The 57,671-nt window shown below is 44.5% G+C and carries 51 protein-coding genes and 2 pseudogenes (1 of these 53 running past the window's edge); 41 read left to right on the plus strand and 12 right to left on the minus strand.

The genetic code is table 11. From position 1 onward, the window contains the following. Positions 1-87 precede the first annotated feature (87 nt). Entirely contained in the window at positions 88-1,635 is a 1,548-nt protein-coding gene (gene istA, locus OKX56_RS02970; protein WP_025205999.1) for an IS21 family transposase, read from the minus strand. A 54-nt stretch (positions 1,636-1,689) separates the two neighbouring features. Further along, on the minus strand, positions 1,690-1,857 hold the full coding sequence (locus OKX56_RS02975; RefSeq protein WP_287895616.1) for a hypothetical protein: 168 nt from the start codon (positions 1,855-1,857) through the stop codon (positions 1,690-1,692). 273 nt (positions 1,858-2,130) lie between these two features. Here OKX56_RS02975 and OKX56_RS02980 point away from each other — a divergent pair, with 273 nt between their 5' ends. The 16 genes from OKX56_RS02980 (at position 2,131) to OKX56_RS03055 (ending at position 18,183) form a co-directional block, all read left to right on the plus strand. Next, complete coding sequence (locus tag OKX56_RS02980) at positions 2,131-2,874, plus strand: formylglycine-generating enzyme family protein (protein ID WP_025205998.1); 744 nt, start codon at positions 2,131-2,133, stop codon at positions 2,872-2,874. Positions 2,875-3,285: 411 nt separating this feature from the next. Then, entirely contained in the window at positions 3,286-3,744 is a 459-nt protein-coding gene (locus OKX56_RS02985; RefSeq protein ID WP_025205997.1) for a hypothetical protein, read from the plus strand. Continuing rightward, positions 3,737-5,497, plus strand: coding sequence for a protein kinase domain-containing protein (locus OKX56_RS02990; protein ID WP_025205996.1), 1,761 nt, complete (start codon positions 3,737-3,739; stop codon positions 5,495-5,497). The genes OKX56_RS02985 and OKX56_RS02990 overlap by 8 nt, the downstream gene beginning before the upstream one ends. A gap of 159 nt (positions 5,498-5,656) precedes the next feature. Continuing rightward, entirely contained in the window at positions 5,657-6,010 is a 354-nt protein-coding gene (locus OKX56_RS02995) for a hypothetical protein (RefSeq protein WP_025205995.1), read from the plus strand. Between the two features lie 82 nt (positions 6,011-6,092). Further along, positions 6,093-6,323: a hypothetical protein gene (locus OKX56_RS03000; protein WP_025205994.1), complete on the plus strand. Its 231-nt coding sequence runs from the start codon at positions 6,093-6,095 to the stop codon at positions 6,321-6,323. Positions 6,324-6,360: 37 nt separating this feature from the next. Continuing rightward, a complete protein-coding gene (locus OKX56_RS03005; RefSeq protein ID WP_025205993.1) occupies positions 6,361-6,795 on the plus strand; it encodes a hypothetical protein in 435 nt (144 codons plus the stop codon). A 16-nt stretch (positions 6,796-6,811) separates the two neighbouring features. After that, positions 6,812-8,116, plus strand: a complete 1,305-nt coding sequence (locus tag OKX56_RS03010) for a hypothetical protein (protein WP_144284050.1) — start codon at positions 6,812-6,814, stop codon at positions 8,114-8,116. Next, complete coding sequence (locus OKX56_RS03015) at positions 8,116-10,302, plus strand: radical SAM/SPASM domain-containing protein (protein ID WP_025205991.1); 2,187 nt, start codon at positions 8,116-8,118, stop codon at positions 10,300-10,302. Before OKX56_RS03010 ends, OKX56_RS03015 begins: the two co-directional genes overlap by 1 nt. A 40-nt stretch (positions 10,303-10,342) precedes the next feature. Then, positions 10,343-11,281, plus strand: a complete 939-nt coding sequence (locus tag OKX56_RS03020; RefSeq protein WP_025205990.1) for a hypothetical protein — start codon at positions 10,343-10,345, stop codon at positions 11,279-11,281. A gap of 164 nt (positions 11,282-11,445) precedes the next feature. Then, entirely contained in the window at positions 11,446-12,006 is a 561-nt protein-coding gene (locus OKX56_RS03025; protein ID WP_025205989.1) for a hypothetical protein, read from the plus strand. After that, positions 12,003-12,686, plus strand: coding sequence for a hypothetical protein (locus OKX56_RS03030; protein WP_025205988.1), 684 nt, complete (start codon positions 12,003-12,005; stop codon positions 12,684-12,686). The genes OKX56_RS03025 and OKX56_RS03030 overlap by 4 nt, the downstream gene beginning before the upstream one ends. Continuing rightward, the gene (locus OKX56_RS03035; protein WP_025205987.1) at positions 12,665-13,810 is read left to right on the plus strand and encodes a hypothetical protein; all 1,146 of its coding nucleotides are present in this window, start codon (positions 12,665-12,667) and stop codon (positions 13,808-13,810) included. Before OKX56_RS03030 ends, OKX56_RS03035 begins: the two co-directional genes overlap by 22 nt. Before the next feature lie 149 nt (positions 13,811-13,959). Further along, on the plus strand, positions 13,960-14,583 hold the full coding sequence (locus OKX56_RS03040; RefSeq protein ID WP_025205986.1) for a hypothetical protein: 624 nt from the start codon (positions 13,960-13,962) through the stop codon (positions 14,581-14,583). 162 nt (positions 14,584-14,745) lie between these two features. After that, a complete protein-coding gene (locus OKX56_RS03045) occupies positions 14,746-15,645 on the plus strand; it encodes a hypothetical protein (protein WP_025205985.1) in 900 nt (299 codons plus the stop codon). A 78-nt stretch (positions 15,646-15,723) separates the two neighbouring features. Next, positions 15,724-17,268, plus strand: a complete 1,545-nt coding sequence (locus tag OKX56_RS03050; protein WP_025205984.1) for a helix-turn-helix domain-containing protein — start codon at positions 15,724-15,726, stop codon at positions 17,266-17,268. 54 nt (positions 17,269-17,322) lie between these two features. After that, entirely contained in the window at positions 17,323-18,183 is an 861-nt protein-coding gene (locus tag OKX56_RS03055; RefSeq protein WP_144284049.1) for a DnaJ-like cysteine-rich domain-containing protein, read from the plus strand. Positions 18,184-18,581: 398 nt separating this feature from the next. On the opposite strand, the gene OKX56_RS03060 is transcribed toward OKX56_RS03055, so the two are convergent. Together OKX56_RS03060 and OKX56_RS03065 are read right to left on the minus strand one after the other, a co-directional pair. Then, the gene (locus tag OKX56_RS03060) at positions 18,582-18,776 is read right to left on the minus strand and encodes an IS3 family transposase (RefSeq protein ID WP_025205982.1); all 195 of its coding nucleotides are present in this window, start codon (positions 18,774-18,776) and stop codon (positions 18,582-18,584) included. Between the two features lie 441 nt (positions 18,777-19,217). Beyond that, positions 19,218-20,480 carry a PucR family transcriptional regulator gene (locus tag OKX56_RS03065; RefSeq protein WP_287895620.1) on the minus strand — a complete coding sequence of 421 codons (1,263 nt, stop codon included), beginning with the start codon at positions 20,478-20,480 and terminating at the stop codon, positions 19,218-19,220. Positions 20,481-20,524: 44 nt separating this feature from the next. Between OKX56_RS03065 and OKX56_RS03070 the strand changes: the two genes are divergently transcribed. The 7 genes from OKX56_RS03070 (at position 20,525) to OKX56_RS03100 (ending at position 28,366) form a co-directional block, all read left to right on the plus strand. Continuing rightward, entirely contained in the window at positions 20,525-21,277 is a 753-nt protein-coding gene (locus tag OKX56_RS03070; RefSeq protein WP_287895621.1) for a glycine cleavage T C-terminal barrel domain-containing protein, read from the plus strand. A gap of 203 nt (positions 21,278-21,480) precedes the next feature. After that, positions 21,481-22,677, plus strand: a complete 1,197-nt coding sequence (locus OKX56_RS03075; RefSeq protein ID WP_025205977.1) for an MFS transporter — start codon at positions 21,481-21,483, stop codon at positions 22,675-22,677. A gap of 241 nt (positions 22,678-22,918) precedes the next feature. Next, positions 22,919-23,953, plus strand: a complete 1,035-nt coding sequence (locus tag OKX56_RS03080) for an MFS transporter (protein ID WP_025205976.1) — start codon at positions 22,919-22,921, stop codon at positions 23,951-23,953. Positions 23,954-24,388: 435 nt separating this feature from the next. Beyond that, complete coding sequence (locus OKX56_RS03085; RefSeq protein ID WP_287895623.1) at positions 24,389-25,294, plus strand: trigger factor; 906 nt, start codon at positions 24,389-24,391, stop codon at positions 25,292-25,294. A gap of 36 nt (positions 25,295-25,330) precedes the next feature. Then, positions 25,331-26,032, plus strand: a complete 702-nt coding sequence (locus OKX56_RS03090) for a Crp/Fnr family transcriptional regulator (protein WP_287895624.1) — start codon at positions 25,331-25,333, stop codon at positions 26,030-26,032. Positions 26,033-27,195: 1,163 nt separating this feature from the next. After that, the gene (locus OKX56_RS14905; RefSeq protein ID WP_502850705.1) at positions 27,196-28,209 is read left to right on the plus strand and encodes a uroporphyrinogen decarboxylase family protein; all 1,014 of its coding nucleotides are present in this window, start codon (positions 27,196-27,198) and stop codon (positions 28,207-28,209) included. Positions 28,210-28,222: 13 nt separating this feature from the next. Further along, positions 28,223-28,366 (plus strand): hypothetical protein, encoded by a 144-nt coding sequence (locus OKX56_RS03100; RefSeq protein WP_019225834.1) that lies wholly within the window; start codon positions 28,223-28,225, stop codon positions 28,364-28,366. A 118-nt stretch (positions 28,367-28,484) separates the two neighbouring features. Here OKX56_RS03100 and OKX56_RS03105 read toward each other — a convergent pair whose 3' ends face one another. Beyond that, positions 28,485-29,363, minus strand: a complete 879-nt coding sequence (locus OKX56_RS03105) for a LysR family transcriptional regulator (RefSeq protein WP_019225835.1) — start codon at positions 29,361-29,363, stop codon at positions 28,485-28,487. 178 nt (positions 29,364-29,541) lie between these two features. Between OKX56_RS03105 and OKX56_RS03110 the strand changes: the two genes are divergently transcribed. From OKX56_RS03110 to OKX56_RS03125, 4 genes are all read left to right on the plus strand, one after another. Beyond that, positions 29,542-30,978 (plus strand): MFS transporter, encoded by a 1,437-nt coding sequence (locus OKX56_RS03110; RefSeq protein WP_019225836.1) that lies wholly within the window; start codon positions 29,542-29,544, stop codon positions 30,976-30,978. A gap of 79 nt (positions 30,979-31,057) precedes the next feature. Next, positions 31,058-31,696, plus strand: coding sequence for a cobalamin B12-binding domain-containing protein (locus OKX56_RS03115; RefSeq protein ID WP_019225837.1), 639 nt, complete (start codon positions 31,058-31,060; stop codon positions 31,694-31,696). 3 nt (positions 31,697-31,699) lie between these two features. Next, positions 31,700-32,863, plus strand: a complete 1,164-nt coding sequence (locus tag OKX56_RS03120; protein WP_019225838.1) for a uroporphyrinogen decarboxylase family protein — start codon at positions 31,700-31,702, stop codon at positions 32,861-32,863. A 14-nt stretch (positions 32,864-32,877) separates the two neighbouring features. After that, on the plus strand, positions 32,878-33,021 hold the full coding sequence (locus OKX56_RS03125) for a hypothetical protein (protein ID WP_019225839.1): 144 nt from the start codon (positions 32,878-32,880) through the stop codon (positions 33,019-33,021). Positions 33,022-33,274: 253 nt separating this feature from the next. Here the strand turns inward: OKX56_RS03125 and OKX56_RS03130 are convergent, their stop codons facing one another. Then, complete coding sequence (locus tag OKX56_RS03130; RefSeq protein WP_019225840.1) at positions 33,275-33,580, minus strand: pyridoxamine 5'-phosphate oxidase family protein; 306 nt, start codon at positions 33,578-33,580, stop codon at positions 33,275-33,277. A 125-nt stretch (positions 33,581-33,705) separates the two neighbouring features. Here OKX56_RS03130 and OKX56_RS03135 point away from each other — a divergent pair, with 125 nt between their 5' ends. After that, positions 33,706-34,062 carry a winged helix-turn-helix transcriptional regulator gene (locus OKX56_RS03135; protein WP_019225841.1) on the plus strand — a complete coding sequence of 119 codons (357 nt, stop codon included), beginning with the start codon at positions 33,706-33,708 and terminating at the stop codon, positions 34,060-34,062. A gap of 85 nt (positions 34,063-34,147) precedes the next feature. Here the strand turns inward: OKX56_RS03135 and OKX56_RS03140 are convergent, their stop codons facing one another. Next, positions 34,148-35,569 carry a DHA2 family efflux MFS transporter permease subunit gene (locus tag OKX56_RS03140; protein WP_019225842.1) on the minus strand — a complete coding sequence of 474 codons (1,422 nt, stop codon included), beginning with the start codon at positions 35,567-35,569 and terminating at the stop codon, positions 34,148-34,150. A 178-nt stretch (positions 35,570-35,747) separates the two neighbouring features. Here OKX56_RS03140 and OKX56_RS03145 point away from each other — a divergent pair, with 178 nt between their 5' ends. The 4 genes and pseudogenes from OKX56_RS03145 to OKX56_RS03165 all read left to right on the plus strand — a co-directional run. Next, entirely contained in the window at positions 35,748-36,368 is a 621-nt protein-coding gene (locus OKX56_RS03145) for a TetR/AcrR family transcriptional regulator (protein WP_019225843.1), read from the plus strand. A 568-nt stretch (positions 36,369-36,936) separates the two neighbouring features. Then, the gene (locus tag OKX56_RS03150) at positions 36,937-38,103 is read left to right on the plus strand and encodes a DVU_1551 family NTP transferase (RefSeq protein ID WP_019225845.1); all 1,167 of its coding nucleotides are present in this window, start codon (positions 36,937-36,939) and stop codon (positions 38,101-38,103) included. Further along, positions 38,066-38,676, plus strand: a pseudogene (locus OKX56_RS03160) (histidine phosphatase family protein). The gene OKX56_RS03150 and the pseudogene OKX56_RS03160 overlap by 38 nt, the downstream one beginning before the upstream one ends. 349 nt (positions 38,677-39,025) lie before the next feature. After that, a pseudogene (locus OKX56_RS03165) lies at positions 39,026-39,793 on the plus strand (amino acid permease); the annotation flags it as partial. A gap of 26 nt (positions 39,794-39,819) precedes the next feature. Here OKX56_RS03165 and OKX56_RS03170 read toward each other — a convergent pair. Next, a complete protein-coding gene (locus OKX56_RS03170; protein ID WP_019225863.1) occupies positions 39,820-40,197 on the minus strand; it encodes a ferritin-like domain-containing protein in 378 nt (125 codons plus the stop codon). Positions 40,198-40,538: 341 nt separating this feature from the next. On the opposite strand from OKX56_RS03170, the gene fdhD reads away from it, so the two are divergent. The 3 genes from fdhD (at position 40,539) to OKX56_RS03185 (ending at position 44,534) form a co-directional block, all read left to right on the plus strand. Next, on the plus strand, positions 40,539-41,384 hold the full coding sequence (fdhD, locus tag OKX56_RS03175) for a formate dehydrogenase accessory sulfurtransferase FdhD (RefSeq protein ID WP_019225864.1): 846 nt from the start codon (positions 40,539-40,541) through the stop codon (positions 41,382-41,384). Positions 41,385-41,617: 233 nt separating this feature from the next. Continuing rightward, positions 41,618-43,180 carry a hydroxylamine reductase gene (gene hcp / locus OKX56_RS03180; RefSeq protein WP_019225865.1) on the plus strand — a complete coding sequence of 521 codons (1,563 nt, stop codon included), beginning with the start codon at positions 41,618-41,620 and terminating at the stop codon, positions 43,178-43,180. A gap of 220 nt (positions 43,181-43,400) precedes the next feature. Continuing rightward, on the plus strand, positions 43,401-44,534 hold the full coding sequence (locus OKX56_RS03185; protein ID WP_019225866.1) for a GGDEF domain-containing protein: 1,134 nt from the start codon (positions 43,401-43,403) through the stop codon (positions 44,532-44,534). Between the two features lie 467 nt (positions 44,535-45,001). Here the strand turns inward: OKX56_RS03185 and hpt are convergent, their stop codons facing one another. The 3 genes from hpt to lgt all read right to left on the minus strand — a co-directional run bounded on the left by hpt (position 45,002) and on the right by lgt (position 47,323). Next, positions 45,002-45,535 carry a hypoxanthine phosphoribosyltransferase gene (hpt, locus tag OKX56_RS03190; protein WP_019225867.1) on the minus strand — a complete coding sequence of 178 codons (534 nt, stop codon included), beginning with the start codon at positions 45,533-45,535 and terminating at the stop codon, positions 45,002-45,004. After that, positions 45,532-46,461, minus strand: a complete 930-nt coding sequence (locus tag OKX56_RS03195) for a cytidylate kinase family protein (RefSeq protein ID WP_019225868.1) — start codon at positions 46,459-46,461, stop codon at positions 45,532-45,534. The genes hpt and OKX56_RS03195 overlap by 4 nt, the downstream gene beginning before the upstream one ends. 91 nt (positions 46,462-46,552) lie before the next feature. Next, positions 46,553-47,323: a prolipoprotein diacylglyceryl transferase gene (gene lgt / locus OKX56_RS03200; protein WP_287895629.1), complete on the minus strand. Its 771-nt coding sequence runs from the start codon at positions 47,321-47,323 to the stop codon at positions 46,553-46,555. Between the two features lie 202 nt (positions 47,324-47,525). Here lgt and OKX56_RS03205 point away from each other — a divergent pair, with 202 nt between their 5' ends. The 4 genes from OKX56_RS03205 (at position 47,526) to OKX56_RS03220 (ending at position 53,143) form a co-directional block, all read left to right on the plus strand. Further along, positions 47,526-48,455 (plus strand): YegS/Rv2252/BmrU family lipid kinase, encoded by a 930-nt coding sequence (locus OKX56_RS03205; RefSeq protein ID WP_015045223.1) that lies wholly within the window; start codon positions 47,526-47,528, stop codon positions 48,453-48,455. A 135-nt stretch (positions 48,456-48,590) separates the two neighbouring features. Further along, on the plus strand, positions 48,591-48,866 hold the full coding sequence (locus tag OKX56_RS03210) for a GlsB/YeaQ/YmgE family stress response membrane protein (protein WP_015043167.1): 276 nt from the start codon (positions 48,591-48,593) through the stop codon (positions 48,864-48,866). A gap of 585 nt (positions 48,867-49,451) precedes the next feature. Continuing rightward, a complete protein-coding gene (locus OKX56_RS03215) occupies positions 49,452-51,986 on the plus strand; it encodes an AMP-binding protein (RefSeq protein ID WP_502850689.1) in 2,535 nt (844 codons plus the stop codon). Between the two features lie 128 nt (positions 51,987-52,114). After that, complete coding sequence (locus tag OKX56_RS03220; protein ID WP_287895630.1) at positions 52,115-53,143, plus strand: GGDEF domain-containing protein; 1,029 nt, start codon at positions 52,115-52,117, stop codon at positions 53,141-53,143. Between the two features lie 27 nt (positions 53,144-53,170). On the opposite strand, the gene OKX56_RS03225 is transcribed toward OKX56_RS03220, so the two are convergent. Further along, positions 53,171-54,664 carry a B12-binding domain-containing radical SAM protein gene (locus tag OKX56_RS03225; protein ID WP_015043159.1) on the minus strand — a complete coding sequence of 498 codons (1,494 nt, stop codon included), beginning with the start codon at positions 54,662-54,664 and terminating at the stop codon, positions 53,171-53,173. 271 nt (positions 54,665-54,935) lie between these two features. Here OKX56_RS03225 and OKX56_RS03230 point away from each other — a divergent pair, with 271 nt between their 5' ends. Both OKX56_RS03230 and hgcA read left to right on the plus strand, forming a co-directional pair. Beyond that, on the plus strand, positions 54,936-56,273 hold the full coding sequence (locus OKX56_RS03230) for a hemolysin family protein (RefSeq protein ID WP_287895632.1): 1,338 nt from the start codon (positions 54,936-54,938) through the stop codon (positions 56,271-56,273). A 505-nt stretch (positions 56,274-56,778) separates the two neighbouring features. Next, on the plus strand, positions 56,779-57,671 hold the 5' portion of the coding sequence (gene hgcA / locus OKX56_RS03235) for a mercury methylation corrinoid protein HgcA (RefSeq protein ID WP_345787674.1). It continues 199 nt past the right edge of the window; the window shows 893 of its 1,092 coding nt (coding positions 1-893); the start codon lies at positions 56,779-56,781; its stop codon lies off the right edge, out of view.

Genomic DNA, 57,671 nt, shown 5'->3' on the forward strand with positions numbered 1-57,671 from the left:
AGTGTAATTTGTTCGCGGTTTATTCCGTTTTTATATGGCATAATTATTCCCCTTATGATTCGGTTTCCTTACTTAATTATACCATATTTATCCATTATTCTCTACGTTTTTACACAGCCTGTGGATGCCACCTCCCGCGTAGGAACGGCTTCCTCGGACGTTAGCATGTGCAACGATCTTGCAATCGTCAGCCTTTAGAACTTTTGCGGTTACCTGTTTCAGGATGATGTTGAAGTACTTGAAAGTATACGTCCTTTTAGCAAGTGCTTCTTCACTGGCTCTTTCCATAGACTCAGATGGATAGCTTTTACTCAGTCTCATGATACCCATACAAGCCCGGTAGGTTTGTACCGGATATTCCCGGCTTTCAAGGACGTGTTTAATGAGTTCCAGCGTGTTCGGACCGATTGTTTTGGCCCAGGACAGAAAACGCTCTGAACTCCAGCCCGAGACGGCTTTATGTCCCTCCGGCATATGATCCGGCAGTGTCGTATACCGCTTGTAAGGGTTATGGTTTCTTGGGAATACGGCGATCCTTTCGCCGCTCACATAAATTTCAATCGTTTTGGAGGTGGCCCGGATGGAACATTTCTGTCCAACATAGGTGTAGGGGACGCTGTAGAAGAATCCCTCATAATCCACATGGTAATTGAACTGGATTTTGGTCTCTTTCCACTCGGCAAATTCATATTTCCCGGCAGGCAGTGACTGTAAACAAGGTTTGTCGATCTTTTCAAAGGCACTTACCCGGTTACCTTCCATCTTTTGAAAAGGTCGCACGATGAACTTGGCCAGTTCTTCTTTGATCGCCTGGTTGAGCTCATACAGGCTGAAAAACTGTGTGTTTCTTAAAGCCGCGATGATCTTTCTGGAGACATTGCCGACCATATTCTCATCCGCTGCTTTGTCTTTTGGCTTGGCTGCCCGGGCTGGGATGATTGTTGTGCGGTAAAATCGTCCCATTTCGTTGTAACTCTTGTTGAGCACCGGATCGAACCGGTCAGGTGTGGTGACGGCAGTCTTTGTATTATCCGGGATCGTCACTTTCGGAACACCGCCATAGTATTCATACGCTCTGATATGAGCATCAATCCAATTCGGCAGCTTCATGTCGTCATAGGCATAGACAAAGGGGTAAGCACTAGCCGGAAGTACCGCTACAAAAAGGTAAACCGTTTTGATTTCCCCGGTTTCCGGATCCACATAAGACATGGTTTGGCCGGCCCAGTCGACCTGCATTTCTTCGCCTGCTTTATGTTCGATATGCATGGTGAGCTGATTGGCCTTCTTGAATTTACGGTACCGGTCGCAAAACTGCGTGTACATGATACCGTCAGGATGCTTATGTTTATATTCTTCCCAGAGAAGCATCAGGGTGACACTTCTTCGCTTCATCTCATAGAAAACATATTCCATATCCGGTTCGGGCATTGTATGTTTACTGGTTATCGGCGGATAAAGTAGTGACAGCAATTGTTTGTCCGTTAGTGTTACGGGCCATGTGACTCCGGCATCTTCCGCTCTTTCAAGCACTTCCGATACGGTGGATTTACCGCAATCGCAGGATTTTCCGATTTCTCTCAAGGATAGACCGACTTCATGTTTTAATCTCAAGATTTCTTTGACTTTCAGCACTTCCAGCCTCCTCATCGTGTTGCCCCTTTCTTTCTTCTAAAGAAAGGGTACCAGTTAGCTTACTAACTCGACAAGGTGTCCGGATGCTGCCGAAATGCTGTCCGGATAATTCCGTTTTACTGTCCGGATGTGCCCGTTACGCTGTCCGGATACTGCCGGAATCGGTGTCCGGATGTGTCCGAAATATGCACCCGCCAAGGGGGTACCAGAGGAATACGGCATCTTTTTTGTATCCTCGAGGCATACAGAATCGGTTGCAAGGATTGAACGACTGAAAGGCTGATGAATAGAGGATTGTGGCGTATTTGTCTTAAGGTTGATTCTGATAACCCTTGAGAGTATAAAAAAGATGATGTTCCGACTCCAGAATGGACAGACGAAGGAAAGATACTGCGAAACCGGAAGATATTGATGGTTTGCTGTTTGGAATTGATGTAAGATTTTGATAGAATAACATAAGTATGCTTATGACATTCATAATATAGGAGTTAATTGATGGATAGCAATATAAAGAATTATTTAGATTGCCTGATGGTACCTATTCCTGGTGGTATGGAGCATTTAAGGGATTATTGGGATGAACAGAAATGGATTAGTACAGATTCCAAAATGAGCATACCTGGGCTAAAAGGCAATTTGACAGAAACAGAAAGAAAAGTCGATATAAAACCTTTTTTTCTTGCCAAATATCCTGTGACAAAAAGTCTATATGGAGTAATAACCCAAAAAGCACTGGTCAACGTAGAGTTGAATTCTATTCCAATGGTGAATGTATCTTGGTACGATGCTATTTCATTTTGCAACCTGCTTTCAAAGGAACGTGGATTGACAGAGTGTTATACTTTTGACCACAATGGCAGTAATGTATTTTGTGATTGGAATGCCGTTGGATACAGATTGCCAACAGATGCAGAGTGGCAGTATGCATGTAAAGCGGGATCAACTGGATACAGGTATGGGGAAATTCAGGATATTGCCTGGTACAGTGAAAATTCGGAAAGCAGGATTCACAAGGTAGGTAAAAAAGAGCCAAATAAATGGGGATTATACGATATGTTAGGAAACTCATGGGAATGGTGCTGGGATTTGTATGATGAAAAAACATATGGTCCATACCGTATTTTTCGTGGAGGGAGTTGGGCCGAATCGGCTAGAGGATGCGGCGCTACATGCCGTCGCCGTGGTCATCCGTCATTTTGCATTGATGACTTGGGATTCCGTTTGGCTAAAACTATCTGATAGCACTGTACCGCCTTTTTCCTGAAATAAGCCCTTCCGCCAAGGCCTAACCAGGCTTAGCCGACATCTTTTTTGTCTACTCAAGGCATGTGGAAAATTGTGTACTTATGTCGAAAAAACGAAAATAATAATGAATCTTTTAGGTGATTATGAAAAAGCTATGATCCAAGATTTCATGTCTTTATGAACCAGATCCCCAAATTTTCAAAAAACAGCAAAAAGTTTACTGACAACCGTATATAATAGGAATTGTGATAGTGTATTTGACGTAACAGATTGAGGTCTTTTTAACAGGTTATATTTCTGTGCGTAATGTCGCAGATAACGGAATATATGTGAACACGGGGTACAAAAGTTTTGCAGAGATGGGCGCATTGAGGGAGTTGCGCTCCGGAAAAGGAGGAACAACTGATGGCTGATGAAGAACAAAAAGAGGTCGGAACAATTACCCTGCTTCGCAGACTGTTTAAAGCCACAAATCTGGAGAAATTTATTAAAGAAGATTTAAAATCGGTCGATGTTCCTACTTTTCATGAATATATAACTGCTTTGTGTGCGGAAAGAGGCGAGGTCAAAGAACGTATCATAAACAAAGCCGGTATTGAACGCACCTTCGGGCATCAGCTTTTTAACGGCACAAGAAAACCGTCGAGGGAAAAGGCAATTCAACTGGCGATCGGTTTTGAAATGGACACAGAAAACACCCAGAAATTGCTTCGCATTGCCCGGAGTAATGCGCTGTATCCCAAAATTGACCGGGATGCCGCCATTATATATTGTCTGGAACATCACATGACTTATATGGAAACCCAGGAAACATTGCATGTTCACGGAATTACACTGCTAGGGAGAAAGAAAAAAGATGAATAAGTCGGCTGTTGACGGTTTTTTGCTAAGCTTTGACGACAGCCGCTTCCCCGAAGACTTCCTGCAAAAGTATGAACAAATGGAGTGCTTGGCGCATAACCAAATGGGTGAAACATTGCTGGTCAGAGATCGTCAATCAGATGTCTACCTTGTGGCAAAATGCTATACGGATCAATCACTTCTTTCCCGGAAAAATGAAAGCGATTTGTTAAGGGCGCTCCGTCATGATGGACTTCCGGCATTTGTGGGAGAGTATCAAAACGAGGCGATGCTTTGTGTCGTACGCGACTATGCCGAAGGCGTTCCTTTGAACGAGTATTTAAAAAGCAACACGCTTTCCGAACCACAGATTATCTCCATAGGGACACAGCTTTGCGATATTCTTTCCTACCTGCACGGTCAAACACCGCCCATTATCCACAGGGATATCAAACCGCAGAATATCGTTGTTGATGATCATGGTAAAATCAAGCTCATCGATTTCGGCATTTCCCGTGTTTATGATGAAACTGCAAGCAGGGACACCGTGTTTTTTGGCACAATGGAGTTTGCTCCGCCGGAGCAGTACGGCTTTGCCCAAACGGATTGCCGTGCCGATATTTTTTCTTTGGGCGTGGTTTTGTGCTGGATGTTGACCGGAGAAACAAAGCCCGGCGAGGTAAGCATTAAGAACCGTTGGCTGGGGGCGGTTATCAAGAAATGTACGGCCTTTTCTCCGGAGTATCGTTACCGTGACGCCCAAACGCTCAAACGCGCGCTCTTACATAAAAACGTAAGCAAATGGCGAAGAACGGCAGGTCTTATTGCGGGGCTGCTCGTATTGACTATCGGAATCGGTTTCTGGCAGGGATGGATTACCAAGCCGTCATTTCTTGCATCAAATGAAGCCTATGCTCCCGCGAAAGTAATACCCACTGCTGGTTCTGTACAATTTGCCGAACCTCTCATTGAACAGGCTGTCCGCACTGAACTTGGAAAAAGCGCTGGAGACACGCTGACGTCCGCCGACCTTGAATCTGTCACCGAGTTATACATATTTGCGGATAAGAGTACCGCAGATGTCACGGAATTTGAGCGGTTGCAGCAGGGTTGGAATCAGAACAACGGGACAATTGAATCGCTCTCTGATTTAGCCTTTCTTCCCAATCTGCGGGAACTTTGCCTTTCGGCACAAAATATCAGTGATATTTCGCCGGTTGCAGGGCTCGCGTCACTGGAAAGAATTGAACTGAGACATAATCCGGTTTCGGATATCTCATCGTTAGCGGGGCTTGAAAAGCTAAAATCAATTGGCTTAAACGGAACAATGGTGGCCGACATTTCCCCGGTCATCAACCTGAAAGGCTTGGAACTGCTTGACCTCAATGATGCAGACCATTACGATCCTGCGGTACTGGCCGGACGTACAAAATTTGACTTTCTGGATATTTCCAATGATACGGATTCGTATAAGTATCTGAAGGGAAAAACGATAAGGACACTCAAAATTATGAAAACGGACTTTGATTCGCTGACTTTTCTGGCCGGAGTGGAAGGATTAGAGGAACTATATCTCAATGAGACGAAGCTGACTGACCTCACCGGTATTGAAGCTCATGAGAGTCTGGTCTATTTGAACGTCTCCGGAACGAGGGTCCGTGACCTTTCGCCGCTCTTGTCGCTTCCTGGTTTACAGCAGGTAGTAGTGGATACTTCCATGAAAAAGGCAGCGGAAGCCATTGCGCCAAAAGCACTATTCGAGATCATCTATGAATAAAGCAGATTAAGCGTAAAAACTTATCAAAGGTGTGCAGGTTGCACACCTTTTTATTTTTTTTGTTTGTTATGATTTACTTGTCAATGACAATGTGTCAAGAACGAGAGCAAATAGGAGAGCATAGCGTAATATTACGAGGCGTATGTGAGGTGATAGATCTTGAAATACGTTTTGATCGGAACAGCAGGATTTTTAGTACTGATTGTGGTAATTTCACAAATAACACTTTTTGTCGAGAAGATCGGTGATTTTTCCAAGGAAAGAAAGCGGCTTCGCAGGCAAAAAGAATGCGTCCACGCCTGGGATGAAACCGAGTGCAGGTGCACCATATGCGGCTTTGAGAATCATGACTGGGAGAGCTATTACGTGTGGGTAGAGGAGGTTTGTCCGCATTGCGGGGGGAATGAGCTGCTGGACTGTGAATTTTGCGGCGTTGGTGGCATGATAGAAACGCAGCAGTACCATATGCGCTGCCGCAAGTGTAACCCAGACAAAGAGATTGGCGAAAACTAAACGAAACAGATGACGTCAAGCGACAATAAATAGAGCCATAACTACTCGAAGAAAAAATAAAGGCCTGAAAGAGGATGAAGGCATGAAAAGACTTGTGCTGGGGATGACAGTAATCATAGTTATCGCTTTGGGAGCATTAGCAAACTATGCCGACAGCCGGGGAGCCGAAGCAGAGGAGCTGCGGCAGAAGCTGCTGGTGCTGGAAAGACAGGCGGAAGAAGAGGTGGTGATTCCCGCTGCTTCATTACTGCGGATTGATTCCGACAGCAAAGAGAGACTGCCAAGATCCTATGAAATACTGACAGATAAATAAGTATGGAATATCCTGAAACGAAGGAGGAAGGGGAAACATGATGGGAATATTTAAACAGATATGGATGAGAAAAAACGAAAATAAGGACTGGCTGAGCAAGAATGAATACAAAGCATTGAAAGCCGTTGAAAAGCTGACCGACCAGGCAACGCTTGTTCAAGCGGCAATGAAAGGTGAATGCCGACAGGCGCGTGAAGCAGCTGTGATAAAACTAAACGGTGGGAAAGAGCTTATTGACGGTGATTCATGTCCGCTCTGCGGACAAAGCCAGGTAATTGAAAGTAAAACATGGTCGGAGACCGGAGAAAGATTGATTCTTTCCAATAATATCGGCAACGACTATTATGTCCCGATGACGACACAGTATTATCAGCAAAAGTGCAAATATTGCCAGCATATATATAAAAATGAGAAAAAAGAAATTTTGGATGGTGATTCTACCGACTTTAGGCTAGCTCCTTATAACAGATAGTAATGGGGAGGGGAACATGATGACAGACAGAAGCGCAGACTTTCTCAGACGGGCGCATTTTGCGGAAGAAGCGAAGAAATATGACACGGAATATTTTGAGCAGGCTTTCAATTTTCCTACGGATGAGCGTATTGATGAGCTGGCCAGGCTGGCGTTTTCCGGCCTTTACAGCAAAGAAGCACGCGACACGCTGCTGCGGATATACAGGTCCAGGCGTTTCCGGGAGAAGGTCAGTACTTATGAAGGATGCGGGCTTTGGGAGCATGAAGACGTAAGCTTCGGCGACGTCCAGGATCATCAGGACTTTCCGCCCAACAAATTTACCGTACGCTATATTGAAGAAGACGAGATTTGGGAAGAGATGAAAACCGCCGATCAAGACAGGCTCTTTGAATTGACCGGCAGCGATTTCCACTCGGTACGTATCGAGGCGATGAAACGGCTGACCGATCAGGAGCTTTTGTATCGGATTGCAGCGGGCAAAGCGGCAGGAGACAGGGAAAGTGCCGCTGCAAAATTGACGGACGATGAAAAGCTGCGTGATGCGGTGATGGAGAACAGCGGACTTCTTCAGTACAAACACCTGCGCGATAGGATTAAGGATAAGAGCGTATTCCGGCACTATGCCCAAAACGGCAACTCCGATGAACAATTATACGCCCTGCTCCGGCTGCAGGATGATGCACGCCTGGCAGAGATAGCGGTGAGCGAGACGACTGAATACGACTGTTTATTGGCCTTGGGAGGAATGACAGATCAAAAACGAATCTGCGATGTGGTCTTAAACGCGCAACACGAGAGGATCAGGAAAGCCGCCCTTAAAGAGATTACTGAGCAGGAGCTGCTAGCGGATATCGTCATGCGAACGAATGATTTTCTGATAGAACTTAGCGCCATGGAGGGACTGTACGATCAGGCTTGTCTGGCAAAGGTCGCTTTAAACGGCGGCAGAGGCGACTATCTGGCGATTCAAAAACTGCGTGATGCAGCAACGCTTGTTACACTGATGGAAAAAGATATTCTTCCCCAAACGGCGTTTGACCGGCTTCGCACAATCTGCGAAAACTGGCAGGAGTATTTGACAATGGAACTCGTGGAAACCCTAATCGCCAGAAATAAAGACCATTTGTTTCCAGCAAAGGGAGATATGGCTATTCTGCGGGAAATCTATCAGGCGGGATTATTTCATGATGTCTTAAAGAAGTATGAAACAGAGCCGTTTCGGCCGCGAATGAAAAGCGATAAAAATGACCCCGGGCTGCATGTGGATTTGCCGGAAGTATGGCTTTTCGATCGCCGATTTGAAAGAAGGGGATTGTGATGTTTGAATTCAGACCGCGAAACTTCATGCTCCTGCCAACGATGGAATGTCAGGCATCCTGCCGTTATTGCTTCGGGCCAAACCGGGGCGAAACGATGCTGTGCGTCAGAGAGGCCATAGACTTTATAGATAACATTGCTCCCAAAGATGGCAGCATAAATCTTACGTTTCACGGCGGTGAACCGCTGTTGGCAGAAAAAGGCTATTACGAGTACATTTTGCCGATGCTGCGCGAGCGGTTTGGTTTAAGACTGCGGCTCTCCCTGCAGAGCAATCTTTGGGCGCTCACCGACGAGATGATCGCTCTGATCCGGAAATACGATATCCGTATCGGCACAAGCCTGGACGGATTCGAAGAGATGTGCGATGTCCAGCGCGGCAGGGAATATTTTCAAAAAACGATGGCGGGGATTCGGCGTTTGCGTGAAAACGGCATCAATACCCACTGCATCTGCACTTTCACGCCCGCCTTTGCTGACAGAGCCAAGGAAGTTTTTGAATTTTTTGCGTATGAACATATCCCCTACGCGATACATGGCGCAGTGCAGCCGATGAACGCTCTCCCAAGCGAACTGAGCGCTTCTGTGGATGATATGGACAAGGTATTGCTTGATACCTTAGCTGTATACAGGGAAAGGACATCCGGCAACAGGGTCGGAACAATCGATTCCATGGTTAAGGGCTGCTTTGACAGGAAAGGCAGCGTGTGCACGTTCTTTAACTGCCTCGGCAAGTTTGCCGCTATCGCCCCGGACGGCGGGATCTATTCCTGCCAACGGTTTTGCGGGAAAGAGGAATATTCGCTTGGGAATGTCCGTGAGCTCCCGTCAGAGACCAATATCGTAAACAGCGCCGCTTTCCGGCGTTTGGCTGAAAAGCAACAAAATGCCGAGACCACCTGCGGCACTTGTCCGCATACGGCGTATTGCCATGGCGGCTGCCTTTACAATATGCTGGCGAAGGGCAGCGAAAAAGATCCATACTGCGGGGCCTATCAAGCGGTCTATGATACTATCTCACAGGGGATGGCTCTGGAGATGGGCGGTGTCATGACCAAGCGGCTTTCAGAAAAGGAGGCGCCAATGCTTGCTATGGCAGGCGATCTTCCGCATCCGTTCGACCAGGAGGTAAACCGCTATAAACGCAAATGGGCACTGAAATGGGGTCAAAAGTGGGCGCCCGATTATATCCGGCAAGACCGCCTGAATAAGCTGTATTTACATATTACCTTCGCTTGCCCGCTGCGCTGTGACCATTGTTACGCCCGCGGCGGCGAACGGGAAATGCCGGAGATGAGGGCTCAGGATATTTGGTCTGCCGTACAGGCTGCCCGGCAAAACGGCTTCCACGCTGTCGTCATTACCGGCGGCGAACCGCTGATTCACAGTGATATCGATAACGTGCTGGCCTGGCTCCGCGATATTAATCTTAAAGGAATGCGCCTCAGCCTGCGCACTTCTCTTGGCCTTGATATCGGGAAGGATCGCCTGGCGGTTCTGGGCGAGGTGTTTTCGGAGATCATTGTCAGCATTGACGGCGATAAGACTTCTCACGACGCCAGGCGCGGCCAAGGTTCCTACGAAAAAGCCGTTTCGAATCTGCAGCTCCTTAAAGAACTGGGCTGCATCAAAAAAGTCGGGCTCTGCGCCACCCTGGCGAAGAGTCAGCGGGACGGCCCGGAAGGAGCGGCCGTTTATGCGCTGGCCAGGCAGCTGGGGATAGAAAAAGTCCGCCTGCGTCCGGTTTTGCCCTTGGGCCGATCGGAGAGCACACTAAGATCACCGAGTACATCAAATACGCTAAATACGCCAAGCGAAGAGGATTTTCTCTGTGGGGAAGAGAGCGATATTACCAGTGCCTTCGCCGCCCGGTATACCTGCGGGCTGGGGCAAAATCTTTATATTGAGCCGGATGGCGGCGCCTATCCATGCTATGCCTGGTGCGGTACGGATAAGCGGCTGGGGAACATCCGGGACGGACTGGAGAGCATTTTACAAAATGAAGCGTTTAAAGATCTCTCCCGCCACCATGTGGATACCAATGAAAAGTGCCAAGGATGCCGGGTGCGTTACCTCTGCGGTGGGATGTGCAAAGCGTGGGTCAAGGATAAGAAAAACCCCGACAGCGGCGAATTTGACTGCTCGGCAAGAAAAGCGATGCTTCTGCAGCTGGCAGAAAGACTGTAAAAGAGGTTGCAATGTAAGGTGATGAGAGGTGGGTGGGAGTATGAATTTCTTCGGACCTGCATGGAGAAGCAAAAACGAGAAAAAAGCGATTGCCGCCATCGGTAAAATGGATGATCAGGAACTTTTGCAGCAGGCGGCACTGGAAGCGTATGGCAGTGCCCGCTTGGCGGCCATCGAAAGGCTTTCCGACGAAAGCAAGTTAATGGAGGTGGCGCTGCATACGCGTTTACATGAAGAACGTCATAAAGCTATCACCAAGATAACCGACGAAAGCCTGCTGGCAAAGTTAGCCCTTGTCAATGGGGACAGCAGTCTGCTGCCCCGCATCACAAAACCAGAGTTACTCTTCAATATTGCCTTAAACGCGAACATCCATTTTTCAGCAACAGCGTTCAGTAAGCTGCGTGATACTGTGGATCCTGCTGGTTTACGGGCGGTGCTTACTAAAAAGGCCAGGAACTCCAATGAAAAGAATATGCCGGCCGTCCTGCAAATGCTTAAAACAATCGAGCCTGACAGATGGAAAACGTATTGCAGCCGAGAGACAATTGACGCGCTAATGGATCTGCGGTATTGGGGAGAACTATCGAAAATCTCCGGCTTGTTGTGGGATTTTTATAGGGACGACACCTTCAGAGCAATCGTCAATCAGGCGGAAGATGATTATCAAAACCAAAAGCAGCAGTGGGAGGGCGAATACAACCATATTATTGAAATGCTGTTCTATCTGGTCAAAGAAAAGCAAAATCTCCAGGCAGCACACTATATTCAGGCGATGTACTGCAGCGGCGCGTGGCGCGCCTACATCAAAAAACATAATGCCAAAACAGAAGCCCGGCACATCGATGAAACGTCATACGGAGCTTGTTATTTCGAGTGGTCTTCCTATCAGGTTGCGTACGAGGATGATTCGCACACCGATAAAAACGTCGCAGCGGAATACTATGTGCCGCTTGGGTTTGAAGCTGCTGATGAATAAAACACACGTCCGGGAGAAAGAGGTGTTGGTATGTCGTTAAAATGTTTGTTTGGTCATCAATGGGATAGTTGTGTCTGTAAGCGCTGCGGAAAACGCCATGACTATATATTTCTTAACGAAGAATCTGACAAATCTTTTCCACACCAAGAAACGGAGGCACCCCCATGATGCCTGATAGTTCGTTGAAAGAATTGATTGCGGAGGCCGAAGGCAGTGAAAAAAGGGCACGGGAGCTGGAAGAAGCACCAAGGGAAGGATCATTATCCTGCGGCTTTGAATATGGTTCCGTGGATTGTCACGGCTGTGAACACTTCGAGTTCTGCGAATGTAATGAGATGGCGAGAAGTAATGCTGCCCGAGACCTGTTTGCTGATGCTGCTGAAAAGTATGACGTGGCACTGGGTATGGCCAGACAGGCCGTACAGAATAAGGACTCCGCCGAAAGCTATGAGCTGTTGGCAAGACTGCTCCTGGATATCGCCATCCACCCCTACACCCCCAATTTTAAGGACTGTCCGGAGCTTTGGGAGGCGCAGTATATCTGGCTTCACCTTTTCTATCGAACGGGCGAAGAACGATATTTAGAGCAAGCCAAGCAGTGCGACGGCTTTCGCCACGCCTATGCGGTGGAAATTTCCGACGTTCATCAAGACACAGTGAACAAGCTGACCGACCAAGCCGCGCTGGAATTTATTGCTTTAAACGAAAAGGAGCGCCAACAATGAGTACCCTAGCAGAGTATGAAGTTACTTGCGCTGTCTGCGGCGAAAAAAGCCGGCAAACCGGACTCGGCTCGTCTAGTACCGATGGCGGGACGGATTTGGACGGCAGACCGGCGCCGTCCTTGCGCTATACGATGCAGTATTGGCTTCAAGAATGCCCAAACTGCGGATATATCGAAAGGAACATCACTTTGCCGGCAAATAAGACTGCGGCTAAACTTAAACAGTGTTATCAACCGTTTGACGAGCTGACCGATGCTCCCTTGGCGGCACGTTTTGCCAAATATGCCTGCTACCTTTCGCATGAAGGGAATTCGCCCGATGCCTGCGATCATTTTCTCTATGCCGCCTGGGTCTATGACGATATGAAGAAGGCCACCCGCGCGCGTACCATGCGACGTTTTGCCCTCGATTTTGCGCATGATCTGGCCAGCTCTGTGCTAAAAAGCCAAAGATGCCGGTATGTGTTGTTGAAAGCCGACCTGTTACGGCGTATGGGCAGGTTTGCAGCAGTACTAGAGATGAATGAGAAAGATGATGCCTTGGATGAGCGCGACCGCTGGCAGCTGATTTTTGAAAAAGAGCTTGCGCTGCTGGCAGACGAAGCAGCCCACAGTATTGAGGAACATCCCAAGCTATTGTCCAAAATGGAGGTGCCGCCATGTCCACATTTATGGAAATAAAAGTAGTCTGTGCCGTCTGCGGGAAAGCGAGTGTGCAGACAGAGCTTGGCTCCTACAGCGTGTTCGGAGAGCCGGATCTGGATTTTCGTCCCGCGGAGATGCTGCGCTCTACGATGAAAGTCTGGGTCCAGGAATGTCCCCATTGCGGCTATGTGGCGGCTGACATCCGGAAAAAGCCCCGCCTGAAGGAAACGGTACTCAGGCAGCTCTATGCGGAGACTAAAGGGTCGGATACTTTGCCGGAGCTCGCACTTACCTTTGAAAAATACGCGCTGTATTTAGAGCGAAGAAAAGACCTCGCCGGCAGTATCCGCAATTATTTGTGCGCGGCCTGGGTATGCGATGATGAGGAAGACATAGAAAATGCCGCCAGGCTGCGCGTCAGGTGCTTAGCTTTAGTGGATCAGCTGCTGCCCAAATGCTATACCAAAAGAAAACGCCGCAAGGTTTTGCTTCTCAAGGCCGACCTTTTGCGAAGAGTTGGCAATATTGACGTGCTGCGCCAGATAAGTGCGGATGATCGTTCTTTTGATTATGCTTCGCGGGAGATCATGTGCTACCAAAAGGAACTCGCCGAAAGGCACGATTATGACGCCCACTCTCAAGCTGAGATTGACCTGGAGGAAAACGACGATTTTTTTGAGAAAAAGAAAAGTACGCGACAGGATTGTTCCGTCCGCATCCGGGAATGCATCAGGCAGGCGTTGTCAACCAACGCTGCGGTTCGTGGAGAGGCGCTATCGGAATTGGACGAACTGCGCCCCCGGAAGTTCAATGCGCCATATTATGAGATCAGTAAAATCATCAGTAATCACAGCGGAAGTGCGGTGTATTACGGAGATCCTCTCGGCGTGGATCAGCTTGCCCCCTTAATTAACGTAGAGTTTATCGAACTGCTGGAATCTTTCGTTGTAGCACAGGATACCTGCCGGGAGAAGGTGACCGAAGAAAACATCCTGGCCATGTCGTTACTCCATGAACTGTATAAAAGCCCTTATCTCCCTGACGAATATAGAGAGCAGGCCCAGGCACAACAGCACAGGACGTATTTAATGCATGTCGACCACGGCGATGAAGACGATCATGGTGATCGTTACCTTACTTTGATACAACCTCATACATAAATATGTCAATATTATTTGAAATAGGAACACCGCAATTCTTGAGCAGAGAATACAATCAAGCATTGGGCGCTGAACTATGTCAAAACAGCTATGGCTGGACTGGCTGTAGGCAGGATTATGCGTATGGTGCAAATGAACGGAGGTAAAACATGAAACAAACGAAACAAATGGAAAGTGATATGCTCAAGAAGAAAACACTGCATCGGGAATTCACACGCTGCGGAAAGTGTGGTGAAGAAAAGGAATGCTGGTGTGACGATATAGACAAATATGATATCTATACCCGCCGCGAGATTGTATATTCTCCGGACAGCCGCGTAATTGAGAAGTATGGTCTGCAAACGCATAAGGTATATGAACATTCCACCTTGGCAGACAGGACGCATTTCAGGAAAAAAGGCAGTGTCAGAGCCGCCCTTTGTGATGGCTGTGTCGGTGAAATCCCTACGGCCTCCTACCTGAAACATTGGATTGTTGCCGTATTATCAGCAGGACTCTTGGTCACAGCTTATATTATGGGGCTCATGAACATTCTCCCGTGGGGCGTGGGACTGATTTCCGCTATGGTCGTATTCTATATTGTTCTTTCGGTTAGCGTGGTTCGCATTTTCCATGAAAGCAGTCTGTACCTGATCAGTATTTTGCTGGCACTTTTCGGACTGACAGGCTTTGTGTTTATTTTGGCACTCTGTAAGCAAAAAGAATGCCGTAGAAATGAAAATGAAACCTTGAAAACAAAATATATCATTGGTAAACTCTCGGAAATCACGTAGTTGCTCTTACGTCTTTGGACGGTTTTGACGAACTGGAGAAGTCTTTCAAAAATAAACGGGAAAAGGTGTGCAGCCAGCACACCTTTTCCCGTTTATCGCTTGATATGATGGATTTGTCAATGACAGGTTGACAAAAATAAATAAAATTTTGGAGGAATGATCATGAAAAAGACAATTTTAATCTTAGTATTGGTTTGCCTAATGACCATATTGTTCACCGGCTGCGGGAAGGCATCCAATACGGAAAATCCCGCTGCTACGGAGAATCCTGCTTCAACGGAAACCGAAAATCCGCAAAAAGCCGAAGGAACGGTCGAGAAAGTCGTAACGTCGGAAACGAACAAGACTCAGGAACCTGTTTCAGGTGATTCTAAAGCCACAAAACCAATCGAAACCGTGACACCTCAGAAAGCTGTAACGCCAAAAGCTACAACGCCGAAGGCCGCAACGCCTAAAGCAACAACGCCGGAACCCACGAAGTCACCGGAACCTGTCTCACAGGATTCCGGTGAGATCATTGTGTCCAGCTTTGCCGAACTTCAGACTGCGGTGGCAGATACAAAGATTACGGTGATCAATGTCGGCTCTGATATGGAAATTACGAGCAAGCTCGAATACGAACGCGAAGATGACCTGGCAATATATATCAAAAAAGGAACTACACTCACCATCAGCGACGAATTCATTCCGGTGGGAGGCTCTATTACAAATGATGGGGCAATCATCGTAAAGGGTACCTTTAATCGCGGTATCTGCAGTTTCATCAACAACGGCTCGGTGACAGTAAGAAGCAGCGGAACGGCCAGTTCCGGTATGTGCAGTGCCGACAATAACGGTAATTATATCGTGGATAATGGTGGACAACTGCTTATTGAAAGAGGCTCGGAGTTTAAAAATCTTGGCACCCTGACAAACAACGGCTTTATCTCCGTCAAGGATGGCGGGAGTTTATATAACGAAACCGGTTCCCTGATAAATAACGGGACAATCGACTTGTATGCTTATTTTGGTGGGGACATTGCCAAGATTACAGGAACAGGAACGCTAAATGATCATCGCTAACCAATACTCGCTAAAAAATAACCGATAAGCAGAAAAAAGACTGTAGCCAACGGCATTTGCTGAGGAAAGAGGGAAGCCATGATGCAACCTACCGAAAAACTAAAATTAATGATGGACTATTTCGGCATTTCCAATAATGAACTGGCCAAGGCGCTCATGGTTGACCCCTCTCTAGTCAGCCGGTGGCTGAACGGGCAGCGCCTGCTTAAGGCGTCAAGCGTACCAATGGATGCGCTTGCCGAATACATACTGGCACGCAGCCAGCGCGTCTATGACATCGAATGGCTAAAAGCACAGTTTGAAAAAGACGGGCTTCCCACCGATATTTCCACCGTGTATCGTACCAAGCAAAACCTGATCATGTGGTTGGCAAGCGACGGCGAAGCTCTCCGCCGCAATCTTGGAAGCTCACCGTCTGCTTTGGTCACCAAAGAAAGCATACTGAAAAAAACGCGGACATTCTCCGTCAATGATTCCGAAAGTTTGGTCAAAATCGGGTATTTGGATATTGCCCTTGGTCTGGAGCCGCTTTTAGCGGAGCTGGCTGATGAAAGCGGTGTGGATATTTTTCTCTCTAATGACGAGATCGCCACTGTGGTCAGCGAAGACGTGTCCCGACTGCTCCTGCACATGATTGCCAAGAGCAAACTGCGCATCCGGCTGTTAGTCTGCATTTCGGGCAATACGCAGGCGATGTCCCGTCTGATCGACACCTATATGCAATCGCTGGTTTCGGGGCATATCCGGCTGTCGGTGGTGCATGGCCTGACGCAGACCGTCACCAATCAGATGCACCTTATCATTCCCGAAAAATACGCGGTGCTGATTACCGAAACACCGAAAAATGCAGCTCCGTCCGTGGCAATGATCATTAGTGACGCGGCTTTTGTCCAGGAAACGCAAAAGAGCTTTGAGCAGACGATTCGCTACGCCCAACCGGTGCTGAATATTTACGGCGACGATTATTCCCGCAACATCCTGGAAATCATCTATTCGGAGTTTGCCACCCCCGGCGCTCTTGATGTGGTCAAAGATAATATTAACCCTATGTATATGACCCCGTATGCCTACGATCGCTTTTTGGGAACCCAGGGGCACAACGAGGAAGAACTTTCGTGGCGTAGTGCGGAGTTTATCCGCTTCAAGTCCGGTATGGACGAAACGCTGAAAGGTGGTGCGGTGTTCCGTGAGATACTTTCCCTGGCAAGACTGAACAAAATTGCGCAGGACGGCTTTTGTCGGATGCCGGGACTGTATTTTATGAACAAGGGCTTTGTAATCTTGGACGCCGAGGGCTGTGCCGCTATTTTAAGCGGCTATGTCCACTACCTCAATTGCGTTCCGAATTTCAATTTATTGATTCTCGATGACATTACCCTGCTTCATGCCAACAACTGCTGGCAGCTTAAGCAAAATCATCATGTGGCGATAAATCATTGGAGCGGGCCAGAGCCGGTGATGATCCACTCTGACCAACTTTTGCTTGTGCGGGAGTTTCAAGCTCACTTTGATTCTCTGTGGGCGCAGGGCGAAGGATTCATCGGCAACCGGAGCGGAGTAACGGCTATTCTGCAGGATGTGTTAATACGCTTGAAGGAGAGTAACTTGTCCAAAGGAGGGTAAATTTGATGTCAAGGAGAACAAGGAAAACAAAAAAATTAGAAAGGTGTGATGAATATGAAACGTAGATTTTTGGCGTTAATCTTGGCTGCAATGCTTTGTGTCACACTAAGCGCTTGTAATCAAAACCAAAACCCCGTTGAGTCATCACCTGAGCAAACAACTACTGGAGAAAATGCAGCGCTGGAAAACGAGCAGGAGCAAACGTTTCCCTTTGAGGATGACGAGAGCAGAACGCGCTACCGTTTAGTGATAAACGGCAACGAGGTGTCAACGGATAATTTGCCGTTTACCTATCCGGACAGTCCTAAATGTGGGTATTACCCATTAGAAGATGTGCTGGCCCATATAGAGATAGCGTGCTTTTGCAGCGAAGATAAAAGCGCACTGACCACCAAGATTAATGGCAGCGTACTCAAGGTAACGGCTGGCGTTGCGGAAATGACCTATGGACGAAAAAGCATTAAGGCAGTAGGAACGGAGACTGCTGTTTGTATCGACGGTTGTCTTTATGTACCGAGCTTCTTGTTTCTGTCTATATTCGACAATGGCATTGTTGATTTTTCCAGTGACCGCAGTGCCGCCACCTTAGACACAAACACAACGATTGACCTTGCTGCCTCCGGTACGGCAGGGCTAAGCGTTCCAAGCGCCGGAACTTCGGGCGTTGTTTCCGCCGGCAACGGCCAGGGGAGTTCGGGAGGCTCGACCGGCAGCTCAAACTGCGGTACTTGCAACGGATCGGGGCGAAGTATATGCACCTATTGCAGCGGCACAGGAAGTAAAATTGAATATCAGCAGGCATATGACCCCGTTTCAAAACAATATAAGCAGACGCAAAGAACTGTGTTTTGCTCAAGATGCGGTGGCAGCGGGCAAGTGATCTGTCCTTCCTGCGGTGGATCGGGCAAGAGATAATACAGATACATTGCATTTGATTTGATTGTGCAGAACGCCAGACTGAAAGAAAAATCCCTATGACAATGAAAGACTGAGTTAAGAAGCTAAAGGCATTCTTCAATTCAAAATATTAATCCGAATCATCGAAACAAGGCATACAGAATGTTTAATGTGTACCCCATGTCAAGGACAATTTGGGTTTTTAACGTTCCAATCAAATAGGTATTTATGTTATACTAACCGTGCTTTACCACAAGGGAGGATAGGGCAACGCTGAGGAGCGACCCGAGCGCCCGTGTGGGTTTACAAGGGAGGCGATGCGTATTAGCACCGCTTCTTTTTTTTGAAGGTAAGCACTGCCTCCCTGGAAACCAAAGCGAAAAACCTCGGGGTGTGGGGCAGAGCCCCACCTACTTTCAATTTTTACCTTTTGCTTTTGGTATTGTTAAAGGGTATTCTCCTGTAACGAGGTACTTGTAATACTCCCGTGGAGCTAATCTTGCCAAATCCCATTGGTATCGCTCGATATTGTAATAATCAGTCCAGTCGCTGATCGCTTGGTGGATTTCTTCAAACGTTGTGCACTGAGAAATGTCTATTTCATCTTTCATGTGAAGGGTTTTCCCGATGAATTCTTTTGATTAGGGCTATAGTTGCGGGAGAGATCTTAGGTCTGCCGGATTTTCGGGACTTCCGTCTCCAGAAAAGCTTGAAGGACTTCCGATGCCAGCCAATTACCGTTTCCGGCTTAACGAGGAACAAAGCTGATTGCCAACCAGGCAGGAGCTTGGATAAGAATCTCCATGTCTTTGGCAAGATTAGATATTAATCTCGTGCGGAAAAAGCAAGTAATTATTTGGATCCAGTTTCTGAGATACAAACCAAGAGCATAAAAATCAATCAAGAAACCAACCTCCGTAAGAATATATAAGAATTAACTCATGTTCTCACAGATTGAAAATATTGTAAATAGAACTTGCCTGTAAAGATCAAAGTATACCGATTTACGGTTTAGTCAATTTTGAGCCAGATGATATTTTTGAAGGCTACAGCTATTGTACAGAAATGGCATTGATATGTTCCCAAAAATTTTCACCATGCAAATATTTTAATAAATCAAAGGTCAGCATCATGTGATGGATGGCATTATTATTGTTCAGGTCGGTATTTAGGATTTCTTTTACTCGTTTAATCCGATAAACCATAGTGTTCTTATGGATTTGCAGAATTCGCGCAGCCTCAACATAATCACTTTCATTATTTAGAAATGTATATAAGCTATAGGTAAAGCTCGTTTTATAATTATTGTCGAATAAAATCAATTTTCTTACGAGCGGGTCAAAAAAATTGTTCACTTCCAAATTTTTCTGGAGTTCATCGATCATGTGATAGTGCATGACATCGTCATAAAATAACAGACTTTTACCGATATCAAGTTTCAAGGCAATATCGACGGTTTTAAGCGCTTGCCCATAATATTGGCGGATGTTTGCCAAATCACTAAATTCTTGACTTATACCGCATAGTAGATGATTTGACTCAATATATTGCTCTAAAAGTGTTTTTTCAATATCGGTAAACGGGTTTTGGTTTTTTTTGTTTTGAATGAGAATTAAATTATCGCCGTAGATCAATGTCTTACTCCCATAGAGGATTGATTCAAGGTCCTTACGAATTAATACCAGGGAATCACGATGTTTTGACTTCAAATTGATAACCAGAACGTGTTTATGTTCCTGAATGGTAAAGTCCAACTGCTGGATCCGATTTTGCAGAATAGAAGGTTTCTTGATTGTTCCGTTCAATAAATCGATAATGAGATATTCAAAAACTTGCCCCCTTGAATAGTTGTAGTTGGAGTCTTTTTTGAATTCCGTCAGGAGCACTTGGGAAACCAATTTTAAAAGCTGGAAGTCATAAGGGGTAAATTCCTGAAAGTATTCAATGAGAGTCACCCAGCCCAGCATGTTGACGCCGTTGCCTATTTTACACCCCAGCCTGCGGTGAGGGAGTTTGAGGGGCTCGGTATTTAAGACCGGGTCTTCGCTATCAAAGACCGATTGCAGCCCGGCGTCTTTCACAATATTCAGGTAAGCAACCGGCTCGTATTCCTGAGTTGTGTAATGTTGCCAGACATAATCATTGATCTCGACACAGTCGGTGAAGCCAAGTGTTTTAAAGGATATATCAGTAAACGCGATAGGATGGTTTAAGATTTGAAAGAGTTTATTGGCAATTTGCTGATAGTTCAGTTCCATCGTTAGAATGGACAAGATCATCAGATATTTTTCTTCGAAGTCTTTGCGATCCTTCAAGGCTTTCTTTAGCCGGCAGAAGTTTTTATGCGATTCGGCAGGGTATGGCAGGAGAACCAGGTTATGAGCTTGTTGGACCTCATGAGTGGAAAGAAGAAATCATACAGGAATTGTTGAAGTATAAAGATGCATTTGGAGTCCGTCGTTTGGGCGGAAGAACAGTTTTTATTAACCATCTAGAAGCATGTTTCCCAACGATCATTACTGACTATATTCCAGCTATGTTTAGCAGTGATTTAAGTGACTATTTAGAAACCTTTAAAGCATCAATGCCTGCTTCTATGACCACATTAAATCTTTATGGCAGTTTTGAAGGAAATGATATCAGTGACTACTATCGCAGCCCTGTCGAATTAGGATGGACGAAGGTTGTTAAGTTTGACCATGATTTCTTGGGGCGCGAAGCACTGGAACAGGAAATAGCCAATCCAAAGAGGATCGTTCGAACTCTGGTTTGGAATGTGGAAGATGTTGTTGATGTCTATGCGTCCATGTTCAAAAAAGGCGACCATTATGACTTCATTGAATTCCCAAGATATCAGAGAGGCGGGATGTATGTCGACAAGGTCCTGAAAAACGGAAAACTAGTTGGGACAACATCCTCATATGGGTATAGCTATTACTTCCGTGAGATGCTCTGTCTGGCGGTCCTGGATATTGACCAGGCAGAAATCGGCAATGAAGTCACGATTGTATGGGGGGCTCCCGGCCATCCGCAGAAGGAAATACGCGCAACAGTCGCCCCGGCTCCTTATAAACCCGACGGATCAAAAGGCGATTTGCACAAAGTACTTTAAGCAACTAAACAGTGATGCAAATAACGATGAACACAAAACAAGAATAGTGACCATTGGGAACGGTTTGAGCCACCTGCTGATTTGATTGATAAGGCAAATGATCCTGTTTTTCAGTCAGAATGGTGGCTTGAACTCTTCAGAAGAAGGCAAACGGTAAACAGTGCGAAATATTTTTTATATGAACGAGGGAGGTTAGCTACTATATGGAACAAAACAAGGGATCTGTAAAATGGTTTATGTTGCTCTTAATGCTCTTAGCTTTTGTCGCTACATTCGTGACCCGATTCATTTGGTCTCCGATGCAATCGGAAATGATGAAGGTTTTCGGAATTGATGCAGCAGTTGCAGGAACAATTTTTTCCATTTTTTTCACGGGTTATATCATTACGCAAATACCGGCCGGTGTCTTAGCAGATAAATTTGGCGTTAAATTCATTATGAGTATCAGTTTGCTTGTTGGCGGACTTTCTTCTTATGCCATGACGATGGTTTCAACTCCGGCCCAAGCGATGGGACTGCGAATTATTCTCGGGCTGGGTGCAGGCACAATTTATGCTTGTTGTGCCAGAGTAATCAGTAATTATTTTACCATGGAAAAAAGAAGTATGGCTTTCGGGATCATACTGGCCGGTCCTAATGCAGGATATTTTATTGCCAGCTTATTCGGCCCGAAAATTCTGCATGCGTACGGATGGCAAGCAGGGTTTAAATTCGCCGCCATTTTTTCCATCATCGTTGCCGTACTCATCTTCCTTTTTGTGAAAGGAGATAAACCGGAAAAAGCGACCCAAACCTTGGGCGATGTTTTAAGGGGCTTTAAAGTATTATTCACGAATAAAGGGGTATTGTTGATCAGCTTGTCCGGATTTGGTCTGATGTGGTTTCAATTGGCTTTATATAACTGGGCTTTTGGCTATGCAAGGAGTTTGGGTTTTGCTCAAAATATTGGAACAGTTGGGATTTTGATAGCTATTGGCGGAATCATTTCATCATTATTATCCGGTACTGCTGTCGATAAATTTAAAATTGACAGAAGAAAGTTCCTAATATTCGGCTATTTTATTACTGGCGTGATGATATTCATTTTTGGAGCGCAAACACAGCTGACGGGGTTACTCATCAGCAGTTTTGTATTGGGCTTTATTTCATTTACAACAAACAGCCATTTGAGTGCCCTCATCGTTGATTACGCAGGAAGTAAAATGGCGGCGACAGCAACGGGTGTATCTAACTTTGTTTTCCAGTTTGCTTCGCAAATCAGCCCCGTTGTCATTGGCGCAATGCTCGTTTCGACGAAAGGCGTTTTTTCAACCCCGATATGGGCAGTTATGGCTGCCGGGCCATTTCTTGGCGTAATTTGCGCAGCGCTTGCAGGCGGAGCAAAAAAAGCGGCAGAATAATACTTGTATGAATACACCCACACACAAAATACATAAGTGAGCTGTTTTTGACAGCAGCGTTAGGCAAACAGAAATCCTAAGCGTAATGTTATTGCGTTCCAACAGTGAACATTCAGTACGTCATGGTTTGGAAATGTCTGTGGGATTTCTGTTTGTAGCTGCGCTAAGTGTTAGCGTATTTTCAGTACTAAGTTGCATTGCCCCTCAACAAAATCACGTAAAAAGTTTGGAGCGGTGTCAAATGAGAACGATTAACGTTGGAAAGATGATTGGAGATAGTAAAGTCAATAGATTTTTTATAATTGTTTTTATGGTGGGTATGAGCATATTGCTATTTGACGGGTATGATCAAGGGGTTTATGGAGTGGCCCTTCCTACTCTTATGATGGACACCGGGATCAGTGCCAAAGTGTTTGGGCTTATCGGCAGTAATACACTCTACGGAATGATGATTGGTGGAATCGTAGCAGGTATGCTTGCGGACAGAATAGGACGGAAGAAAGTTCTGATATTAGGTATTATTGTTTATGCTTTATTTACAGGACTGATGGGATTTGGGAAATCCGCTGCCTTTTTTTCCGTCTGCCGAATTATTGCCGGAGCAGGTCTGGCCGGGGTTGTACCGATTACAGTCGCTCTGCTTACGGAGTATTCTCCCTTTGTGCATCGGTCTAAACTTGTCACAATCAGTACTCTCGGCATACCTATAGGGACGATGATAAGTGCATTAATTGGGATGGGTATTCTGCCTGTTTATGGCTGGAGGCCAATGTTTTGGATTGGTTTTATTCCTTTGATATTTGTTGTGTTTGTAAGCTTTTCAATCCCTGAATCGATGGATCGGCTAATAAAATATAATAAGTTAGAAAAAATTAGTGAGACATTGACAAAAGTCGACCCTGCGTATATTCCCGCTCAAGAGGACAAGTATGTAGTCGATAGTGGAAATCTCAATCAGGCTCCTTTTTTGAGTCTGTTCAAAAACGGTTTAGTACAAAAAACGGTTCTGTTTTGGATCATGTTCGCGATGGTTTTTTTTACACACTACGGTATTATTACCTGGCTTCCAAAGTTAATGGTACAAGCAGGATATCCATTGACAAATAGTCTTATGTTATTGTTTTTTATGGGGTCTGGGGTTTACGGGATAATATCTCTGGTCTACTTGATTGTTACGTTAAATTACGCCAATTCTTTTCGTGCCACCGGCCTAGGATGGACATCTGCGATGGGGCGTTTTGGCGGTTCATTCGGCCCGTTGGTTGGGGGGTATTGATTACGCAAAAAGCTTCTCTGACAACGAATTTTGCAGTGTTTGTAATTGTTCCGCTTATACTTACTGCAGCAGCTTTATTTGTCAAAGATGAAGTAAGATAGTATAACAGCGTTAGAACGATAATGGGGCAGTAAAGCCACCGGAGGCCGATTTTAGTTCTCATCAGCAAAACATTTTATCACGGATTAGATCAGGGGCAAAGAACGCGATGATTCTTTGCCCCTGGCCGGGTAATATCGCCGATAGATCTTTACAAAAAGAGAATAATCTCCAAGCAGATCGGCAAGCCCTTTTTAACCAATGTATCCTGTATGGAATGTATTCAAACGCATTTGGGCACGGGCTAAAGGAGATTCCTGATTTATGATGTCATTCAAAATGATTTATTGAGCATAAATAACGAAAATTTGGTGCAATTTTAGTAAACTATAAACAATGAAACAGTTTGAACTTGGACAGTATAAAGGATTAAATCTCGAAAGTTTTGATGTATCAGTTAAAGAGGATGAAATGAAGGAAGCGATGAACGGTATTCTCAAATCTTTGGACGAAGTCCGGGTCGAAAAAAGGAATGAACCGATTGAAACAGGCGATTCTGTGATTGTTAATATTGTTGGAACAGAGACGGGTATGCCTTATCCGAAAGTGAAAGAAGACGGCTTACAATTCAAGGTGGGTGACGAAAACGTTTTACCGGAGTTTTCAGCTAAGCTGCTCGGACAGAAGATGGGTGACACCGTCGTTTTTGATACGACAATACAACCGGTCTTAATTGAATTCCAAGCCTTATGGGGGTATGAGATCACATTCTCCATCGAAATTGTTAAAGTATTTACGATTAAAAAGCCGGAATTGACAGACGAAAACATTCATGAGATTGAGCCGAAGGTGAAAACGCTGCAGGGATTCAAAAAGATGCTTAAAAATAAAATCCTTCAGGAAAAAAGGGCTAGAGCACACGTTGCGAATATGAGTAAAGTCATGGGGGCAGTAGCCGAGAATTGTAAGTACGAATTCGATCAGGAGATATTAGATCAAGCAGCAGAGGATTTGTATCAGGATTATACCAGGGAACTAAAAAATGTTTTCAATATGGAACTCGTCGTTTACTTAATGCAAAGAAAGATGTCCTCAGATGAGCTGTTGGCTGAGTGTAAGGAGGAAGCTGCAAGAAGAATACTTGGAGAAAAAATTTTAGACGCTGTCATCCAAGCAGAAGGAATCCAAGTTACTGTCAATGAGCACCCCGCTGATCTGACGAATGATATCGGTGTTCTGGAGAACGAATATTTGCGCAAAAAAGCTATGGAATTTTTAGTAAATGCTAATCTAATTAAATGATATTTTTGCTTAGACTATATTCTGGGGGAGATAGTCATGTATTTAGATAATTCAGCGGTACACTTGGAGTGGATAGAGCCACCTGCAGATGAAATTCTCTTTAACTTCGTTAAAAGGAAGAATAATAAAGAGGTATTCAAAAAGGGTACAACCATATTTTATGAAGGGGATGTCGTGCATTATGCGTGTCTAGTCACCAAAGGATGGGTAGCTTATTGTCTAAATAGTATCTGTGGGGAATCAAGAATTGCTTGTCTGGCAGGTCCCGGAAGAATCTTCGGTCTAGCGCCGGCCTTTTGTCAACTGCCAATTAACATAAGTATTAAAGTTCTTGAAGACTGTGAGACTTATAAGGTGTCCCGGGACGATCTGATTCAAGGAATGCTTGCGGATATTAATTTGGGAATAGAAATAGTATCCACTGTTACGATTAGATTGATGTGCGCTTTTGAAGGAGCCAATATATTTTCTTCCTTGTCATCTCCAAAAGAAAAGCTAATCTATTATTTCGTATCACTGATTCAGTCCGGGGAATATAAAGAGCATGAGGATTGGTATGAGTTAACCGTCAATTTATCTCATGCGCGAATAGCAGAAATTATCGGTACCACTAGGGTTACGGTATGTCGAATGTTCCATCATTACAAAAACGTAGGCAAGCTAAAGAATGACAATAATAAAATTTATGTTCACAAAGGAATAATAGAAGACTATGAAAAAATCGGTGTTTATAGATAATGGGTTTATTTGATTATAAATGATGACTTGAGCGAAATGAACTTGTGTCGCATCCTCTAGGTGCGTCACAAGTTTTTTATTTGTATTGATCTTGCACCAATAAAAATTTAGCCAAAATTAATTTAACAACTGTGCTGCTGAGCATAGTGGCCATAATTTGAGATCAGTATAATGAAAACGAAATCATGATTCTATATTAAGGAAGGAGAAATTACATGGCGAACAATGTAAGCAGGAGGTCTTTTTTCAAAACATCGCTCATGGGTGCCGTAGCTGTTGCCGTGGCATCGGCTGCAGCGGCAAAGGAGACCTTTAACCCATTAGTGGCCGAAGCGGCGGACGTGGTAGCTCCGATCAAAGAAACCTCGGAATTTCCTTACACCGTGGATGCAAAGTATCAGCGTTTTCCAGGAAACAAGATTTACTATCAAAGAGTATTCGATACTGAAGAAAATAAGACGCCAATGAAATTTGTGCATGATGATGTTTCTGAAATCACAGGAAAAAAAGATACCGGGAAAGACCTTCCGCGGATTAACGCCGAGAAGCTTGGGATTAAAGGGCGTAATGCAACCGTTAGCGAAACGGGAGTAATTTTTTTCTCTCAGCATGATGGCACTGTTTTGCCGTTGCGCCAAAAAGAATTAGGATGGCGCGCACTGGACGTGGCCTTGTGTACAGCGGCTTGGTCAGTGGAATATAATTACAACGGATTTACGGCACCTGGTAGTGGTCCCGCAGGTGTGATTGCACATTATCCCATTAATCCCGAAACGAATGAAATGGCGAAAGAACCTGTGGTTATTCAAGGAATGTTTAATTGGGATAATTCCAAAGCTGAAGAAAGGCAGAGTCAGGGAAGGCAATGGAAATTCAATTCCGCGGACGAGGCTAGTCTGATTATGAAAAAGGCAGCCCGCTTTCTGGGAGCGGATTTAGCTGGTATTGCACCCTATGACGATCGCTGGACTTATGCCAACTGGAGCAGGCCAAAGTCACGCCCGTTCAAAATGCCTAATGGCAGAACGGTTTATGCTCCGTTTAATATCGAAAAATTTCTTAAAAATCAGGAAGTGGAAGTTTTCGGATTAAGTGTTTTTGAAGCAGACTGGGAAAAGTATGCGGGTTTTCAACCAAAATCCGTCATTGCCATGGCTTTCGAAATGGATTACGAAGCATACCGCACGGCCCCGTCGGTCCTTCACAGCGCCGCACCAGGCAAAGCTTACTCGAACATGGCTTTATTGTTCCCCTTGGGCAGTAAATCTTTTCATTATTTGAATGAAAGCAACATTGTTCAATATTCAGATGAGAATGCGGAAGTAATGAGTAGCGAAGAATATCCTGAATTTATTAAAGACCCATTTAGGTTCATGGTGGAAAAAGTTTTGCCGCGGAAATATTCGGAATTGGCAAAAGACTCACCTGCAAAGGATTTAGCACTGGCAAAAGGCGCTATGCAATTTGGTATGTATGGAGCGAAAAAGGGCGCTGCAGAGGCTAATCTAATAACCCAGTATGGAATACCTATGCTATTTGATGGTTTAGCAATAATGCCATTAGACTGGATTGCCGATTTCTTCCGGGGTATTAAAGGCGCATTTATGGATATGCGTCGTCGGCCTGAAGAATTGCTTGAGGCTGCGCAGGCACTTACTCCATTAGTAATAAGGTTTGGAATGGGTCAGATGTTTTCAACACCACCGAAAGCAAACCCCAAAATCATCCTACTTCCTTTACATTTACCTACTATGCTTAAAACAGCAGATTTTGATAAATTTTACTGGCCTATGTTTAAAACGATTATCGAGGCCTTCGTGGCTAATGGCGTAATTCCAATGCCATTCTATGAAGGAGATTGGTCACGATACTATGATCATCTTCAAGATCTGCCTGCCAAGAAAACACTGGGATGGTTCGAACACGGAGATCCTAAAGAGCTTAAACAAAAGCTTGGAAATACCATGTGTATACTAGGGCTTTTTCCGTTAACGTTGTTACAATATGGCACGAAGGAAGAATGTATCACTAAAGCGAAAGAATTATTGGATGATCTGGCTCCTGGCGGAGGATATATTTTCTCTACCGATAAGGAACTTCTTTCGGCAGCTGACGGCAAGGCGGAAAATATCATCGCCGTAAACAAGTTTGTCATGGAGTATGGTATTTATAAATAGGAGGTGCCTCACGATGAAAGAACAATTGTTGATCTCTTGGAGTGATATCGTTAAAGAGCATCCGGAGCTCGCAGGCAAAGATCCTGCGATGGGTATGAATTGGGATATCGGACAGGAAATGATTTTCGCCTATGTAACTTTCCTGGCGCTCTTCTAAAACAAAGTAATAAGGAACTAAATTAAATTAAGCAAAGTAAGTAAGACAACCGGGCTGATTCCGGTTGTCTTTTGTTCACTCTGCATAATTGAACCAAAGTGAAAGAGAAAGTCCAAATTTATTCTGAGAATGTCTCAAGGAATTTTTTGGTTACCTTGGACAAATATCTGTCCTTTATCCATACAACTGCAGGTTCCTTTTCAAGGAAAGATTCCTTAATATGCAGAATTTTTATCTTTTCATTAAAAACAGGGCTGATGCTGAATTTGGGGACTAGAGTCAACCCAACTCCCAAAGTAACTAAAGTAAGCAGTGTAGAAATATCAGAGCAATCGAATATCACATCAGGCATCAAGCCGTACGCATTAAACTTTTCTAGGATTTCCTCATACAAACCTCTTCCTTCGATTCTTCTCAACAGAAGGAAAGGATAAGTAACAATATCCTGTAAACTTATAGTATCCTCAGGAAAAAAAATACTCCAGTCTGATGGTATTACAACCACAAACGGTTCTTTGGGCAAACGGAGAGCTTTAATTTCCTTGGATTTAACAGGAAGTAATAGCAATGCAACCTCGATTGATCTTTTCTCCAACAGTTCTTCAAGACAACGCGAATCGCCTAGCAATAACTTAAAATAAAGTTTTGGATATTGATCTTGAAGAAGTTTAATCCGGCCAGGCAGTAAGGAAACGCAAGTTGACGACGATCCAATGAGTAGCGTACCTCGAATTCCATCTCTGAATTCTTTGACTTCTTTTTTGGTATCTTCCATTAAATTCATCATTTCTACTGCACGTTGATACAACAATATTCCAGCCTCAGTTATTTCCCAATGTTTGGAGTCTCTGATGATTAATGACGTTCCCAGTTCGTCTTCGAGCTGCTTGAGTTGTTGGCTCAGAGGGGGTTGGGCTATATTCAAAGCTTTTGCTGCCAGCGTGATCTGTCCTTTTTCGACAATTGTCCGAAAGTAACGTAATTGACGTATATCCATAAGTACCCCTTCTTAAATATGATACGAAAATCATATGCATATATTACTATATATATATTATACATATCTATTGTTTCCTGATAAACTAATTTTTAGAAAATACAAAAAATTATTAAAAATGCTTCTGGAGGATAAATATCTTTGAGCCAAACAAATTAAGTATGAAAGGGGTCTATTTATGACTGAACAAACAGAAAAAGGATGGCAAAGCTACCATACGGTATGGGCAATGTTGTTTATTGGGTGGGTCGTATCTTATGCTGACCGCGCATGTACCGGTCCGGTGGTGAACTGGATGATTGCCAATAAGGTGGGTTTTTTGAGCGCTGCTGCAAACCCGTATGCCCTTGGCGGATTACTGGGAAGCTTATTTTTTGCCGGATACATGCTGACACAATTCCCAGGAGGATACTTCGGAGATAAATTTGGTTACCGCACAATCATTGTTATCAGTATCTTCTGGGCGGGAATTACGACACTTTTTACCGGTTTGATTGGCGGCTTGATGGTTTTTGTTGCTTTACGCGTATTAACCGGGTTAGGTGAAGGAGTTCTTTATTCAAATGACCGATCCCTGGTCGCCCAGGTAACTCCCCCCAAGAAGCTTGGTTTAGGAATGGGTGTCGTTATGGCAGGGCTTACTGTGGGGCTGTCGGCGGCTTTGGTTGGAACAATACCTTTGATAAATGCGGGTAAGTCTGTTTTAGGTCAGAATGCATGGAAAATGCCGTTTATAGTTCTGGGGATAGTTTCAATTGTCGTGGCTATAATCATGCGGATTGCTTTAAAGCCGGAAGATAAAAGCGTTCCCGAAAATTACATGAAGGCCATAATCAATTTGTCTAAATATTCCATAGTCTTCATGATTGTCATCATGGCTATTTATTTTGCGGCAAATACGATAGGATTAAGTGATGTAATGATTGCTGTTATTTTATCCTTCTTGGCCATTGTATTCTTAGGCTATATTGTCGTTACCAAAGGCGGCGAAGTTGGACCGGTATTAAAGGATAGAAACCTTATTCTTATCTACCTTGTACACATCCCCTTATTATGGCATCTCTGGTTTTATAGTTTTTGGGGCGGTGCCATTGTCAAAGATTTTGGTGGCGGAACGCTCACTGCGGCGCTTCTTGTTATATCATTTAATGCCATTGCCGGAGTAATCGGTTTTCCTTTGGGCGGTAAAATATCCGATATGGTTTCCCATAAACCCAATGGCCGCCGTAATATATTTATCGTCATGTTAGCGCTAATGACATTATTCATCTTTATCTTCACGGCCTATGTAACAACCGGTGGAAAAGATATGGTTATTCAATCCGTCATACTATTTCTTTCGGGTTTGATCTACTTCGCTTTATGTCCAGTTGGACACGCTCTGGCTTCAGAGAACGCGCCGGCCAATTTACGCGGCGCAGCGTTCGGCACATTGAATCTCGTTTCTGAGATCGGTGCTATTTTGGCTCCGGTAATCTCCGGTGCGCTTCGCGGAGGTTCAGGAAATTGGGGATCAGCTTTGATTTTAGATGGTATTCTCATGGGTGTAGCTTGTCTATTGGTTATCGGAATACGCAATAAAGTTTCTTCTAATAATGGAATTGCTGCTAGTTAGATTACTTTTATTACAAGTTGTCTTATTAATACAGCGTGATTACTGCCTCTCGGGTATAAAATAAGGAGGATGACTTGAAGTGGTGGATTCAAAAGTCCTGACTCAAGCGATGTCCGATTTGGACGAAGACGTATTAAACAAGGCGATTGATGAAATGCTCAGCAAAGACGGCAACGCCGCAGAAGTCCAAGAAATTGTTAAAGCCTGTCAGCAAGGTATGACGCTCGTAGGTGAGCGCTATGACTCGGGCGAGTACTTTATCGGGGACCTGGTCTTTGCCGGGGAAGTGCTGCAGAATGTCATGGACAAGCTCAAACCGGCTTTAAGTGCAGGCTCCTCAGCAAAAGGCGGAAAAATTGTCTTGGCTACCGTTTTCGGAGACCTTCATGACATCGGCAAAAATATTTTCAAATCCATGGTAGAAGCCGCAGGTTTTGAGGTCATCGACATGGGGATCAATGTCCCGGTCAGTCAGATCGTGGACAAGGTTAAAGAGGTCAACCCAGAAATAGTCGGTTTAAGCGGCGTATTGACGCTGGCGCTGGATAGCATGAAAGAGACCGTTGACGGCCTTACTGAAGCAGGTCTTAGAAATTCAGTCAAGGTGATTATCGGTGGAGTACCTGTGAATGAGAATGTATGTCAAAGCATTGGTGCGGATGCCTTTACGACAAATGCCGCTGAAGGGGTTAAAATATGCCAAGGATGGGTGGGCTGATCCATGAGCGATATGATGAATCTGTATCAAGAACGTTTAGATCGGGTATACAAAGCCTTTAATCTGGAGCAGCCGGACCGCGTACCTGTGCTTGGAACTTATGGTTCTTGGTGCGCCGAGTTTGCAGGGTATAGCGATGCAGAAACCAACTGGGATATGGATAAAGGCCGTAAAGCCATGATGAAAGTGGTCACTGAAATCCCGCTGGACATGGTTCATCGCTACTTTGCCAGGCCAGGCGGTGTTTATCAGGCATTAGGGAGCAAAGCATTTCATTATTTGAGTGACAGTACTGTCGTACAGTATTCGGATGAGCATGCCCAAATCATGACAGCTGATGAATATTCGGAGTTTGCCAAAGATCCGTTCAGGTTTTTGGCAGGAAAAATCTTGCCCAGGAAATACGCCGAACTGGCCAAACCTTCACCGGCAAAAGATTTGGCATTGGCTAAAGGAGCTATGAAATTCGGCATGTTTGGGGCACAATCCGGAGCTATCGTCGGTGCACTTGCCGCGCAATATGGAATGCCCAAACTTGTTGATGCTACGATTATTCACCCGATGGATTGGATTGCTGATTTCTTCCGCGGCATCAAAAACGCATTCTTGGATATCCGACGTTGTCCAGGGGAACTTTTAGCAGCGATAGGAGCGTTTACACCGTTGGTCATCAAGTTTGGCATGAGCCAGCTTAATATGGTTCCGCCAAAGCAATATCCCAAAGTTGTTTATATACCGATGCATTTACCAACGATGTTGAAAACATCGGACTTTGACAAGTTTTACTGGCCGTCCTTTAAAGAGATTATGGAGTTTTTTGCTTCCCAGGATATCATTGTCGTTCCGATTTATGAAGGTGATTGGTCACGTTATTACGATCACCTGCAAGAGCTGCCTGCCAAGAAATCCATGGGCTGGTTCGAATACGGGAACCCTAAAGAGATCAAGGATAAACTCGGAGATACCATGTGTATTTCGGGACTTTATCCGGCAACCTTACTGCAATTTGGTACGAAGGAAGAATGTATCGCCAAGGCCAAAGAATTAGTAGACATTCTGGCCCCAGGCGGCGGATATGTATTTTGCACCGATAAGGAAATCATCACAGGTAGGCCGGAAAACATCATCGCCGTAAACAAGTTTGTCATGGAGTATGGTATTTATTAATAGGAGGTGCTTCAATGGAAGAACTATTGTTGATCTCTTGGAGTGATATCGTTAAAGAGCATCCAGAGCTCGCAGACAAAGATCCTGCAATGGCTATGAGCTGGGATATTGGACAGGAAATGATTTTTGCTTATGTAACTTTTCTGGCGCTCTTCTAAAACAAAGGAATAAGGAACTAAATTAAATTAAGCAAAGTAAGTAAGACAACCGGGCTGATTCCGGTTGTCTTTTATTCACTTTGTATAATTGAGTAACTGTGATGGTATAACCTTAACCATGAATAATGAAAGAATACCAAAAGATAATATAACAAATTGCAGATTACTTACACAGCCTAAAGCCAGGAAAAAATCCTGGCTTTTTCATGGATTCCTGTTTTATATTCGTGTCAACTGGCGCTAGAAAGAAGGTCTATATCAGCGCATCAACTTTTGCTGGGGTGAAAATGAGCTTCTTATCCTTGACCTCAGCTGTACCATTGAGACGATAGCCTTTAGGTCCGCCGTCCATTGTGGCTGCAACAACCCATATGTTTTTGTCAGCTGCTAAATTCTGTTGTGTTACGTCCATTTTGTAAATGCCGAAGACAACTGTGTCGCCTACAACTTCGCCTTTGCCAACAATAATTGGGTGAGGAATGCCATCTGCACCCAGTGTGACAAGAGAGAGAAAGGCCGAACCTTCAATAACTGCTTTGATCTCTTCATTAATAACCATCTCGCCATCTCCTTAATATTTTTTGATCGTCTTTACTTTAGTTTTGCTACCTAGTACAATATTACTACCTGGATTTTATTTTTCAAGTACGCAGAAAATGATGAGTAGGTAAGGAAAAACTGACTATGAAAAACGATCGAAACAACAGCGCATGCAGAAATAACTGCCCATGTATGGAGGATTGTCCATTAGGAAGCGCATTAAGGTTAATAGGCGGAAAATGGAAAGTACCCATTCTATGCGCGCTTAATCAAGACGGTATAACAAGGTACAATGAACTGAAACGTAAGATTAGAGGCATAACAAATACGATGTTGGCAAGTTCATTGAAGGAATTGGAAGAAGACGGTCTTATCTGCCGTAAACAATATATGGAGATGCCGGTGAGGGTTGAATATGCATTGACGGACCTTTGTAGTGACTTGATGCCGATTTTAAAACAACTTGCACATTGGGGGATTCAGGTTCAGGAGTCTGAATAACATTGAGCAGATACAAAGAAATGTATCTGCTCAAATGAATGTTTAACAACAGAATTTTGTAAACAAATCAATTTTCATGGTGCTATTAGGCACTTTTTTCTTGGGCACTTTTTTCTTCCGAGCGGGTTCCTTTGATAAAGAACGACAGAACCACGCCAACTATGCTGATGCAAGTCACCACCATAAAGGCCACGTTGACGCCATGAATAGCTCCCTCCATGCCATACACTTTAGGATTTAACGCGCTGTTCGTCATCACCGAGACAAGAACCGCCGTTCCAATGGCGCTTGCCACTTGCCGCAGGGTATTATTCATTGCGGTCCCGTGCGGGATTAATTTTGCTGGTAATTGGTTTAATGCCGCGGTGGTGAGGGGCATCATCACCATAGCAAAACCAATCATCGTAACTGAATTGACCACTGCCAGATAAGTAAATGATGTCTCCAAACGAAGATGTGTAAGCATAAAAATACTGACAGTCACGATGGACAGTCCGATGTTGGTGAGCAGCTTGACACCAATCTTGTCATATATTCGTCCAGTTATCGGCGACAAGACCCCCATGATGATGCCACCCGGCATCAACATCAGACCAGACTCCAGAGCAGAATAGCCGTTCATATTTTGCATATAAATTGGCAATATCGTCATCCCACCGATAAAGGCAATAGAAACAATGATGATAAGCGTCATTGCCAGCGTAAACATCTTTGACTGAAACACCCTGAATTCAAGCATCGGTTGATCTAACTTCAGCTGACGGAAAATAAACCAGCCTGTCACAATGGCGGCGCCGATGATGGTGAAGATTACTTGATAGCTCCCCCAGCCGGCATTCCCCGCTATGCTAAACCCATACAGAAGACCGCCGAAGCCAAGCGTAGATAAAAGAATCGACAACACATCGACCTTTGGAGAGGTACATTCGGTTACGTTTTTTAATAAAAAATAGGCGGCGACCAAAACGGCAACAGCGATAGGTAAAAGCATCTCAAATAAAACCCGCCATGAATAATGGTCGATGATCCAACCGGACAACGTTGGTCCAATTGCCGGGGCAAAAGAAATTACCAGCCCATAAATTCCCATGGCGGTTCCTCGCTTTTCAAACGGGAAAATCACGAATAAAACGGTTTGCATAAGCGGCATCAAAATCCCGGCGCCTGAGGCCTGAACCACACGGCCCGCCAACAAAAAGGAGAAGCCTGGAGCCACGGCACAGATTAAGGTGCCTAATCCAAACAAAACCATAGCCGTAAAAAATAACGCTCGCGTTGTAAATTTTTGAATTAAAAACGCCGTAACCGGAATCATGATTCCATTCACAAGCATAAAAGCTGTGGTCAGCCATTGTGCCGTATTGCTTGTAATATTCAAGTCCTTCATTAAATGGGGCAGTGCGGTAGAAATTAAAGTTTGATTTAAAGTCGCAATAAACGTTCCTGACATAAGGATGGCAACAATGATAACGTTATTGACTTTTGGGGAAGACAGCTCTTTTTCCATAAAAAAATACCTCTTTTAGTCAAATATTCTGCGGGTTCATACCAAGGGTATTATTGCATTTATTGCAATCTCTATTTGATTAAGTTAATATTAAACGGAGAACCTTATCACTTATAATAAGCGGAGATCTCTCCGCTTGTCAAGGTACTTATTCTTGAATTTTAGGAGTGATGCAATAATGAATGACGAAAAAAGTTCACAGACGCGGACGGAACGCCGTGACGCGGCTGAGAATCGTCAACGCATATTGGATGCTGCTCTTAAGCTATTTGAGCAAAATGATGTTGAGCAAGTTAGTATGAATCAAATTGCCAAAGAAGCCGGAATAGGATCTGGTACGCTCTATCGCCGTTATAGTAACAAAAGTGAATTATGTCTTGATTTAATCAAAGATAACATTGTTCTTTTTTTCGAGGAGACAGAAGCATACTTGGAAGAAGAACGGAAGGAGCCGCCGAGCAAGCGATTGAAGGGGGTTCTCAGGCTATTTATCCAATTCAAAGAAAATAAAGCAAAATTACTTAAAGGTGTTGGGGACATTGCGCCAAAACGTAAATCCAAAGACGGGAGTCCGCTGTATCATCAATTAAGCCAAATATTTGTCGATCTTTTCGAAGAGATAAATGAAAAAGAATTCCCGGTAGCTAACAGTATTTTTAGAGCTGACATGCTGCTCACAACTTTCGCAAGTGATTTTTACTTGTTCCAGAGAGAAGTACGCGGTTATTCGGTCGAAATGCTTTTGGAACAGGTCTATATCATATTTGTTTCAGGTAATTCGGCTCACTTGAAGAAGTAAAAAAACGAGTTGAATTTGCTCTAGGAAATTAAAGGAAATAAATAATTTTTGAAGAATATAACAAGATGGAAAAGCAAAATTTTTCCGGCAAATACGAAGATTCTGTTTACCGTTCAAGATCTGGTGAATTATTCAGGCTTGTCTAGAGCCACATTTTATAGGAACTATATAGATAAAGAAGATTTTTTAGAAAAACTCATGAACGATTTAATAGACGGACTATTGCCGCTTTTGAAAGGATTATTACCAAACATCAGGACAAATTGGCGGGCAATTTTTCCATACCCTTTATAGCAAACTACATCATTTCGGCGAACATGGGAATTATTTCTTACTGAACGGTTATCCATTCGGGCGCACATCAAAGAACGCTATTGTATCGTGCCGATACATCGCGTTCTATCTTTTTAGATGATAGAAAAATACTATTTTCAGTAATAATGAGATAAAAATGCCGGAACTGTATACTACGGTACATGAGAGGAAGTCTATAAAACTTATTCCGGCACTTACGATAAATAGGGGCATTTTACAGCAAAATTGAAAGCGTTTGTGTGAGGTGACGGAAGTGGACAAGATAGCAGCTATCATTCCGGCAGCGGGATATTCTTCAAGAATGGGGATATTCAAACCGCTGTTACCGCTGGCATCTTCCCTGGCAATTGAAAGGACAGTCAAGACATTTGAGGAGGCAGGAATAGAGGATATCAGGGTAGTCAGCGGTTATAAGGCTGAATTGCTGGAACCGGTGCTCAGACGCATGGGTGTTCGAGTGGTTAGCAATCAGAATTATTACCGGGGAATGTATTCTTCGATTCAGGCCGGAGTTGCCACTTTGAGTGATGAGATTGCAGCTTTCTTTCTGTTGCCTGCAGATTATCCTTTCATCAATTCGAAGACGATCCGGCAGTTAAGCCAAGCCTATGCCAAGAGATGCCCTGACGTGGTTTATCCTGTCTATCATGGGAAAAAGGGACATCCTCCTTTAATCTCGGCCAGGCTTCGGTCAGCCATTTTAGAAAATGAACCGGAGGGCGGGCTGAAACTGCTGCTTAGCCGGAAAGTGAAGGAATCTCTTCAAATTCCTGTTGAAGATGCAGGTATATTACTGGATTTGGATACGGAAGAAGACTACAGGAATGCTTTACAGAACACGCTTTCCAACTATCCTTCCCGTGAGGAATGCCTGAAAGTTCTCAAGAATCATCAAACGAAAGACCCGGTTTTTCGTCATGTTCAGGAAGTAACCAGAGTTGCGGGAATCATTTCCGAGCATTTGAACAGCCATGGATTACGGCTTCATCTCGGGTTAGTAATGGCAAGTTCCCTTTTGCATGACATTGCCAAAGGGGAGAGGGATCATGCCCGCAAGGGACAGCAAATTGTTGCAGCGCTAGATTACCCTGAGGTAGCGGACATAATTGGTTTTCATATGGATTTGCCTGAGCAGTATCAAAAGGTGATTAATGAATATGCTGTTGTATACCTGGCGGATAAAATGGTACAGGGAGACCGATTGGTTTGCCTTGAGACACGGTTTCGGCAGCAGATTGAAACATATCAGGAAGACGCCGATATTCAGCGAATAATCGTCAGGCGCATGGAAATTGCGCAGCAAATCAAAAAAAATATTGAAGGCAAGTTAAATTTGAAGCTGGAAAAAATACTGGGGCTTCAAATAGAAGATGGAGCAGAAGATGACGGAAAGAAATATCTTTCTTGTAAGACATGCTGAAGCTGTTCATCAGCGTGAAATTAAATGCTATCTGGGGCAGTCGAATCCGGGTTTAAGCTCCCTGGGGCTACAGCAGGCCAAACAGCTTGGTGTAGTCTTCGTGATCAAAATGTCCGGTCGGTTTACAGCAGCGATCTGTTGAGAGCTGAGCTAACAGCAAGGATGATCGGGGAAAAAAGGCTATGTCGACCTGTAAAAATGAAGGATTTAAGAGAAATCAACCTGGGTAAATGGGAGGGTAAAAGTTTCAAGGAGATTCAAAGCTTGAATCGCGATGAATTTGAACAAAGGGGAAAAGACATTGCCAATCATCGTCCGCCGGAGGGCGAAAGTTTTGCCGATCTTGCCCGAAGGGTGGTGCCCGCTTTTGCAAAAATCGTAGAAAGCACGGATGAGGATACCGTGATTGTAGCACATGCCGGAGTGAACAGGGTCATCCTCTGTCATCTGCTGCAGCTTCCATTGCAGCAACTTTTCAGCATCAAACAGGATTATGCAGGGATTAATATCATTAAAAAAAATAAGTCGCATTATACAGTCCAGCGTATAAACAATCAATTTTCAATTCACTGAAAAATCTTGTAAAAAAAATCCACAGATTAGAAAGGGGAGATCAGCATATATGAATATCTACCAAAACTTACTGACTGCGTTAAATGCAGGGAAAAAAGTCGTAATGGTTACTAAAATGGAGTCCTGTTTTTCTAAAACCTTATATACCGAAGACAATCTAAACCAGTCCGCCCTTCACCCGTTGCTGCAAAAAGCTTTAACAATAGGTGAACTGCAAAGGGTTGAAGACCCGGAACAAAAACTTACCATCATTGAACCATTTTTCCCGCAGCCGCGGCTTCTTGTTTTCGGGGGCGGACATATTGCCAAACCGGTTTCTGAATTTGGCGTGAAGCTGGGTTTTTCAGTAATTTCCCACACAGTATTAATTCTGGTAGGATTTTATATTGTCTCTATTGCTGTGCTGCTTCCGTTAATCCCCACCTCCAGTCTAAGTGAAAAATTCAGTCCCATGGTAGCTGCGCTTGATAGATGGGGAATCGGCTGGGCGGGCAACGTCATTAATTTTGTACTCATAACAGCGATACTTTCTACCATGCTGGCAGCGATGTTTGGTCTGGGCAGAATGATGCGGTCTCTTGCCGAAGAAGGTCAGGCACCCAGTTGGTTAAAGGATCAAGGAAATGTCCCGTATCGGGGAATACTGATTTCTGGTTTAGCCATGCTTGCAGGATTGGGCATTGGTCTTATGCTCCCAAGTGTATACTTGTTTTTGATAAGCTCCGGTGGGTTTGCTTTGTTATTTACGTATGCAGTAATTATGGCGACTCACTTACGCTTTCGAAAGAAATATGGGTGTCCGCCATCAGGCAAGTGTCAGATGCCTTTATACCCCTATTCTACCTGGATTGTTTTTCTGAGTCTGATCATGATTATCCTAAGTATGCCATTTATCTCCGGGCAGGGAACAGGTCTTATTGCAGGGATCATCATGATTGCTGTGTTTTATGTCCTCTATATGTTTCTAACCCGGATCAATAAATTACAAACAAATATCGCTAATACAGCCAATAATAAACGATTAAACCATAATACTTGTAAAACAAAACTGTCCGTAGAATTCTCCAGAGATTTAATAGAAAAAGTGGATTCTCAGGCAGACAAAAAGCCAGAATGATCCTAGTGAATCCTGTCTAAAAAAATTTAACGGAAAGCCTCTAGTTCCTGAACTTTATTTGAAAACCAGGCCGTGTGCAGATCTTCGTCAATGAGATTGGCCCACAGGACAGAAAACAACGTATGATCTTTTCCGATTTTCAAAATCAAGTCTTTATAATCACTCATTGCTTTTCTCTCCAGAAGAATATCGGCTTTTAGCAGGGGGACTATTCCAAACGCAGCCGTAATATTTCCGGCAGTCTTTCCCAGGAGCGGGGAAACAATATCCCCCAAAACGGTCGGCTCACTGCCGTATTTCCGTATTTGGGCAGCAATATTATCGACATGCTGCTGTTCAATATAAGATGATCGTTCCAATACTTTGCTGATATAGATATCTTTGACTATCTTACTTTGAGCCATATAAAGATCAACCTGGTTCAGTTCCAGGCTGTAAAACCAGTTGAGCTTGGCAATGATTCCGTCAGTATCCAGCTTTTATTCCACCACCTGACTGACTCAATGTCTTAATGCTTGTACTAAAAAATCTTTCATAAGTCTATTCTATTATTGATGAAATGCCTTGCAAATATACTGAATCTATTCGGATTGATTATGAATCACGCCCTATTAATTTCAGTAAATCTTATTTTAGTGGTAAAATAGGGTGGGGCTTTCAGCCAGGAAATCGCTGCAGATAAGAAAGACCAACTCCGATACTGTTGGAGGATACAAATGCAATATTGCTGCTTGGAGGGTAAAAAATGAATGCTGCTGACGAAGGAATCGTCTACGAAGAATTTGAGGTAGTAGAAATCCAAAGAGAAAATGATGCCATTGTGATGAAAGAAGCGGCGAAAAAGGTTATCGCCGAAGTGTCCCTTAAAATGATAGTCAATGGACAGGAACTTGTTTCCGTTCTCTGTCTGAACCGGCATCACGAGGAGTTGGCCCTGGGTTTTCTATATAATGAGGGTGTTATTGGTTCTTATGAAGATATCGAAAGCATCGAATACAATGAGAAAATGCTGGCAGTGCTGATTGAACTTAGAGAAGGAATCGTTATTGACAGACGTGAAAGTCTGAGAAGCATCACTTCCGGCTGTGGCAAGTGTTATACCTACATTAATCCGCTGAAAAAGACGCAGTACGCCGTCAGCACGAACAAATCCACTTTTTCCGCAGGAAATATCTTGACAATCATGGATAAGTTCATTGAACAGTCTGAGATATTTCATACGATTGGAGGCGTCCACAGTGTCTTATTTCACACTGACGGATTTGAAGTGCTAAATGAAGACATTGGCCGGCACAACTGTTTCGATAAAATGACAGGAATACTGATGAAGGCAAACAAGATGGAACTAGCCGCAAATGGCATGGTCTTTATCAGCGGCAGACTTACTTCGGAAATGCTCATGAAAATGATCAGGCTTGGAGCACCCGTGGTAGTTTCCAAATCGACGCCCACAACAGCAACCATCAGGCTTGCCCGGGAATATAACATTACACTTCTCGGCTATGTCAGAGGAGGCAAAGGTACTGTTTATGCCTGCCCGGAAAGGCTGGCTGAAACCTCTGACAGCCAAATCAAGGATTTCTTGTTCTAGGACGCAGTTTGATCCGGTTTTAGTTCTTTTGTTCAAAGAGATATTTGAAAATAATTCACAATATTCACACAATTATCCACAATTAATAGCTCCATCCTTACAATGAGGCGTCGGAATAATACCAAATCTAGATTTTTGTAACCTTGGTTACCGATTCCTGGCAATCTTTTACGTATGATTAGAAAGACAATAAGACCATGATTCAATACAAAAATATGGGGAGGTAAATTCTTATGTCTCAAATGTTCTGTTTTCAATGTGAACAAACTGCCGGCGGAAAAGGATGCACGAACGCAGGGGTCTGCGGAAAGAAACCGGAAGTAGCTAATAAGCATGATGAACTCACTTGTGCCCTGATTGGATTGGCCAGAGCGGCATCCGGTCAGAAAACTGCACCGGAAACAGATGCTTTGGTGATGCAGAGCCTGTTTGCCACAGTGACCAATGTTAATTTCGATCCTGAAGATTTTGATGCCTTCATACAAAAGGTAATTGCAGAGAAAAACAAACTTGGCGGGGCGGAAGATTTTGCACCTGACGCTTTGTTCCATGGCGATCCGGATATCGTCTCGCTGCGTTCGACTTTGCTGTTAGGCATGCGCGGGATGGCGGCATATGCCTGGCATGCGTATGTTCTAGGCAAGCAGGATCCTCAAGTCACTGCCTGCTTTTATAAAGGATTGAAAGCTGTCGGAGAAGATCATTCCGTCGATGAATGGCTGGAGCTGCTGATGGAATTCGGCAAAATCAATCTTGCCTGCATGGCGCTGCTCGATGAAGCGAATACTTCGGCTTATGGTCATCCGGTGCCAACCAAAGTTACAACAACCATAGAAAATGGCCCATTCATTGTGATCACCGGCCATGACCTGCTCGATCTGAAACAATTGCTGGAGCAGACAGAAGAAAAAGGAATCAATATTTATACCCATGGTGAAATGCTCCCGGCCCACGCCTATCCTGAATTCAAAAAATATACACATCTGAAGGGCAATTTCGGAACGGCCTGGCAGAATCAGCAAAAGGAATTTGACAATATTCCGGCTCCGATCTTCTTTACGACGAACTGTCTGATGCCGCCCAAAGCCAGTTACGCTGACAGGGTTTATACGACATCCGTCGTCGGTTATCCGGAAATGAAGCATATCCCAGATGCCAAAGTCAAGGACTTCTCGCCGCTGATTAAGCAGGCGCTTGAACTTGGCGGCTACAGCGAAGATCAATACAGGACAGGGATTAACGGCGGAAATGAGCTGATGACAGGTTTTGCCCGGAATACTGTTCTCGGAGTTGCGGATAAAGTGATCGATGCCGTCAAGGGCGGAGCAATCAAGCATTTCTTTCTGGTCGGCGGCTGTGATGGTGCAAAGCCCGGCAGAAATTACTATACCGAGTTTGTGAAGCAGACGCCTATGGATACGGTCGTACTGACACTTGCCTGCGGAAAATACCGCTTTAATGACCTGAACATTGGAGAAATCGGGGGACTGCCGCGGCTGATGGATATGGGACAATGCAACGATGCCTATTCCGCTATTCAGGTTGCTGTTGCGCTGGCCCAGGCCTTTGAATGCGGCGTAAACGATCTGCCATTAACACTGGTGCTCTCCTGGTATGAACAAAAAGCGGTCTGCATTCTGCTGACCCTTCTGGCCCTGGGCATAAAGAATATTTATATCGGACCATCCGTTCCCGCTTTTTTCTCTTCCAATGTTCTTAACGTTTTGGTCGAGAAATTCAATATCACACCAATCTCTACACCAGAGAATGATTTAGCAGCCATTCTGGCTAAATAAAAGGGCTCACCGTCAATCCGAATGCTGCTGACACTATGTTGGCAGCATTTCATTTTGGGTGTTAATAGCCCTTTTTTTGTACATTAGCATGACCTAGCTACGTTTCACTTCCATGTTCGCTTGGACTGCTAGATCACGTTACGTTACGTGAATTATTCCACAAAATTATGCTATAATGTCTTTGTGCGTTGATTTTTCACATAAAGGCTGGAAAAAGAGTATGCAGGTATTTTTGCGGATCGATATTAATCTTGCTGCCCTGGTGTTGTTAGGGGTAGTATTTTTGATTGCTTACCAGAGTCTTGACCGGCAGGATAGTATCAATAAAAGATTTCTGACCACGTCTTTAGTCATTATGCTGGAGCTCGTTTTTGAAACGCTGACCTGTATGATCAACAGACGCCCTGAGTTATGGTTGATCCCGGTGTCGGAGCTGATGCATATATGTTTGTTTATTACGGCGCCGCTGTTAACCTATTCGTGGTACAAATTTAATTATAGCTGGGTTGAACCAGACAGCATAATTTTTAAAACCAGGAAAATCCTGTATTTCATTCCGATTGTCATCAATACGGTACTGACCGTTTTATCGCCCATTTACGGTTTTATCTTCACTATAGACAGTGCGAATGTCTACCACCGGGGATCACTTTTTCTCGTTTCAGCCGTAATTACCTATTTCTATCTGATAATCAGTCTGATACAGATCCTCAAAAGAAAAGGAAAAATCATTAAGCAGGAATGGATTCCAATGATCGGATTTGGAATACTGCCGATTATCGGAGGGATCCTTCAGTCGTTGTTTTATGGTGTGCTTCTGATGTGGAGTTGTACGGCATTTTCTCTCGTGATTATTTATTATTTTCTGCAGCAAAGAATGGCTCATCTGGATAACTTGACCGGCGTATGGACGAGAGGATCTTTTGACTATTATATTTCCCGAAGGATCCACCATAAGGCCGATAACAAATTTGGGCTTATTTATGCCGACCTCGACGGACTGAAACAAATTAATGACCAATATGGGCATTCCGAAGGGGACAAAGCGATCCAGACTGCTGTTGGGCTAATAAGAAGTGTCCTAAGAAAAACAGACATTATTGCCAGGATGGGTGGCGATGAATTCGCGGTAATTATGGAATGTGACAACAAAGAAGCTCTGGAGAAAACAATTGACAGAATTAATGTGTCTTTTGAAGCGTATAATAAAACTTCCGGAAAGCGTTACAGGCTGGAAGGAAGTTTTGGGACTGACATCTTCGATATGAAATATGCCAGCATTGAGCAATTTCTGAACCATGTTGACAATCTGATGTATAGCCAAAAAAGAATAAAAAAAGCGGATTTGGGATGATCCGTGGGATTTGATTCGAAAAATCGTTATAATAGACTGAAAATTCGTAACATTTTATTGATTTTAGCCTAAATCACGATATTTGCAGGTTGACCGAAAGCCTGTATTTTATGTATGATAATAACAAGCTCCAAGGAATTCCTAAGATGGAATACCAGTGAAGCCTGAAAAGGGAAACAAAACGTTATCATTGGACGATTAGGTCGGTGAACGAAAAGGTTCACTATATCTGGAGAGTTTCGAAGAAAAGAGTCTGCAACGGGATTGATAGAAATGAAGGTTTGGTTCAAGAAAATCTGTAAAAAGAATTTTTAAGAGGCAAATTCTGAAATGAAATCAGACTGAAGTGGGTAATGAGTAAACGGAATATCTGTAGACGAAGGTCTTTTAAGGAAGATGGATAGCGGGAAACGAAATTGAGGGTAATACTGGGGATACATTGATAAAGGTTCGTTGGAGCTCGTTTTCTATTTTTCGCGCTTGTGGGCTGCGATATACGGAAGGTTTCGGTACTTTTCCTGGTAATCGAGGCCATACCCGACTACAAATTGGTCCGGCATAAGAAAACAGCAATAATCGATGTTAATGGCAAGGAGCCTTTCCGAGGGATTGTCCAGCAGGGTGCATATTTTTAGACTAGCCGGCTTCGCAGCTTCAAGGTGCTGGCAGATATAAGCAAGCGTAAGTCCGGTTCCGACCACATCTTCTACTAAAAGAACATGTTTGCCGGTGATCGAAAGGTCAAGATCTTTCGCAAATCTTACAATGCCAGTTTTATTCGTTTCATCAGGGAATGCCCTGATCGACAGAAAATCAATGCTTAAGGGTACCGTCAGGTGCCGGGTTAGGTCAGCCAAAAAGTAAAACGATCCTTTTAGGACGCTGATCACAACCAGCTCCTTGCCCTGATAGTCGGTATCGATGATTCGCCCGGTTTCGGCGACTTTCCGTTGAATCTCCTCTGCAGTGAAAATGATCTTCCCAACAGCATTAGCATTCATTGTGCAGGTCCTTTCTTAATGCCGAATCTCTCCAAAAGGGAATAAAAATCATTTTTAAAGACAATGTTGATGTTGGTGCCGGGATAGAGCCGTTTGAGCAGCTTAACCTTTTTCTTTTTTTCTGAAGCATATTTTTGGTTCATCGTGGTCAGTTCAATGAATGTATTAAATCTGGGCAGGTAAAAATCAGGTGAAAACGCCATGGTAACATTGCCCTCTTCATCCCATTGAATCGGGAACGTACGGGGCTCGTACTCCCAGTCAAGGTGGTACATATCCAGGATTCCGGCAAATTCCTCTTCGGATGGATGCTTGAAAATAATCGGTTTTTTACCGTCCTGAGAAGGACATTCAACCGCAGGGGAGTAAAGCTGCTTATTTCTGACATAGTACGCCAGAAATGCAGCGCCTTCTTCGATGCCGACAAAATCTGTGTTCAGCGTAATACCGTAAAGAGAAGGATCAGACCAATCTCTATGATAAATGGTGGAAATATACCGTTTGTGCTTGCGGTCGGTCAGCTCCAGGAATCTTTCGGCATTGGAGCGGTCCAGATGGAGATTATGCATGACCCGGCCGGTTCGAACTTCATCTGAAGCTATGATTCTGACATGGATCGCTTCAGGATGGCGGGAGAAAATAATCTGAGCGCCGAGACCGAAGATGATAGCAGGCTGTTCAGAAATATAACTTTTTAATCTGTTTTCAATATGCTCGGCAAAGGTAAGGCCTTGAGAGGACAGATTCAAATAAAAGCCGGGGCTTTCTTTCAGCATATGTAGCTCATGCTTGTCGGCGATCTCCGGCAGCCATTGGTTCACAACAAAATCGTGTGTAATCAGAGGCAGATCCAATTTCTTGGCGAGGAGCCCAGATATTTCTTTCCCCAGGCTTCCTGTTTGTCTGGAAATCGTAAGAAATACCAAATCAGTCACCTCCGCAGCAGTAATGATACCGGTTCAGTCCTCAGATTATTATACCATACCAGGCCAATTAGCGTCGGAACGCTGGAAATGACTAAACTGGTTTCTTTTTCCTAAGTTTTACAAAGAGAAGAACGGCCGAAAGCAAAATTGCTGCAATACTGATGACTTGGGCTATTTTAAAGGGACCAAGCATCAGACTGTCAGTTCTGAGACTCTCAATAATAAAACGGCCTGCCGAGTACAGCAATAAGTAAAGCAAGAACATGATGCCGTCAGGTGTTGATCTCTTCCTGATCAACCAGAACAAGAACAAAAAGATCAAAGTATCCCATAAAGACTCATATAAAAAAGTCGGATGGTAATATTGGCCGTCAATATACATGCCTTGCTGAATAAAATGCGGAAATTTACTGATAAAGGATTCACTAACCGGGCCGCCATGTGCTTCCTGATTAAGAAAGTTGCCCCATCTGCCAATCGCCTGGCCGATAACCAGACTTGGCGCGATAACATCTGCCACAGACCAGAATTTTAAATCCGGATCTCTGCGGGTAACCACTAAGACCGCCAGAAAACCGCCGATAATTCCGCCGTGAATGGCTAATCCGCCATGCCAGACAGCCACGATTTCCGCCGGACAAGAGATGTAATAATGCAAATTGAACAGGACATAATACAGTCTGGCTCCGATCAGAGCAGCGGGAATCATAACAATCAGCAGATTAAAAAATTTGTCCGGGTCCAGCCTGCGATAGTTCGTATGATAGTTCGCGAGAATGAGTCCGGCACAAAACGCCAGAGCAATCAGTATACCGTACCAATGAACAGAAAAAGGACCCATTTCAAATGCAGTAGGGTTCAAGAAAATCAACTCCCGTATTAATGAATACACTATCTTTCCGGAATTGTCCAGCAAAATGCCCGATTGAAGTCTTTCCAGGAATCGTGTAGAAGCATTGCTGGATATTTGCGAAAAGACAGATACCGTAGTATTGTGGTGTTATCAGGTAAGTTTAAGGTTATTCTATGATTCTTTGCTATGAATTGTTTTCAGGGGGTAGACAATGCAAATATTATTAATCTATAATCCGCTTGCCGGAAACGGCAGCTTTAATAATCACTTGGACAGCATTATTGAAGCTGTCCAAGATAAAGGCTATTATTTGGTCCCTTACAGGGTCAGCACTACGGAAGCCCTGGAAAAAATGGTCTCCTCAGCGGATATCAACAGTTTCAACAGGATCTGGATTGCCGGGGGCGACGGGACGATCCACCAGGTCATCAATGTTCTTTTTTGTTATGATTGCCAGATCCCGGTTGGAATATATCCGGTAGGAACTGCCAATGACTTTGCCCGTTATTTTCATTTTCCGGAGCGGGTCAATGAAATGACGGAGATTCTGCTTCAGGATCATTTTACAGTTTGCGATATCGGGGTCGCCAATGGCCGCTATTTTTTAAATGTGGCCAGTCTGGGTTTTCTGATCGATGTCAGCCAAAAAACTCCCAAAAGAATCAAACAAAGTTTTGGGGCTCTCGCCTATTATTTAAAGGGTGTTGAAGAATTCGCCAATATGAAGCCGGTGAAAGTTAGTATTCGGAGCCGGGAAGCCAACCGCGACGATGAAGTGTATTTCATCTTGATTATGAATGGCAAATCGGCAGGCGGTTTTAAGAGGATAGCGCCGTTGGCTTCTATTAGCGATGGTCTGCTTGATGTGTATATTTTTAAACCATGTCCAGTTCTCGAACTGATCCCGCTGGTTATCAAAGTGGCGAACGGTGAACATGCGGAGAGCCCATATGTAGACTACTTCCAGACGGCAGAGCTGACAATCAACTGTCGGGAATCGATTGGTACGGATTTAGACGGAGAAAAAGGGTTTGATTTTCCGTTAAGAGTCACTGTTGAGCCCGCCAAACTTAAAGTCATTACCAGAGAGAATCAAGAGGAAGGCTATCTGGATAAAACCGGTTTTGGCTTCTTAATTTAGATGTAAAAATTTTCAATGCAAACGTTAATGAAAACATTCGTATTGAAGACAGGTTCGGGTAAATATTTTTATTTTGGGCAGATTAATGATGAAAACAAATTGCTTTAAAATATTTGATGAAAAGGAGGAATTGTCTTGAGTGTTATCGGCTGGATTATTTTAGGCGGCCTTGCGGGGTGGATTGCCAGCATGATTACAGGCCGTGATGCCAAAATGGGCGTTGGAATGAATATTGTTGTCGGGATCATCGGGGCGTTCATCGGTGGATGGATCGTCAACATTTTCGGAGGAATAGGGATCAATGGATTTAATATCTGGAGTTTCTTGGTTGCTCTACTCGGTGCGGTGATCCTGTTGTCCATCGTCAATGCCTTAACGGGCAGGAAACATCACAATCAGTATCAGTCGTAAACGTTATCCCGGATTTTGATGGATGCCAGAAACGGCGGAGTAAATCTCCAGCCGTTTTTTATTTAGCAGCCAAATCAACCCAGCACAACTGACTTAGCACAGTTCTGTCTCAGTGCATACTGATCCACAACACTTGACAAATATTCGAAAATTTGATAGCATTACCTAAAATTATATCATACAGTTTTATATTTAAAGGCTGTACCATGACAGTATAAAGCATTCGTCTTTAACAGAAATGCTAAGGGGTGAAGGCTTTTTTGGTATATCAGAAAAAGTCTAAGCACTTTCTGATATCTCTAGGTGCAGCTAGTACCATGTCAACCCTAAATCTATATATCCTGGCGGCAGATTTCTGTTAATACTGCGTTGTCTTGTCGCTCCTATGCCATCCATGGCATCCGCGACATTTGTCCATCCGTGGACTTCAATCACCATACGCTCGGTATGCCTCAATCCTCCGCCTTGTCTTAAAAGAAATCTGCTCCCCATTATATTACAGTTTTAAGGTTGACAAGGTACTAGAGACATGGCACCAGTAAAGTTTTCTATAGTTTATAAGATATAAAATGCTAGGAGGAGATTATGTTGAAACTTGCGTTTTCAACCCTGGGTTGCCCGGATTTCAGCTGGACCGATATCTATTCCATGGCCAAGGACTTTGGTTTTGACGGCATTGAAATCCGCGGTCTGGGCAGTGAGATATTTGCAGTGCAGGCCCAGCCTTTTACTGAGTCTCAGTTGCCGCAAACCATAAAAAAGTTATCCGAACTCCGTATTCAAATTCCTTGTCTGTCTTCCGGCTGTTGTCTAAAGTATGCTGAGAAAGCGGAACAGAATCATCAGGAGATCGTTCAGTATATTGAATTAGCCTCCAAGCTAGGAACCCCGTATATCCGTATCCTTGCCGATATTGCACCGCAGCCGGCTGGTGAAGTCGATGACGAGGTGGTGCTTGCTGCGTTAAACCGTCTGGTACCTCTGGCGGAAGAAAAAGGCGTCACCCTCCTGGTCGAAACGAATGGCGTCTATGCAGATACTTCCCGTTTATGTCGGCTGCTGAACGATGTTGCGAGTGACAATGTCGGTGCCTTGTGGGATATGCATCACCCTTACCGTTTTGCAGGGGAGACACCTGGGAAGACCCTACAGAATCTTGGCGCGTATATTAAATATGTACATATCAAGGATTCCGTCGTAGAGAATGGTACTACCCGGTACCGCATGATGGGAGAAGGGGATTTACCTATTGATGAGATGATGCGCGCCCTGCGTTCGATAAATTATGAGGGCTATGTTTCTTTGGAATGGGTCAAACGCTGGGCGTCGGATCTTGATGACGCTGGTGTTGTTTTCCCGAATTTTGCGGAATATATGAGCCGGTACACTGAAAAATCTGCGGTGAAGGGCCATTTATTTGACAATAATGCCAAGACAGGGAAATATGTCTGGCAAAAAGACACCTTGATTGACTTGACCTTTCCCCAGGTACTTGACCGGATGGTGGATGAGTTTCCGGATCAGTATGCTTTCCGTTATACGACCATGGATTATACGCGTACGTATAAAGAATTCCGGGACGATGTTGACACATTTGCACGCGCCCTGATCGCGATGGGTGTCAGACCCGGGGACCATGTTGCGACTTGGGCCACCAACGTTCCGCAGTGGTACATTACCTTTTGGGCGGCGACCAAGATCGGCGCTGTTTTGGTAACGGTAAACACCGCGTATAAGATTTATGAGGCAGAATATCTGCTGCGCCAGTCGGATACACACACGCTGGTCATGATCGACGGATATAAGGACTCCGATTATGTCGGCATTATCAAGGAGCTTTGCCCCGAGTTGGAGACTGCCGAGGCCGGAAAGCCGCTGCATATCAAACGCCTGCCTTTCCTGCGCAATATTGTCACGGTTGATTCCAGGCAGAATGGCTGTCTGACCTGGGAAGATGCGATTACCCTGGCTGACAAAGTCCCCGTTGAGGAAGTATACCGCCGTGCGCTTTCCCTTAACCGTCATGATGTCTGCAACATGCAGTATACCTCAGGAACCACAGGGTTCCCGAAAGGCGTTATGCTGACACACTATAATGTCGTGAATAACGGGAAAAATATCGGCGACTGCATGGATCTTTCCACAGCCGACCGCATGATGATTCATGTCCCGATGTTCCATTGCTTCGGGATGGTGCTGGCGATGACTGCGTCCATGACCCATGGGGTGACCATGTCCCCGATACCGGCGTTTTCGCCGAAGATATCGCTGGATTGCATCAACAGGGAAAAAATCACCGCCTTCCACGGTGTCCCGACCATGTTTATTGCGATGCTCGAGCATGAAGATTTTCCGAAAACAGACTTCTCCTACATGCGGACCGGAATCATGGCAGGAAGCCCGTGTCCTGTGAAGGTTATGCAGGATGTCGTCGAGAAGATGAATATGAATGAAATCACCATTGTCTTCGGACAGACCGAATCTTCACCCGGCTGCACCCAGAGCCGTGTCGACGATTCCGTCGAACTGCGGGTTGCCACTGTAGGCCGTGCTTTGCCAGGTGTTGAGTGCAAGATCGTGGATCCGAAGACCGGGGAAGATCTTCCGGATAATGAGGACGGCGAATTTGTTGCCAGGGGCTACAATATCATGAAAGGCTATTATAAAATGCCCGAAGCCACCGCTGCGGCGATTGATGAGAACGGCTGGCTGCACACCGGCGACCTGGCCAGACGCGATGAGAACGGATACTATAAAATTACCGGACGTATCAAGGACATGATCATTCGCGGCGGGGAAAACATCTATCCGAAAGAAATCGAAGATTTTATTTATACCCATCCAAAGGTCAAGGACGTTCAGGTTATTGGTGTCCCTGACAAACAATATGGGGAAGAGATTATGGCCTGTGTCATACTGAAGGACGGTGTCGAACTGACCGCTGATGAGCTGAAGGATTTTGTCCGCACTCACATGGCCAAGCACAAAACACCGCGTTACATTGACTTTGTCGCAGAATTTCCGATGAATGCCGCAGGCAAAATTATGAAATATAAAATGCGCGAAAACGCGGTCGAAAAGTTGAACCTTCAGGCCGACAACAGTATTGAAACTGCCTAAGGTACTTCTAGGAAACCTTATTGTGTTTATCAAATGGCAAAAATTTTCTTTGGGATGAATAGAAAATTATGGTATAATATTTGCGTAATTCGCAAAATGTGGTGAAACAGTTGGTCAGGAAGTTTGATTTGATCAAATATAAACCGCTGGAACGAAAATTCCTGCTCTTTAGGTGGGGACTGCTTATTGTCGCCCTGGCTGAGCTGATCCGTTTTCAGGGCTCTTTCACGGGCGTGTTTTTTGTTGGTTTCTTTATTGCCCTTCTATATAATGCATTTATTTCCGTTTGTGTCTTCAGCAAGGACACCCGGGCCGAGAAACTGATGCGACTCAGCTTAGTGCTTGATATTCCTATTTGTACCCTGTTGATGGCAGGAAATGTTGAATTACTGAATATGCTCTTTTTTTCCTATTTCTTCTTTGTTTCTTTTCACGGCATGCGTTATGGGATTCCGGGTTTGATCATTGCTACGGCCGAAAGCGTAGCCTCTTTATTCATTACGTCATTCAAAATTTCGGATCTGTTTGTATCCGTGAATATCTATCTGTTCAGCCTTCTGCTCCTAGCCTTCGGTTTTATTATTGTATTTGAAGTCAACAGTTTGCTGAATATCAGCCAATATCAGTTCAGAAAGGCCAAAAATCAGGCGGCCAGAGATCCGCTGACGGGGCTTCCGAACCGCCTGCTGTTGGAAAAGAGTTTTCAGAAGGCTGTATCCAATTATCAGAGGACAGGGCAGCCTTTTTGCATTGCCATTTTTGATATTGATAATTTTAAAAAGATAAATGATCAGAAGGGACATGTCTTTGGCGACAAGGTTTTGCTGGTTTTAGCCCGTGTTTTAAAAACAAATGCCAGGGCCACTGATTTCATCTGCCGTTACGGCGGTGAGGAGTTTCTAATTATTCTTTATGGATGCGCACTGAAAGATGCCTGCCTAAAAGCGGATAAAATCAGGGAAGAATTTGCACTTAACAGTTATTTTGATAAGCCACTGACCGTGAGCGCCGGTGTCTGTCTCTACCAAAAAGGATGCTCGCTGACCGAAAATATTGAGATTGCGGATAAAGCACTTTACGCTGCCAAAACAGCAGGGAAGAACAGGGTCATCTCAGGCAGCCGTTTCGGCGTTGATCTTTTCCATAAAGAAGCTTAAAGATCGAAATCCTCCACCCAAGCAGAATTATTTTAATATTTCCTCAGTCCGGCGGAATACTTTTCGGAAATGAAAACCGTATATGGACAGGGTTACTGCCAGCGGAAATACATTACGGCGTTTCCGCAGAGACCAAATGATCAGTTTCCAGTAGTAGCGTCTTTCCTGGCCGATAATTCCCAAACGGAATACCGATCTGATAAACGCGAGCACCTGACAACGGTCGATCCGCTGAGCCGTAAATCCAGCAGGTTCGTACTGCTCTAAGAATGTCAGGACCCGCTCATAATATTTTCTTGGCGAGTAGATCGTATCGACAATTCTTTGATAGCCTTTGATCAACAGGGGGCTTTCCATTTTGGGTATGAAGTTCATCGAAAAGTCGGTGTTGTCGCCGCTGATGCTTTTTAACAGTCGGCCTTCCGCTGCCAGACGCTGATATAGTTTAGTTCCTTTCGGCGCATTCAGCAGCCCGACCATCGCGGTAACGATCCCGCTTTCCTGAATAAAGGTTACCAGTTTGTCAAAAATAGAGGCATTGTCGTTGTCGAACCCGACAATAAAGCCGCCCTGAACCTGAAGGCCAAATTTCTGAATTTTTTTGATACACGCAATTAGATTGCGGTTTTTATTCTGAATTTTATTGCACTCAATCAGGCTGTCTTCATCCATGGTTTCAATTCCGATAAATACAGTCATAAACCCCGCCTTGACCATCAGATTCATAAGGCTGTCATCGTCAGCCAGATTGATTGAGGCCTCTGTGATAAACGTAAACGGATAGTTTCTTTGTTTCATCCAGCTGATCAACGCAGGCAGGATATCATCCTTTAATTTCTTTTTGTTGCCGATAAAATTATCATCAACCAGGAAGATGCCTCCGCGCCATCCGGCCCGATAAAGGGAATCCAATTCTGACAGGAGCTGCGGAGAGGTCTTGGTACGGGGCTCGTGACCGTATAAAGATGTAATGTTGCAGAAATCGCAATGGAATGGGCATCCGCGTGAATATTGAATATTCATTGTTGCGTAGTGTTTCATATCGATAAGGTCCCACAAAGGCACAGGGGTATTTCTGATATCCGCCCATTCTTCCGTTGTGTAAATGTGCGCTGCCGATCCGTTCTCAAGGTCACGCACAAAGGCAGGTACAGTGTTCTCCCCTTCATTCAGGACGAGATAATCTACATCATCATACGCCTCAGGTTCGGAAGTAAAGAGGGGACCGCCTGCAGTCGTTTTGACTCCGAGGGCATGACAGCGGTTAATAACTTCCCTGACAGATTCTTTCTGGACGACCATCGCGCTGATCCAGACATAATCGGCCCATAAAATATCCCGATCCTTGAGTTTCGTTACATTCATATCCACAAGACGCTTATCATAATGCTCCGGCAGCATAGCAGCTACGGAAAGTAACCCCAGGGGCGGAGATCCAGCTTTCTTGGATATGAACTTTAACGCGTACTGGAAACTCCAATAGGTCAGCGGTATTTGCGGGTAAACAAGTAAAATTTTCATAGATTTGCCCTTCCTGTTCTATTGACTGGCACAGCCACTTCTAGCATATCCATTTTTTACTTGCTCAATTCGTTTCTGGTTTATTCGCTGATTTTCTGCAGAACAACACAGGACATTGCAATTTATCATCGGGTAAATTAAAATAGATGTAGAATCAAGAAAGGGAGAGAGTAAGATATGGAGGAAAATGCCGGCGATATACGAAGTAGTATTATTTCAAATGACTTATTAATAAGATTTGGTAAAAGGCTTTGACAATCCTGTATAAGGAATGATTCTGCCTTTTTATTATTATCAGGAGGAACAATCATTGATTACCGGGATTTTGTTTTTAGTCGTGCTGATTGCGCTCAATGCCTTTTTCGCTGCCTCGGAGATTGCTTTGATCTCCCTGAATGACAATAAAATCAGAATGATGGCTGAAGATGGCGACAAGAAGGCCAAAATTTTAACCAATTTGCTCGGTGAGCCGAGCAAATTTCTTGCGACGATCCAGATTGGGATAACGTTGGCAGGCTTTCTGGCCAGTGCGTTTGCTTCAGAAAATTTCTCCGATCCGCTGGTTTCACTGCTGATTAAGCTTGGGGCCCCCGTTTCAGCATCCTTGCTGAAGACTATAGCCGTTATTCTAATTACCATCATTTTATCTTACTTCACGCTGGTGCTCGGAGAGCTCGTGCCGAAAAGAATTGCGATGAATAAAGCTGAAAAGATTGCCTGGTTTGCCGCAAACCCGCTGTATATCCTGTCTAAAATTGCCTCACCGTTCGTTAAAATGCTTACGGCATCAATGAACGTGTTTGTAAGGCTTTTCGGGGTAGATCCGAATGCGGAGAACGAGCAGGTCACGGAAGAAGAAATCCGCATGATGGTTGATGTCGGTGAGGAAAAAGGCGCCATCCATGAAACAGAAAAACTGATGATTAACAATATTTTTGAATTTAACAATAAAACGGTTTCCGAAGTCATGACACATCGCACGGATATTGCGGCGCTGCCGATTGAAGCAAGCTTAAGTGAAGTCATTGCCTTTATCAATCATGAGAAGTATTCCAGGATACCCGTCTATGAGGAGAATATCGACAATATTGTCGGGGTGCTGCAATCCAAATACCTTTTCCAGTATTTAACGAACAACAGCAATTCGGAGACATTTCATCTGCGGGACGTTGTCCGGGAACCCTATTATGTACCGGATTCGAAACGCACCGATGAATTATTTAAAGAACTTCAGCTGAACAAAACACATCTGGCCGTGATCATTGATGAATACGGCGGGACGGCCGGTATTGTAACACTGGAGGATCTTATTGAAGAAATTGTCGGCAACATTTTTGACGAGGATGATGAAGTCGAACTGGAATTTGAAAAGATCGATGAAAATACCTATATGATCAACGGGGCGACGAGCCTCGATGCGGTCCAAGATTATCTCGGCGTAGAGCTGCCGATTGAAGAATATGAGACCCTAAGCGGTTTTCTGGTTGGACAGCTCGGAAGAATCCCCGGAAGAGATGATAAGTCTTCCTTAGAATTCAACAGTTTGATGTTTAAGGTTGAGGAAGTGGATGAAAAAAGGATTGCCAAAGTGAAGGTGTGCAGGCTATAACGCTTAGGTTCATAGTACCGCGTTTTGTAATGTTAGAAAAAACCGGAGGATAAATAATTACGGGTCGGTCTGCGTGCCACAGTACCACTTTCGGCCGTTGCGTCCTCCTTGACGCAAAAGGCCGCGCTTCGCCATCCAGGCTCCGCTTGTCGCGGAACTGTGACACGCAGACTAATAAAACATTCTTGAAATTTGCCTTAGACTCCCTGGTTGGTCTGTGTGCCACAATTCCGCTTTCGGCTGTTGCGTCCTCCTTGACGCAAACAGCCGCGCTCCGCCTCCATGCTCCGCTTAACGCTGGAATTGTGACCCCCAGACCTAATTTGGGGTAATCAACCTTGCATGAATTATTTGAGCAGAGAATTGAACGCTATACGAATCATATGCTTGTTAGGAATTGGCTTCTTTTATCCTGCCAAACCTTTTGGAGGTGTTATATTTGGGAGAAATAAGTTTTGATCCGAATCAGAATAATCAAAATGCTAATAACAAGGCAGAGCTTAAGATATTTGACCCGCAGTCATGCTGCTGCGGGGATGACAGTTTAGCAGGGTCTGTAACCGTTTATGACACGGAATGCGGCTGGATTACAGGTGAAATAAAAACACCAGCAGGGCTGGTGCCTCAGATTTCGACGAACTTAACAGCTTTGGATATCCTGGGCGGATGGAAAGCCCGTTGGGGCATCAACCGGATGAATTATAAAATCAATCCCGGACTTTATGCTGTCGGCAATCCGGATGAACATTCCGAGGTTCTGGTAACGGCTAATTACAAAATGACCTTTGATGCCCTTCGTAAGGAGCTGGCCGGACTCCAGGCCTGGATCCTGGTGCTTGACACCAAAGGCATTAATGTCTGGTGCGCGGCAGGCAAAGGGACATTCGGAACGGCAGAGCTCAGCAGTCGGATCGGGAAGACCAGACTTTCCCAGATTGTGTCCCACAGGACATTGCTTCTGCCGCAGCTCGGCGCTCCTGGGGTAAGTGCGCATCAAGTCCACAAACAAACCGGTTTCAACGTCGTGTATGGTCCGGTCAGAGCTTGGGATATCCGTGAATTTGTCGCTTCCGGAAGGAAAGCGACAGCCGAAATGCGAACCGTGAAGTTTACAGCGTATGACCGGTTGGTACTTACGCCGATGGAACTTACCGGTACATTTAAGATGTCCTTGATGATTTTAGGCATTTTATTTATCTTGAATCTGATCCGGCCAGGAGCTTTTGGAATCACCGACTTTTATGCCTATGCCGGGGCGCTGATTGTGGGCTGTGTCCTGACCCCGGTTTTGTTGCCGTGGATTCCTGGAAAAGCGTTTGCCTGGAAGGGATGGCTCCTGGGTTTGCTTTGGGCGGCAGCAGTGAATGTGCTGAACGGCTGGCCGGGAGAGCTTTCCTA

This window comes from Dehalobacter sp., assembly GCF_030063005.1.
Taxonomy (GTDB): domain Bacteria; phylum Bacillota; class Desulfitobacteriia; order Desulfitobacteriales; family Syntrophobotulaceae; genus Dehalobacter; species Dehalobacter restrictus.

What these genes read in the sequence shown, in the direction of transcription:
- OKX56_RS03230 (WP_287895632.1), top strand. Translation starts at nt 54,936, where the DNA reads ATGATTCTGCCTTTTTATTATTATCAGGAGGAACAATCATTGATTACC.
- OKX56_RS03055 (WP_144284049.1), top strand. Translation starts at nt 17,323, where the DNA reads ATGAAACGTAGATTTTTGGCGTTAATCTTGGCTGCAATGCTTTGTGTC.
- OKX56_RS03015 (WP_025205991.1), top strand. Translation starts at nt 8,116, where the DNA reads ATGTTTGAATTCAGACCGCGAAACTTCATGCTCCTGCCAACGATGGAA.
- OKX56_RS02985 (WP_025205997.1), top strand. Translation starts at nt 3,286, where the DNA reads ATGGCTGATGAAGAACAAAAAGAGGTCGGAACAATTACCCTGCTTCGC.
- OKX56_RS03025 (WP_025205989.1), top strand. Translation starts at nt 11,446, where the DNA reads ATGATGCCTGATAGTTCGTTGAAAGAATTGATTGCGGAGGCCGAAGGC.
- fdhD (WP_019225864.1), top strand. Translation starts at nt 40,539, where the DNA reads ATGAATGCTGCTGACGAAGGAATCGTCTACGAAGAATTTGAGGTAGTA.
- OKX56_RS03050 (WP_025205984.1), top strand. Translation starts at nt 15,724, where the DNA reads ATGATGCAACCTACCGAAAAACTAAAATTAATGATGGACTATTTCGGC.
- OKX56_RS03205 (WP_015045223.1), top strand. Translation starts at nt 47,526, where the DNA reads ATGCAAATATTATTAATCTATAATCCGCTTGCCGGAAACGGCAGCTTT.
- OKX56_RS14905 (WP_502850705.1), top strand. Translation starts at nt 27,196, where the DNA reads ATGGATTACGAAGCATACCGCACGGCCCCGTCGGTCCTTCACAGCGCC.
- OKX56_RS03100 (WP_019225834.1), top strand. Translation starts at nt 28,223, where the DNA reads ATGAAAGAACAATTGTTGATCTCTTGGAGTGATATCGTTAAAGAGCAT.
- OKX56_RS03145 (WP_019225843.1), top strand. Translation starts at nt 35,748, where the DNA reads ATGAATGACGAAAAAAGTTCACAGACGCGGACGGAACGCCGTGACGCG.
- OKX56_RS03170 (WP_019225863.1), bottom strand. Translation starts at nt 40,197, where the DNA reads ATGGCTCAAAGTAAGATAGTCAAAGATATCTATATCAGCAAAGTATTG.
- OKX56_RS02980 (WP_025205998.1), top strand. Translation starts at nt 2,131, where the DNA reads ATGGATAGCAATATAAAGAATTATTTAGATTGCCTGATGGTACCTATT.
- OKX56_RS02990 (WP_025205996.1), top strand. Translation starts at nt 3,737, where the DNA reads ATGAATAAGTCGGCTGTTGACGGTTTTTTGCTAAGCTTTGACGACAGC.
- OKX56_RS03045 (WP_025205985.1), top strand. Translation starts at nt 14,746, where the DNA reads ATGAAAAAGACAATTTTAATCTTAGTATTGGTTTGCCTAATGACCATA.
- OKX56_RS03030 (WP_025205988.1), top strand. Translation starts at nt 12,003, where the DNA reads ATGAGTACCCTAGCAGAGTATGAAGTTACTTGCGCTGTCTGCGGCGAA.
- OKX56_RS03035 (WP_025205987.1), top strand. Translation starts at nt 12,665, where the DNA reads ATGTCCACATTTATGGAAATAAAAGTAGTCTGTGCCGTCTGCGGGAAA.
- hpt (WP_019225867.1), bottom strand. Translation starts at nt 45,535, where the DNA reads ATGAATGCTAATGCTGTTGGGAAGATCATTTTCACTGCAGAGGAGATT.
- OKX56_RS03215 (WP_502850689.1), top strand. Translation starts at nt 49,452, where the DNA reads ATGTTGAAACTTGCGTTTTCAACCCTGGGTTGCCCGGATTTCAGCTGG.
- OKX56_RS03075 (WP_025205977.1), top strand. Translation starts at nt 21,481, where the DNA reads ATGGAACAAAACAAGGGATCTGTAAAATGGTTTATGTTGCTCTTAATG.
- OKX56_RS03085 (WP_287895623.1), top strand. Translation starts at nt 24,389, where the DNA reads ATGAAACAGTTTGAACTTGGACAGTATAAAGGATTAAATCTCGAAAGT.
- OKX56_RS03005 (WP_025205993.1), top strand. Translation starts at nt 6,361, where the DNA reads ATGATGGGAATATTTAAACAGATATGGATGAGAAAAAACGAAAATAAG.
- OKX56_RS03185 (WP_019225866.1), top strand. Translation starts at nt 43,401, where the DNA reads ATGCAGGTATTTTTGCGGATCGATATTAATCTTGCTGCCCTGGTGTTG.
- OKX56_RS03110 (WP_019225836.1), top strand. Translation starts at nt 29,542, where the DNA reads ATGACTGAACAAACAGAAAAAGGATGGCAAAGCTACCATACGGTATGG.
- hcp (WP_019225865.1), top strand. Translation starts at nt 41,618, where the DNA reads ATGTCTCAAATGTTCTGTTTTCAATGTGAACAAACTGCCGGCGGAAAA.
- OKX56_RS03000 (WP_025205994.1), top strand. Translation starts at nt 6,093, where the DNA reads ATGAAAAGACTTGTGCTGGGGATGACAGTAATCATAGTTATCGCTTTG.
- OKX56_RS03060 (WP_025205982.1), bottom strand. Translation starts at nt 18,776, where the DNA reads ATGAAAGATGAAATAGACATTTCTCAGTGCACAACGTTTGAAGAAATC.
- OKX56_RS03225 (WP_015043159.1), bottom strand. Translation starts at nt 54,664, where the DNA reads ATGAAAATTTTACTTGTTTACCCGCAAATACCGCTGACCTATTGGAGT.
- OKX56_RS03070 (WP_287895621.1), top strand. Translation starts at nt 20,525, where the DNA reads ATGGCAGGAGAACCAGGTTATGAGCTTGTTGGACCTCATGAGTGGAAA.
- OKX56_RS02975 (WP_287895616.1), bottom strand. Translation starts at nt 1,857, where the DNA reads ATGCCGTATTCCTCTGGTACCCCCTTGGCGGGTGCATATTTCGGACAC.
- OKX56_RS03135 (WP_019225841.1), top strand. Translation starts at nt 33,706, where the DNA reads ATGAAAAACGATCGAAACAACAGCGCATGCAGAAATAACTGCCCATGT.
- OKX56_RS03125 (WP_019225839.1), top strand. Translation starts at nt 32,878, where the DNA reads ATGGAAGAACTATTGTTGATCTCTTGGAGTGATATCGTTAAAGAGCAT.
- OKX56_RS03040 (WP_025205986.1), top strand. Translation starts at nt 13,960, where the DNA reads ATGAAACAAACGAAACAAATGGAAAGTGATATGCTCAAGAAGAAAACA.
- OKX56_RS03120 (WP_019225838.1), top strand. Translation starts at nt 31,700, where the DNA reads ATGAGCGATATGATGAATCTGTATCAAGAACGTTTAGATCGGGTATAC.
- OKX56_RS03010 (WP_144284050.1), top strand. Translation starts at nt 6,812, where the DNA reads ATGATGACAGACAGAAGCGCAGACTTTCTCAGACGGGCGCATTTTGCG.
- OKX56_RS03080 (WP_025205976.1), top strand. Translation starts at nt 22,919, where the DNA reads ATGAGAACGATTAACGTTGGAAAGATGATTGGAGATAGTAAAGTCAAT.
- OKX56_RS03105 (WP_019225835.1), bottom strand. Translation starts at nt 29,363, where the DNA reads ATGGATATACGTCAATTACGTTACTTTCGGACAATTGTCGAAAAAGGA.
- OKX56_RS03130 (WP_019225840.1), bottom strand. Translation starts at nt 33,580, where the DNA reads ATGGTTATTAATGAAGAGATCAAAGCAGTTATTGAAGGTTCGGCCTTT.
- OKX56_RS03020 (WP_025205990.1), top strand. Translation starts at nt 10,343, where the DNA reads ATGAATTTCTTCGGACCTGCATGGAGAAGCAAAAACGAGAAAAAAGCG.
- OKX56_RS03140 (WP_019225842.1), bottom strand. Translation starts at nt 35,569, where the DNA reads ATGGAAAAAGAGCTGTCTTCCCCAAAAGTCAATAACGTTATCATTGTT.
- OKX56_RS03090 (WP_287895624.1), top strand. Translation starts at nt 25,331, where the DNA reads ATGTATTTAGATAATTCAGCGGTACACTTGGAGTGGATAGAGCCACCT.